Below are 57,671 nucleotides of genomic sequence, written 5' to 3' on the forward strand. Positions count from 1 at the left end.
CGCGAGCGCGTCGTTGTCGAGCACGTCGAAGAACGACTTGAACAGTCCGCTGTAGGACGCGGAGAAGACGGGCGTGACGGCGATCAGCCCGTCCGCCTCCGTCACCCGCTCGCTCGCCTCGCGCAGCGCTGCGCCGGCGAAGCCGGTGGTGAAGCTGTGGGCGATCTCGGTGGCCACGTCCCGCAGTTCGACCGTCGAGATCTCCACCTCCCGCTCCTGGTCCTCCAGGGCGACGCGGGTCGCCTCGGCCAGCCGGTCGGCCAGCAGCCGGGTGGAGGACGGTTCGCTCAGCCCGGCCGAGACGACGGCCAGTTTCACGGGCCTCATACGGCGGCTCCCTCCTGCTCGGCGTCGCGCGCGGCCACGCGGGCCGCGTGCGTGGGGGCGTCCGCCGTGCCCGCGGGGCGCCCGGCGGCCATCTCCCTGCGCAGCACCGGCACGACCTCCTCGCCCAGCATGTCCAACTGCTCCAGTACGGTCTTCAGCGGCAGCCCCGCGTGGTCCATCAGGAACAGCTGCCGCTGGTAGTCGCCGAAGGACTCGCGGAAGGTCAGCGTCTTGTCGATGACCTCCTGCGGGCTGCCGACGGTCAGCGGCGTCTGGTCGGTGAACTCCTCCAGGCTGGGGCCGTGCCCGTAGACGGGTGCGTTGTCGAAGTAGGGCCGGAACTCCCGCACCGCGTCCTGCGAGTTCTTCCGCATGAAGACCTGCCCGCCGAGGCCGACGTACGCCTGCTCGCGCGTGCCGTGCCCGTAGTGCTCGAAGCGGTCTCGGTAGAGGGTGATCAGACGCTTGAAGTGGTCCTTGGGCCAGAAGATGTTGTTGGCGAAGAAGCCGTCACCGTAGTAGGCGGCCTGCTCGGCGATCTCCGGGCTGCGGATGGAGCCGTGCCACACGAACGGCGGGACACCGTCCAGCGGGCGCGGGGTGGAGGTGAAGCCCTGGAGGGGCGTACGGAAGCGGCCCTGCCAGTCGACGACGTCCTCCGTCCACAGGCGGCGCAGCAGCGCGTAGTTCTCGATGGCCAGCGGGATGCCCTGGCGGATGTCCTGGCCGAACCAGGGGTAGACGGGCCCGGTGTTGCCGCGGCCCATCATCACGTCGACCCGGCCCTCGGCGACGTGCTGGAGCATCGCGAAGTCCTCCGCGATCTTCACCGGGTCGTTGGTGGTGATCAGCGTCGTGGAGGTGGACAGGATCAGCCGCTCGGTGCGGGCGGCGATCCAGCCGAGCATCGTCGTCGGGGAGGACGGGACGAACGGCGGGTTGTGGTGCTCGCCGGTGGCGAAGACGTCGAGCCCGACCTCCTCCGCCTTCTGCGCGAGGGTGAGCATCGCCGTGATCCGCTCGTGCTCGGTCGGCGTCCTCCCGGTCGTCGGGTCGGGGGTCACGTCGCCGACGGTGAAGATCCCGAACTGGATGGGGGTGGTGGCCGTCATGGTGCTCGCCGTCCTCGTGCGCTCGTCGATGAAGTAGTTGACCGTTGAACTACATCCTCGTCAATGCTCTCGGACCAGTGTGCATTCCCCGTGCCGGAGGGGCCTCGCTGACCAGTGACAATGCACTGGCCGGCGGGCGTCGTGCGGTCAGCCGGCCGCCCCCGGGGCCAGCATGCGGGCCGGATTGTCGTGGGTCAGGCGGGCGATCGACGCGCGATCCAGCCCCCGGTCGGCCAGCATCTCGCCGAACACGGTGGGCACGAAGGTGAACCCGTTGCCACCGTGCTGGGTCCACATCTGCTTCAGAAACAGATCGTGGCTGAGCAGGAGCTGCCCCGCGTGCCCGCGCCGGGCGAGCCGCGCGACCGCCTCGGCCGTGTGCGGAGCCGACGGGGCGGCCCCCTCCCCGGGGAAGGCGACCTCCATGCCGATCATGTCGAACTCCAGCCACACCCCGCGTGCCGCCACCGAATCCTGGTAGGCGGCGTCGTGCCCGGAGGGATCCATATGAGCCAGCACGACCCGGTCGGGCGCCACCCCGGCCTCGTCCAGCACCAGGTCGAGCACCTCGTGCGCCCGGCGCTGCCAGCCCGGCAGGTGCAGCATCAGCGGGATGTGCGGCCGGTCCAGCTGAGCCAGCGCGGCCGCCCGCACCGAGGCGCGCTCCGCCTCGGTGAACGCGGGAGAGACCCCGATCTCCCCGATGATGCCGGGCCGTACCGCGTGCGGGCCGATGCCCTCGTCCAGCTCCGCGACGATCCGCGCCGCCTGCTCCTCGACCGCGGCGGCGATCCGCTCGCCCTCGAACCGCTCCAGATAGGCGCCGCACCCCATCACGACATGGACGCCACTGCGCTCGGACGCCTGCCGCAACAGCTCCGGACTCCGTCCGATCGCCGCACTGGAGGTGACATCGACCAGGGTTCCGCCGCCGCAGTCACGGAAGGTGTCGATCTCCCGCACCACGTCGGCCAGCGGCTTGGCGGCGACGTTGTCGCGGTTGCAGTACGGGTCGTGCCGCAGCGCCCAGGCCACCGAGGCGCTCACCGGCCGCTCGGGCAGTTCCTCGGTGAAGCCGTAGGAGGGCGGATTCCGCACCCCGGACAGGTCGTTGAACAGGTGCTCGTGCGGCAGGACGAGCCCGAGCCGGTCGGCGGGGACCGGCCCCAGGACCGTCTGGACGGCCGGCCCGTACGGGGTCTGCGAGGCTGCGCCCGCGGAAGTGGTCATGACTGCTCCGCACCGTTCGTGTCGCGCGGGCCACGGGAGGGGATCATCGCGATCCCCGCGGCGACGAGCGCCAGCACCGTACCGCCGATGGTCACCAGGTGGATCCCTTCCCCCAGGGACGGGCTGATGGCACCGAGGATCAGGGAGCCCAGGAGCTGGCCCGCCACCGAGGAGAGCCCGAGGAGGAGCAGCCCGAGGCCGCGCACGAGCAGCGCCATGAAGGCGATCGACAGCAGCCCGAGGGCGCCGCCGGTGTACATCCACCAGGTGTCCGGCAGCGCGAAGTGGCCGGATCCTGTCCCCAGCCGGATCAGGTAGCCGATCAGCAGCACCGTGAAGCCGACGAGGAAGTTGAAGCCGATCGAGACCAGCACGGAGCCGCTGGAGCGGGCGACGGCCGCGTTGCCCGCGGGCTGCCAGCCGGCCAGCAGCCCGGCGGCGAACGGCAGCACGGCCATGACGACCGCGCCGGGCACGTGCAGGGCGGGGGAGATGGCCAGGGTGGTGGCGCCGACGGCGAGCACGGCGCCCAGCAGCCGGGGCGCCGAGACGGGCTGCTTGACCTCGGAGGTGACGCCGAAACGGTCGCAGATCACGCCGGAGATGACCATGCCGCAGATCAGGGAGATCTGGAAGACGGCCACCCCGAGGGCGCCGACGGCGATCCCCTCGGACAGCACCACGGCGCCGCCGCACAGGCCCGCCAGGTAGTTCCACCAGCCGATCTGACCGCTGCGGATCAGCCGGGGCAGGGCCAGGGCCTGGCGGCGGGTGGTGGGCCGGGCGAAGACGAGGACGGCCATCAGGATCAGACCGCTGCCGAAGGAGATGACGGCGGCGCCGTTGCCGTCGTCGATCTCCTTGCCGAGGGCGCCGTTGACGGTGGATTGGAGGGGGCTGAGGGTGCCCGCCAGCACGGTCGCGACCACGAGGAGCGCGGTGGTCGCGCCGCGGGGCGTGCGCTGCCGGGGTTCGGGGGCCACGGCGGGGGCCGGGGCCGGGGGAGTCAGGTGGGTCATCGTGTCGCCGCCCTTTCGCGCTGCGTTCTGGAAGGGGACCCGGGGATGTCGGACCGGACCGGCGGGGAGCTGGGGGCGACCCGCCGGATGGTGGTGACGGCGCTCGCTCAGGGGGCCGCGCCGGGCAGGGCGGCGCTGCCGGGCGGCGCGTCCGCCGATGCGGTGCGGAAGCTCTCCCCGGCCGCGGTGGTGGCCCCGGCCGGGCCGGTGCGGGCTGCGAGGCGGACGGCCCGCCGGGCGCCGCGGGGCGGGACCGCGCTGCCGTCGGCCTCCAAGGCGACGAGGTCCCCTTCCGGGACCAGCGTACGGCTCCGCCGGGCGGTGACCGCCGACGCCGCGACCGCCTCTCCGCCGCGGGGTGCGCTCGCCTCTCCGTCACGGAGTGTGCTCGTCGCTGCGTTACGGGGCGGCCGTGCGGTGCTCAGCCGCGCCCTCCTGAGGCTGCCCATCACCGCGCCCCCTGGGGGTGCCACGGGGGGTCACTCCTCGCTTCCCGCGAGCCAGCTGACGGCCTGGTGGAACAGCCGCCGGTAGCCCGCCCACTCGACGAACTCGGTGGGGGCCCAGTGCGGGGAGATGTCGGAGGCGAAGGCGAGCGTGCGCCCCGCGCCCTCGTCCCGTACGGCCAGCAGCGGGCGGGACTCGACGGTGGCCAGCACCTGCGCGTCCGGCTTGGCGGTCAGCTTCTGGTAGCCGAGCAGGAGGGGCCAGGTGGCGTCGAGCCCGGCGGTGACGGGGTGGCCCTCACCGGACAGCTCGCCGGTGACCCCTTCAGGGCACTCCACGCGGTCGTCGTAGGGGAGGATCGAGACGGGCAGCACCGCCTCGACGGGGGTGTCGTGGTAGTTGGCCTTGGCCTGGAAGCCCTGGAAGCTCAGGTAGCCCCCGGCCATCGCCAGTCCGCCGCCCCGGCCCACCCACTCGGCGAGCAGCTTGAGGCGGTTGGGGAAGGGGCGCCCCTGCGCGAACACCTGCGGAGGCAGCAGCAGGGAGTTGGCGCCGATGTCGGAGAGGATCACGACGTCGTAGGCGGCGAGCTTCTCCAGCGTCTCGGGGAAGTCGGTCGCCACCGCGTGCGAGGGCAGGTGCGTGACCTGGTGCCCCCCGGCCTCCAGGGCCTCGATGAGCGGGGTGGCGCCGATTTCGAGCTGGGCGTGGGGAAAGGCGTCGTAGCCCTTGAAGTCGGTCGAGGCATTGATCCAGGACTCGCCTGCGAGGAGGACGCGGGCCATGCTTGTCTCCTAGGTGTTGCGCAAAATTTGTGCGTATTGCTTGTTGTTGCGCAACGTTAAGACTGCCGTTGTGCACAGTCAATGGGTGTAAGAAGAAAGACACTCGGTACACTCTGGAGTCACATGCGCACACCGGCGAAGAGGAGGAGAGCGTGACCCTGGCCCGTGTTGCGCAACACGCGCACGTCTCGGCGTCCACGGTGTCCCGGTATCTGCGCGGGCAACTGAAGGTGAACCCCGAGACCGCCGGACGCATCGACGCCGCGGTCCGCGACCTGGGATACGAGGCGCCGCCCGCCGCGGCCCCGGCGCCCGCACAGGCCACCGCCCCCGCCGAGAGCCCCGTCATCGCGCTGATCGTGCCCGACCTCGTCAATCCGTTCTTCGCCGAGCTGGCCGAGGAGATCGCCGCCACGGCCGCCGCCGGCGGGATCTCGCTCGTCGTCGGGGTCACCGGCCGGCAGTCCCGCCGCGAGGCCGGACTGAGCGAACTCGTCGCACGCACCGACGCGGTGGACGGCATGATCTACGTCGGCATCCACCGCCGGAACCCCCGGCTCGTCAAGGCCATCAGCGGCGGGCTGCCCGTCGTCGTCCTGGACGAGGAGATCGCCGACACCTCGCATGCCGACGCCATCTCCGTGGACAACTACGGCGGCGCCTACCAGGCCACCGCCTACCTCGCCCAGCTCGGACACCGCCGCATCGCGCACGTCGCGGGCCCGCCGGAGCTGTCCACCAGCCGTGACCGGCTGCGCGGCTTCCGCGACGCGATGGCCCACGCGGACCTGCCCGTGGACGAGGCCCTCGTCCTGCACGGCCCCTACACCGAGCAGTTCGGCGCCAGCACCTTCCCGTACCTGACCGGAGCCGCGGAACCGCCCACCGCCGTCTTCGCGGGCAGCGACATCGTCGCCGTCGGCATGCTCTCGGCCGCCGAACTGCACGGGCTGCGCATCCCCGAGGACCTGTCCGTCGTCGGCTGCGACGGAATCCGCGTCGGCGAGTGGCTGCGGCCCAAGCTCACCACCCTCCAGCAGCCTGTCGCCGACCTCGCCCGCTCCGCGCTCGACCTCGTCCAGGCCAGGGTCGAGAACCGGGCCGGGGAGCGCGTCACCCGCGTCTTCCCGCTGCACCTGGTCATCCGCGGCTCGGCCACGGCGCCCGGCGCCTGACGGCCGCCCCGGCGCGGCACCCGCCCCCGTACCGACAAGGGAGCCCCGTATGACCGACACCCGGCCGCCCCGCCCGTCCCCTCCCGTGGCCGCACCCCCCGCCGCCCCGCCCCGTGACCCGCTCGCGCTCGCCCGGCGCCTGATCACCCTGGACACCCGGGGCGGCAACGAGAAGCCCGCCGCGACCCTGCTCGCCACACTGCTGGACGACGCGGGCTTCGCCGTGCGCCTCGACGAACCGGAGCCGCGCCGGGCCAACCTCGTCGCCCGGTACGGAGCGGGCACCCCGCTCACCCTGACCGGGCACCTGGACACGGTGCCCGCCGACCCCGCCGGCTGGTCCTTCGACCCGCTCAGCGGCCAGGTGCACGGCGACCGGCTGCGGGGCCGGGGCAGCAGCGACATGAAGGCCGGGGTCGCCGCCCTCGTCTGCGCCGCCCTCGACCACGTGGCCGCGTCCGGAACAGCGCAGGGAGCCGGGAGCGCCGGGGTGCGGGGCGCCGCGCTCCAGCTCGTGTTCACCTTCGGTGAGGAGACCGGCTGCGAGGGGGCACGGCACCTGACGGACCTGGCGCCCAGCCCCGCGTTGCTGGTGGCCGAACCCACCGGAAACCGGCTCGTCCTCGGGCACAAGGGCGCCTTGTGGCTGCGGCTCACCGCGCAGGGGCGCAGCGCCCACGGCTCCCGGCCGGAACTCGGCGAGAACGCGCTGGTGGCGCTCGCCGCCACCGCGACCCGTCTGCACACGTACGACGCCTGGCCCGTCAGCCCCACGCACGGCCCGGTCACCGTCAACCCCGGCGCCTTCCGTGCCGGAGTGCAGCCCAACCTCGTGCCCGACCACGCGGAACTCGACCTCGACATCCGCACCGTCCCCGGCTTCGGCACCGAGGACGCGCTCGCGAAGGTCGGCGCGCTCGCCGCGCCCGGCACCCGCATCGAACGTCTCCTCGACCTGCCCAGCATCGCCACCGACCCGGCCGGCCCGCTCGTCGGACGGCTCGCCGCCGCGCTGCACGGCACGGCAGCAGAGGCGTCCGGCGCCGACGGTCAGGACCCGCGGGTACCGGCGGCGGACTACGCCACCTACTTCACCGACGCGTCCGTGCTCGCCGGAAAGCTCGGCTCACCGGCGGTACTCCTGCACGGTCCTGGCGACCCCGAACAGGCACACACCACCGACGAGACCTGCTCGGTGGACAAGCTCCACGCGGCGACCGACGCCTACCGCCGGCTGCTCGCCGCGTGGCGCGAGGAGCCCGCCGCCTGATCGTCCCCGGCGCGAGGAGAGCCCGGGACGCGACGCGGCGGCGGCCCGGGGGGCCGGTGTCTGGTGCAATGGGCGTGGGGCACCGTCAACACGTGCGCAACCTGCCAGAAACTGTGCGGCGGGACGCTAGGAGGTGTCACCGACGCAACCTCGGCCATACGGACCGGGGAGGCTGACCGGACCAGCGAGGATGGGTGATTGCCGATGGACAAGCAGCAGGAGTTCGTGCTCCGCACGCTGGAGGAGCGGGACATCCGGTTCGTCCGGCTCTGGTTCACCGACGTCCTGGGCTTCCTGAAGTCGGTCGCGGTCGCGCCCGCCGAGCTGGAGCAGGCGTTCGACGAGGGGATGGGCTTCGACGGCTCCGCCATCGAGGGCTTCGCACGCGTCTACGAATCCGACATGATCGCCAAGCCCGACCCCGGCACCTTCCAGATACTGCCGTGGCGCGCCGAGGCCCCCGGCACCGCCCGCATGTTCTGCGACATCCTCATGCCGGACGGCTCCCCCTCCTACGCCGACCCGCGCTACGTCCTCAAGCGGGCCCTCGCCAAGGCCTCCGACCTCGGCTTCACCTTCTACACCCACCCCGAGATCGAGTTCTACCTGCTCAAGGAGAAGCCCGTCGACGGCACCCGGCCCGTCCCCGCCGACTCCTCGGGCTACTTCGACCACACCCCGCAAAACGTCGGCATGGACTTCCGCCGCCAGGCCATCACCATGCTGGAGTCCATGGGCATCTCCGTCGAGTTCTCCCACCACGAGGGCGCCCCGGGGCAGCAGGAGATCGACCTGCGCTACGCCGACGCGCTCTCCACCGCCGACAACATCATGACCTTCCGCCTCGTCATGAAGCAGGTCGCGCTGGAACAGGGCGTCCAGGCCACCTTCATGCCCAAGCCGTTCTCCGAATACCCCGGCTCCGGCATGCACACCCACCTCTCCCTCTTCGAGGGCGACCGCAACGCCTTCTACGAGTCCGGCGCCGAATACCAGCTCTCCAAGGTCGGCCGCTCCTTCATCGCCGGCCTCCTCAAGCACGCCGGCGAGATCTCCGCGGTCACCAACCAGTGGGTCAACTCCTACAAGCGCATCTGGGGCGGGGCGAACCGCACCGCGGGTGAGGGCGGGGAATCCCCCTCCTACATCTGCTGGGGCCACAACAACCGCTCCGCGCTGGTGCGCGTGCCCATGTACAAGCCCGGCAAGACGGGGTCGACCCGCGTGGAGATGCGGTCGCTGGACTCCGGAGCCAACCCCTACCTCGCCTACGCGGTGCTGCTCGCCGCCGGGCTCAAGGGCATCGAGGAGGACTACGAGCTGCCCGCTGGGGCCGACGACGACGTGTGGGCGCTCTCCGACGCGGAGCGGCGCGCCATGGGGATCGAGCCGCTGCCGCAGAACCTTGGCGAGGCCATCAGTGCCATGGAGCGGAGTGAGCTGGTCGCTCAGACGCTGGGGGAGCACGTGTTTGATTTCTTTTTGCGGAACAAGAAGCAGGAGTGGGAGGAGTACCGCTCCGAGGTGACGGCGTTCGAGTTGCGCAAGTCGCTTCCCGTGCTGTGAGCCCCCTTCGGTTGGGGCTTCAGCCCCTGTGACCCCTTCTTCGGGGTGCCCCCATGGTCTTCCCCTTCTTCGTGAGGGGGCTCTCGGCGGCCGTGGTGGGGGCTCCGCCCCCAGACCCCCTTTGCCTCGCCGGCCGGGCATTGGGGCGGCTCCTCCCCCAGACTCCGTCCGGGGGGACCCCCACCCCAACTGCCCCCCGCTAGGGGGGCTCCGCCCCCCCTAGGAGCCCTCTGGGGGAGAGCCGGCTCCCTCTGACGAGAGGTGGGTCGGTGGTTGCGGGCGGGTGGTGGGCTCTAGGGGAGGGGGAAACAATAGGTCACCCAGGGTGAGAGGTGTCGAGGAGTGAGCGTGGCACAAGGTGGGCGGCGGCCCACGACGTATGGGCGTCTGCTGCGGCACGGGTTCACGGACCCCGCCGCGGCCACAAGGCTGTTGGACAGTCCGCCGCTGGCATCCGTGCGGGACGACGCTCTCTTTCTGAACGCTCTGGGGGCCACGGCTGATCCGGATCTGGCGCTGCTGGGGCTGCTCCGGCTCGTCGAGGCGCTGGAGGCGGAGGCGGAGGCGGCGGAGGACCCGCAGGTTCTCCTCGGCACGCTGCTGACCGCGAAACCGCTGCGCGACCGGCTCCTCGGGGTGCTCGGGGCCTCGGACGCGCTGGCCGACCACCTGGCCCGCCATCCGCACGACTGGCGGGCGCTGGCGACGTACGAGTCGGCCGACCTGCATCCGGGCATCGAGGAGTTCGAGGCGGCCCTGCGTCAGGCCGATGACCGTGACACGCTCCGCGTCGCGTACCGCAGGGCGCTGCTGGGCATCGCGGCCCGTGACGTGTGCGGCACCAACGACCTGGCGCACACGGCAGCGCAACTCGCCGACCTGGCCACCGCCACGTTGCGCAGGGCGCTGGCGCAGGCCCGGCAGGCGGCTCCCGAGGACGCGGCGGCCTGCCGGCTGGCCGTCGTCGGCATGGGCAAGGCGGGCGGCAACGAGCTCAACTACGTCTCGGACGTGGACGTCATCTTCGTCGCGGAGCCGTCCGGCACGGGGGGCCCGCAGGACGAGGCGGAGGCACTCAGGGCGGCTACGCGGGTCGCGGCGCACATGATGCGCATCTGTTCGGACACGACCGGCGAGGGCACGATCTGGCCGGTGGACGCGAATCTGCGCCCCGAGGGCCGTAACGGGCCCCTCGTGCGGACCCTCAGCAGCCACCTGGCCTACTACCAGCGCTGGGCGAAGACGTGGGAGTTCCAGGCGCTGCTCAAGGCCCGGCCGATGGCGGGCGACGCGGAGCTGGGCTACGCGTACGTGGACGCGGTGACGCCGCTGGTGTGGCAGGCGGCCGAGCGGGAGAACTTCGTCACCGACGTGCAGCAGATGCGGCGCCGTGTCGTCGCCAGCATCCCCGCCGCGCAGGTGGAGCGCGAGCTGAAGCTGGGGCCCGGCGGGCTGCGGGACGTGGAGTTCGCCGTACAGCTTCTGCAACTGGTGCACGGCCGCAGCGACACGACGCTGCGCAGCCCCACCACGCTCGACGCCCTCGACGCGCTGGCCGCCGGGGGCTACGTGGGGCGGCAGGACGCGGCGGCGCTCGACGCCGCCTACCGCTTCCTGCGCACCATGGAGCACCGCATCCAGCTCTACCAGCTGCGCCGTACCCACCTGATGCCCGACTCCGAGGCGGACCAGCGCCGTCTGGGGCGTTCCCTCGGCTACCGCAGCGAGCCCGTCACCGAGCTGCACAAGGCGTGGCGGCGGCACGCCTCAGCGGTGCGGCGGCTGCACGAGAAGCTGTTCTACCGGCCGCTGCTGGACGCGGTCGCCCAGCTGGAGCCCGGCGAGGAGCGTCTGTCGGCACGGGCTGCCCGCCAGCGTCTGGAGGCCCTCGGGTACGCGGACCCGGCCTCGGCGCTGCGCCACCTGGAGGCGCTGGCCTCGGGCGTCAGCCGCAAGGCCGCCATCCAGCGCACCCTGCTGCCGGTGCTGCTGGGCTGGTTCGCCGACTCCGCCGACCCGGACGCGGGCCTGCTCGGCTTCCGCAAGGTCTCCGACGCGCTGGGCAAGTCGCCGTGGTACCTGCGGCTGCTGCGCGACGAGGGCGCCGCCGCCGAGAACCTGGCGCGCGTGCTGTCCGCCGGGCGTTTCGCCCCCGACCTGCTGCTGCGCGCCCCCGAGGCCGTCGCTCTGCTGGGCGACGAGAACGGGCTGCGGCCCCGCTCCCGGGACGCGCTCTTCCAGGAGACCCTGTCCGCGGTGGGCCGTGCGGAAGGGGCCGAGGCGGCCGTCGCCGCGGCGCGCGGTGTCCGCCGCAGGGAGCTGTTCCGTACGGCCGCGGGCGACCTGATCGGTGCCTACGGCACCGAGGGAGTGGCCCAGCAGGAGCCCGGAGCGGCCTTGGACCGGGTCGGGAACGCGCTCACCGACCTCAACTCGGCCACGCTCGCCGGCGCCCTGCGCGCCGCCGTACGCGCGCAGTGGGGCGACGAGCTGCCCGCCCGCTTCGCCGTCATCGGCGTCGGCCGCTTCGGCGGCCACGAGATGGGCTACGGCTCCGACGCCGACGTCCTGTTCGTGCACGAGCCGCGCGAGGGGGTGAGCGAGCACGAGGCCGGCAAGGCGGCCTTCGCGGTCGCCACCGAGATGCGGCGGCTCCTCCAGCTGCCCACCACCGATCCGCCGCTGGTGATGGACGCCGACCTGCGGCCCGAGGGCAAGTCCGGCGCCCTGGCCAGGTCGCTGAGTTCGTACGCGGCCTACTACGGCCGCTGGTCGGTGGTGTGGGAGAGCCAGGCGCTGCTGCGGGCCGAGTTCGTCGCCGGCGACGCCGGGCTCGGGGAGCGGTTCATGGAGCTGATCGACCCGCTCCGCTATCCCGCGGGCGGGCTCGGCGACGACTCCGTACGGGAGATCCGCCGCCTGAAGGCCCGTATGGAGAGCGAACGGCTGCCGCGCGGCGCGGACCCGACGACCCACGCCAAGCTGGGCCGCGGCGGGCTCACCGACGTCGAGTGGACGGTGCAGCTGACGCAGCTGCGGCACGGTCACGAGCTGCCGCGGCTGCGGACCACCAGGACGCGGGAGGCGCTGGCGGCCGCCCGGGAGGCCGAGCTGATCGGGGGCGACGACGCCGACGTGCTCGACGAGGCGTGGGTGCTGGCCTCGCGGGTGCGCAACGCGGTGATGCTCGTGCGCGGACGGCCGGGCGACACCTTCCCCTCCGAGTCGCGTGAGCTCGCCGCCGTCGGCCGCTACCTGGGCTACGACCCCGGACACGTCGGAGAGATGCTCGACGACTACCGCAGGGTCACGCGCCGGGCCCGCGCGGTCGTCGACCGCCTCTTCTACGACACGGAGTGACGCCACCCCGGCCCGCCCTTTCACCCATTTCTGGAGGCTCCGCCCCCAGACCCCGGTCCTCAAGCTCCCCCAGACTTCGTCCGGGAGGTGCCCCCAGGCGCTTGAGGACGAGCGAAGCGTCACCGCGGATGTGGGGCACACCCCGCGGAAACGGTGAAAGGGCGGGGCCGGGGCGAGCTCAGGCAGGGGCGGCGGCCAACCTCGGCAGCCGGTAGGAGACGCGGCCGTACCACGCGTAGGAGAGGGCGAAGCCGAGGGCGAGGCAGCAGAGACCGCCGACGGCGTCGAGCCAGAAGTGGTTGGCGGTGCTCACGATGACCAGCAGGGTCGTCGCCGGATACAGCGCCCCCAGCACCTTGACCCACACGGGCCGCGCCAGCATGGCGATCGTGATGCCGCACCAGACGGACCACCCTATGTGCATGGAGGGCATGGCGGCGTACTGGTTCGACATCTGCGCCAGGTTCCCCGAGGCCATGGAGCCCCACGTCTCGTGGACGTTCACCGTGTCGATGAAGTGCCCGCCGCCCATCAGCCGGGGCGGGGCCAGCGGGAAGAGGTAGTAGCCCAGCAGCGCCGACCCCGTCGTGGCGAAGAGGACCAGCCGTGTCGCGGCGTACCGCCCGGGGTGGGCGCGGTAGAGCCACACCAGCACGCCGATGGTCACGACGAAGTGCAACGTGGCGTAGTAGTAGTTCATCGTGACGATCAGCCACGTCACCCCGCCTATGGCGTGGTTGACGGAGGCTTCGACGGCGATCCCGAGGGTGTGCTCGGTGCGCCAGATCCAGTCCGCGTTCCGCAGCGCTTCGGCGCGCTGCTCAGGGACGGCGTTGCGGATCAGGGAGTACGTCCAGTAGCTGATCGCGATGAGGGCGATCTCGAACCACAGGCGGGGGTGCCTGGGAGAGCGCCACCTGGCCAGGGCGCTTCTGCGGGGGCGTGCGTCCTCGCCCGTCCCCGGGCGCGCAGGGGTCTGCTGCGCCGCGGCTTCGTCCGTCTCGTGCCGGGTGTCTTCTTCGGTCCTCGTGGTCGGTACCCCCATAGGGCGACAGTCTGCCAGACGGGGTGAACCGGCCGATCATCCTGCGGTCGGGTCTTGGCCCGCTCGCCTCCACCCCGCGGTGGAGGCGAGCGGGCGAGAGGTGTCAGGGATGCCTGCGGGACGCGGTGGATCCGCGTACCACCAGCTCAGGCAGGAAGACGAACTCGGTGTGCGGCGCGGGGGTGCCGTCGATCTCCTCCAGCAGGGTGCGGACGGCGGCCTGGCCCATCGCGGTCACCGGCTGCCGGATCGTCGTCAGGGGCGGGTCGGTGAAGGCGATGAGGGGAGAGTCGTCGAACCCGATGACGGAGACGTCGTCGGGAACGGCGAGCCCCCGCTGCCGGGCGGCGCGGATCGCGCCGAGCGCCATCATGTCGCTGGCACACACGACGGCGGTGCACCCGCGCGCCAGCAGCTCGCCCGTCGCGGCCTGGCCGCCCTCGAGTGTGTAGAGGGAGTGCTGGATCAGCGGCGCGCAGTCCGTCGCGAAGTGCTCGCGCATCGTCCGGGTGAAGCCCTCGATCTTCCGCTGGACGGGGACGAAGCGCTCGGGGCCGAGCGCGAGGCCGATGCGCTCGTGGCCGAGGGAGGCCAGATGGGTGACGGCCAGCCGCATGGCGGCCCGGTCGTCGGGGGAGACGAAGGGGGCGCGCACGCCCGCGGAGTAGCCGTTGACCAGGACGAAGGGGACGCCCTGGCCGTGCAGCCGTTCGTACCGCCCGGTGTCGGCGGTGGTGTCGGCGTGCAGCCCGGAGACGAAGATGATCCCGGCCACGCCCCGGTCGACCAGCATCTCCGTCAACTCGTCCTCGGTGGAGCCGCCGGGCGTCTGGGTGGCGAGCACGGGCGTGTAGCCCTGCCTGGTGAGGCCCTGCGCGATCACCTGTGCGAAGGCCGGGAAAATCGGATTCTCCAACTCGGGCGTGATCAGCCCCACCAGGCCCTCGCTGCGGCGGCGCAGCTTGACGGGGCGCTCGTAGCCCAGGACGTCGAGCGCGGCCAGGACGGATTCGCGGGTGGCCGCGGCGACGCCGGGCTTGCCGTTGAGGACCCGGCTGACCGTGGCTTCGCTGACCCCCGCCTGCGCTGCGATGTCAGCTAGCCGTGCGGTCACAGGACCGGACCTTACCGGCAGTGCCTCACGCTGCCCACCAGGTGTAGGAATGAGCCGGGATCCGCAGCCGTCCGGCACCCGCCCCGGCCTCCGTGGAGTCCCGCGACTCCCAGCCAGAACCGCGGCACGGAGTCGAACCTTCTCTCCACACCGAGTCCGGCCAGGTACGGCAGGCGCCCCCGGTACGCCCGGCAGGTCCCCGGTCCCGTCGCCGTCGGCGAACGAGCGGGCGTAGACCTGGTGGCTGACGGCGTCGCGCCACCAGCCACGGGGGCGGGGGCGAAGTGGGGCAAGCCGGTGTTCAACGGCCACATCGCGGGCTGATGCCCAAAGTCACGTGGCCCGCGGGTGCGCGCGACAGGCCGACAGGGGCCCTTGCAGAAATTTACCGCAAGCTCTTTCAATCGTGTGGCGCCGCTGTTACGTTCCTCCGCAGCCGAGCGCCGCTCACGGCGCGCGCTCTCACCTTGCGGAGGGATCGGACATGCGGCGTGGCATAGGCGCCACCGCGCTGATAGCGGGACTGGCTCTTGCGGCAACGGCTTGCGGCGGCGACGCGGACGGCGGCAACGCCTCCAGCGGCGCGATCGAAGGGACCGTCACCTTCTGGGACACCTCGAACGAGGGCGAGAAGGACACCTACAAGAAGATCGCCGAGGACTTCGAGAAGAAACACGCGAAGGTGGACGTCAAGTACGTGCACGTCAACTTCGGTGACGCCAACCAGAAGTTCAAGAACGCCGCAGGCGGCAACTCCGGTGCCCCCGACGTGATGCGCACGGAGGTCGCCTGGGTCGCCGACTTCGCCAACCTCGGTTATCTCGCCCCCCTCGACGGCACTCCGGCCCTGCACGACGAGGACGACTACCTGAAGACCGCGGCGGGCTCCACGAGGTTCGAGGGCAAGACGTACGCGGTCCCGCAGGTCACCGACACCCTCGGGCTCTTCTACAACAAGCGGCTGCTGAAGGAAGCGGGCGTGAAGGTGCCCACCTCCTTCGCACAGCTGAAGAAGAACGCCGGGAAGATCAAGGACGAGACCGGCGCCACCGCGCTCTACCTGCGCGGCGACGACCCCTACTGGTTCCTGCCCTACCTCTACGGCGAGGGCGGCGACCTCATCGACCCCGGGCACAAGAAGGTCACCGTCGACGACGAACCCGGTGTGCGCGCCCTCGCCACCATGAAGGACCTCGTCGACTCCGGCGCCGCGGTCACCGACAGCAGCGACGGCCAGGAGAACGGCATGAGGGCCTTCCAGGACGGCAAGGTCGCCATGATCGTCGACGGCCCCTGGGACCTCGCCCTCGCCCGTCAGGGCAAGGAGTTCAAGGGCGCGAAGAAGGACAACCTCGGGGTGGCGGCCGTCCCGGCAGGCAGCAGGGCCCAGGGCTCGCCGCAGGGCGGCTGGAACCTTTCCGTCTACGCCGGCACCGAGAACATGCGGGCCTCGCAGGAATTCGTCAAGTACATGAGCAGCGCCGAGGTGCAGACCCGCACCACGAAGGAGCTGTCCCTCCTGCCCACGCGCACGTCCGTGTACGAGAAGTCCGCGGTGCGGAGCAACGAGATGGTCGAGTTCTTCCGGCCCGCGGTCGACAAGGCGGTACAGCGGCCGTGGATCGCCGAGGGCAACTCGCTGTTCGAGCCCGTCAGGGTCGGCGTCGACGGGGTCCTCGCCCAGGGCAGGTCACCCGAGAAGGCAGCGCGGGACGTCGGGGAGGAGTTCCGCAAGCTCCTGAAGGACTACAAGTAAGGGGCCACTCCCCGGGGGGCCGGAAACGGCCGCCCCGCGGAGAAGGGAAGCGCAACAGACATGAAGCGGATCATCGCCCTGTCGGCGAGACACTGGTACGCGTGGGCCATGGTGGCCCCGGTGATCCTGGTCATCGGGCTGATCATCGGCTACCCCCTCACCCGCGGTGTCTACCTCTCCCTCACCGACGCCGACGAGGCCAACGTCGAGCGCCACATCGGCGTGAACGACATCCCGGCCACCTACGACTTCATCGGCCTGGACAACTACCGCCGGATCCTGTCCGACAGCGTCTTCTGGGACCGGCTCGGCTGGACGGCGGTGTGGACGGCGGGGTGTGTCGGCGTCACCTTCGTGCTGGGGCTGACGCTCGCGAACATGCTGAACCGGCGCGTGAAGGGCCGCACCTTCTACCGGGTGGCGATGATCGTGCCGTGGGGGATCCCCGCGTTCGTCTCCGTCTTCGCCTGGAAGATGCTGTTCAACGAGAAGAACGGGCTGCTGAACAAGGTGCTCGAGGGTGGCGGGATCGACGCGGTCCCGTGGCTCGGGGACCCGACGTGGGCGAAGCTGTCGGTGGTCGCCGTCAACGTGTGGCTGGGCGTGCCGTTCATGATCGTGGCGATGCTGGGGGCGCTCCAGGCGATACCCGGCGAGCTGTACGAGGCGGCCGAGATGGACGGCGCCGGGCCCTGGCAGCGGTTCCGCAACATCACGCTGCCGGGGGTGCGCGCGGTCAGCAGCACGGTGGTCCTGCTGAGCACCATCTGGACGTTCAACATGTTCCCGGTGATCTACCTGCTCACCAAGGGCGGCCCCGGGGACTCGACGGAGATCCTGGTGACGTACGCCTTCCGGCTGTCCTTCGTCAACAGCCCCCGCGACTTCGCCACCTCGGCCGCCTGGGGTGTCCTCATCCTGCTGCTGCTCTCGCTGTTCACGGTCGTCTATCGGCGCGCGCTGCGCCGCCAAGGGGAGGCGTGGTGACGACGACTCCGTCGCGAACCGCCGGAACACGCACCGAAGAGCCGGAGAGCGCCGGCCCGCGCGACGCGAGCCGGCGCGTGGCGGGCGAGCGCGGTGGCGGGCCACGACGCCGGAGGAGAACACCGGCGGCCTCCGCAGGGCTGCATGCCGGGCTGCTGACCGGCACGGTCTGCGCGCTGTTTCCCCCGCTGTGGCTGCTGGTCACCTCGTTCAAGCCGAAGAGCGAGTCGTTCACGACCGCGCTGGTCAAGGACTTCACCTTCGGCAACTACCGCCACGTCGTCGCCGACACCCACTTCCTGTCGTGGTTCGGGAACTCTTTGACCGTGGTCGTCGGTACCACCGTCATCGGGGTGTTCATCGCGGCGACCACCGGCTACGCCCTCAGCCGCTTCCGCTTCCCCGGCATGCGCCCGCTGATGTGGATTCTGCTCATCACGCAGATGTTCCCGATGGCGGTCCTCATCGTGCCGCTGTACAACACCATGGCGAACCTGGGCCTGCTCAACCAGCCCGCCGGCCTGATCGTCACGTATCTGACGGTGGCCGTGCCGTTCTGCGCGTGGATGATGAAGGGGTTCTTCGACACGATTCCCGTCGACATCGACGAGTCGGGGCGGGTGGACGGGCTCAACCCGTTCGGCACCTTCTGGCGGCTGATCCTGCCGCTGGCGAAGCCGGGCATCGCCGTCACCGGGTTCTACTCCTTCGTCACGGCCTGGGCCGAGGTCGCCTACGCGACGGCGTTCATGACGGGCGAGGAGAACCAGACGCTGGCGGGCGGCCTACAGAACTTCGTCAACCGCTACGGCACCGACTGGGGTTCGATGACGGCGGCAGCCGTGATCGTCGCCGTCCCGGCCGGCCTCGTGTTCGGCTTCGCGCAGCGCCACCTGGTCTCCGGGCTGACCGCCGGAGCGACGAAAGCCTAGCCCCGCCGACCCTGCTCCCGGACCCGGCCGGGCCGCCGGTGCCCTCCCGGCACCCGCCCGCCCGGTCTCCTCCTTCTCCCCGCGGTGGCGGGGCAACGATTGGGACGTGATGGACCAGCACAACAACGCCCCCGCGCTCGAGACGGCAGCACGGGCCGAAAGGGCGCCCGCCGCCTCCCGGTGGTGGCGGGACGCGGTGATCTACCAGATCTACCCGCGCTCCTTCGCCGACGGCGACGGCGACGGCATGGGCGACCTGGTGGGCGCCCGCCGGCGCCTGCCCCACCTGGCGAGGCTGGGCGTCGACGCCGTGTGGCTGAGTCCCTTCTACGCGTCCCCGCAGGCCGACGCGGGCTACGACGTGGCCGACTACCGCTCCATCGACCCGATGTTCGGCACGCTGCGCGACGCCGAGGCCCTCATCGAGGAGGCCCACGCACTCGGGCTGCGCGTCATCATCGACGTCGTCCCCAACCACTCCTCCGACCGGCACGAGTGGTTCAGGCGGGCCCTCGCCGGAGACCCGGCGGCCCGCCGCCGCTACCACTTCGCCTCCGGCAAGGGGCCAGGAGGCCACGAGCCGCCCAACGACTGGGAGTCGGTCTTCGGCGGACCCGCCTGGAGCCCGGTACCGGGCGATCCTGGCGAGTGGTACCTGCACCTGTTCGCACCCGAACAGCCCGACTTCAACTGGGAGAACCCGGCCGTCCGCGACGAGTTCCGCTCCGTGCTGCGCTTCTGGCTGGACAAGGGCGTCGACGGATTCCGCATCGACGTGGCGCACGGACTCGTCAAGGCCGCCGGACTGCCCGACATGGGCAGCAGCGGACAACTGCGGCTCCTGGGCACCGCCGAACTGCCGTTCTTCGACCAGGACGGGGTCCACGAGATCTACCGCTCCTGGCGGGCCGTACTCGACGAGTACCCCGGAGAGCGCGTCGGAGTGGCCGAGGCGTGGACGCCCACCGCCGAGCGCACCGCGCTGTACGTACGCGAGGACGAACTCCACCAGGCGTTCAACTTCCACTACCTGAGCACGGGGTGGGACGCCGAGGCGCTGCGCACCGTCATCGACGCCTCCCTCACCTCGCTCGGAGCGGTCGGCGCGCCCGCGACCTGGGTCCTGTCCAACCACGACGTCGTACGCCACCGCACCCGGCTGGGCGGCGGCCACGCGCGCGCCCGTGCCGCCTCGCTGCTGATGCTCGCGCTGCCCGGCTCCGCCTACGTCTACCAGGGCGAGGAACTCGGACTCCCCGAGGTGACCGAACTGCCCGACGGCGCACGCCAGGACCCCTCGTTCTTCCGCGCCAACGGACAGGACGGGCTGCGCGACGGGTGCCGCGTGCCGCTGCCCTGGAACGAGGAGAAGGACGCGGCGGCGGGCAGCTCCTACGGGTTCGGCAGCGGCGGAAGCTGGCTGCCCCAGCCACCGGGATGGGGCGCGCTGTCGGTCGCCGCACAGACCGGCGACCCCGGCTCCACCCTGGAGCTCTACCGCACCGCGCTGCGGCTGCGCCGCGAGCGGCCCGAACTGGGGGACGGCGACCCGCTGGAGTGGCTGCCCGCACCGCGGGGGGTGCTGGCGTTCCGGCGCGGCGCGTTCGTGTGCGCGGCCAACACCCGCACGAAACCCGTGCGGCTCGACCTGGCGACCGGAGAACTGCTGCTGGCCAGCGGCAGCCTGGACACCGGCGCGGCACCGGGCGAGACCGTACTGCCGGGGGACACCACCGCCTGGTGGGTCCGCGGATGAGCACGGCCCTGACCGCACGCCTCGCCGACATCGCAGCCCAGGCCGAGGTCAGCGAGGCGACGGCCAGCCGCGTGCTCAACGGCAGACCGGGCGTGGCCGCCGCCACCCGGCAGCGGGTGCTGGCCGCGGTCGACGTCCTCGGCTACGAGCGCCCCGCCCGGGTCCGGCAGCGCAGCGCGGGCCTGGTCGGGCTGGTCATCCCCGAGCTGACCAACCCGATCTTCCCCGCGTTCGCCCAGGTCATCGAGCAGTGCCTGTCGGGCTACGGGTACACGCCCGTGCTGGGCACCCGGATGCTGGGCGGCGCGACCGAGGACGAACTGGTCGGCCAACTCGTCGAACGCGACGTGTCCGGCATCATCTTCCTCTCAGGACTGCACGCCGACCTGACCGCGGACCCCGCACGCTACGCGCGACTGGCCGCACGGGGCGTGCCGTTCGTCCTCGTCAACGGCTACAACGAGCACATCAGCGCGCCCTTCGTCTCCCCCGACGACCGCGCGGCCGCCGCCCTGGCCGTCAGCCACCTGCGCCAGTTGGGGCACCGGCGCATCGGGCTCGCCGTCGGCCCCGACAGGTTCGTGCCCACCCGCCGCAAGGTGGCCGGGTTCCGGCAGGCGGTCGCCGGCGACCCCGCGGGGAAGGAGCCGCACATCCAGCACACCCTCTTCACCGTCGAGGGCGGGCACGCCGCCGCCGGCGCGCTGCTCGACGCGGGCTGCACCGGGCTGGTGTGCGGCAGCGACCTGATGGCGCTCGGCGCCGTACGCGCCGCGCGGCAGCGGGGGCTGACCGTGCCGGGACAGGTCTCGGTGGTCGGCTACGACGACTCCGAACTCAACGCGTTCACCGACCCGCCGCTGACCACCGTCCGCCAGCCGGTCCGCGCGATGGCCAACGCCGCTGTGGGCGCCCTGCTGGAGCCGATGGGCGGAAGCCCGATGGCCGACACGGAGTTCGTCTTCCAGCCGGAACTCGTCGTCCGCGGCTCCACCGCACAGGCGCCGCCACCCTGACAGGCCGCTCTCAGGCCCGGTCCCCGGCGTCCCCCGTCACGCGGGCGTCCCCGGCCGCGGGGACCAGGCCCGCCTCGTGCGCGAGGATCGCCGCCTGCACCCGGTTGCGCATGTCCAGCCGGGCGAGGACCTGGCTCACATAGGTCTTCACCGTGCCCTCCACGACGTGCAGCCGCGCGGCGATGTCGGCGTTCGACAGGCCCGCGCCGACCAGGCCCAGCACCTCGCGCTCCCGCGGCGTCAGCACCGCCGTGCGCGCCCGCGCGTCCGTGCGGCGGCTCAGCGCGCCGGTGTCCAGGTGGGCGATGACACGCTGGGCGACCGTGGGGGAGAGGTAGGCACCACCTCCGTGTACGGCGCGCACACCGGCCAGCAACTCCTGTGGGTCACCGGACTTGAGAACGAAACCGGCGACGCCGGAACCGAGCGCCGCGGCGATGTACTCGTCCTCGCTGAACGTGGTCAGCATCATCAGGGCGCTTTGCGGGCACGTGCGGCGCAGCTCGGCGGCGGCACGCAGCCCGTCGAGCCGCGGCATCCGGATGTCGAGCAGACACACGTCAGGGCGGTGCCGTTGCGCCAGGTCGACGGCCTCGTGGCCGTCGCCCGCCTCGGCGACCACCTCCAGATCCCCGGCCGAGGCGAGGATCGCCCGCACCCCGGCCCTGATCATGACCTCGTCATCCGCCAGCAGTACCCGGATCATCGTCCTCGTCTCCCCGCTCCCGCCCCGTGCGCGAGGCCGTCTCCCCGGTCACGCTAACCCAGCCGAGTCCTGGCGTGCTCCGTGGAGCCGTCCGCGCGCTCACCGGCCAGCCGGACCGAGGCGTCCCGGCCCCCGACGCGGGCCGCCAGCGTGTGCCCCACCGCCGCGACAGGCCCCTCCGCCAGCCCGCGGCCGCGGGCCCGCAGACGCGTCACGCCCGCGTCGGCCGCGGCCAGCACGTACCAGTCGCCCCTCTCCGACCTCCACAGCGCACCGGCGAGCACCTCGTGGGAGCGCGGGCCGCACGCGCGGGTGTCCCGCGCCCGCCACGTGACGGCTCCGCGGTGTCCCGGAGCCGCCGCGGGCGGCTGGAACCCGGTCAGCACCCGCGCGCCCGTGCCCCGCCACGTCTCCGCCCTCGTGCACACCCACGCCGCCTCACCCGCACCGTCCGGCAGCCGCTGCCGGGCGAACTCCCAGGTGTTGACGGTCTCCACGCCCCTGTCGAGCACCGCGGGCAGCCGGCAGACCGTGTGCGCCAGCCGACGCCGGGCCGCCGCACCGGTCGCCGGGTCCCGGCGCTTCCCGTCCGTGAGCCGCGCCGGCAGCGGCTCCCCCAGGTCCGTGTAGAGCTGGACGTCCTCCGCGACGCCGCGGCTGCCGGCCAGCGCCAGCCCCGGCCAGCTCTCGCAGTGCCCCGGCTGGGTCACGGGCAGCGGCACGCGTGCGGTGACCCCCGCCTCGTCCCTGGACAGCACACGGCCCTCCCGGTCGCCCGGGTCGAGGAGATCCACCCGGGCGACACCGGCCACCCACGGCGCCGTCAGATAGCGGACCTCGCCCTCGGTACGGGAGACGGCCAGCGCCCCGGACGCCGCCGCCCCCGCCCCCGCGCCCGCCGTCCGCGCCAACTCCACAGAGACCCCGTCGCGCGCCGCCCGCGAGCCGTCCCGGGCGTCCCACGGCTCGGTATAGCGCGCCACCCGCAGCCCGTCGTACAGCACCACCACCGCCGTACCGTCCAGCCGGCCCGCGTACAACAGGTGGGGCGGCCCAGGAGGCGGGCCCGTCGCGGTGCCGGGCGTGGCGCTGACCCGCACGTCCGTGCGCGGCCTCGCCCAGGCGACCAGGGCACGGCGCAGCAACGACGCGTCGCCCGTCAGGGCGCCACGCGCGGGCCACGTGCCCAGATCCACGCGGGAGGCCAGCCGCCAGGTGTCGGCCCCCACGCGGACCAACGCACCCGGATCGAGCGCCCGCTGTGCGTCCGTGCCCCGCACGAGGGGAGCCCGCGTCGCCGCGTCGGGCCCCCAGGTGTCTCCCGGCACCCCCAGCAGACCACAACAGGCCAACGCCGCACCCACCGCGGCCGCCACCACCCGAGCCCGCCGCCGCCGCCGAACGACGACGAGGGGATCGGCCCCACCGACAGCGCACAGAGCACACGCGGCACCGGGCCCGGGCACCTGTCCGCTCCCGGGCGCGTGCCCGGCCCCGGCTGCCGGCCCGGGCCCGGCTGCCGGACCGGTTCCAACCGTCTGCCCGGCCCCGGACGCCGGACCGGGCCCGGCTGCCGGACCGGCCTCGGGCGCGTGCTCGGCCCCGGACGTCCGTCCGGCCGCAGGTGCCGGTCCTTCCTCGGGCGCCGGGCCAGGCGCCGGTACGAACCGGGCCTCGGCCGCGGCGCGGTCGCCCACGGCGTCCGTGCCGGCCTCGGCCGCCGCGTCGGTCCCGGCGTCCGCGCCGGCCTCTGCCGCCGCTCCGGTGCGGGCCACCGATCCGGCGCGAGCTTCGGCTTCGGTGCGGGTCACCTGTTCACCGTCGTCTCCCGTCCCGGCGCGAGCCACCGATGCGGCGCACGCCGGGGCCTCGGCGTGCGCCACCGTCTCGGCGTGGGCCAGTGCCGCGTCCGGGTCGCGTACGTGGGCGGCGCCCAGGAGTTGGCGGATGGCGGGGTCGGTCAGGCCCTCCAGGTGGCGTAGCGCGTGCGCGGCGCGGGCCGGGGCCTCGGTGGGCGGAGGGCGGCGCGGCCACCACGGCCGCTCCAGCGCCGCACGCACCACGCGCAACCTCAGCCACACGTACACCGGGTCCTCGCCCCGCGCCCCGGTCAGCGGGAGCCTCGCGGTGGACGTGCACCGGCGCGGCAGCGCGCTCCGCGCCACCTCGTGTGCCGTCACCGCTCGCCGCGGCGCCCCGTCCAGCATCCCGTAGGCGAGCCGGACCAGCCGAGGGTAGTGCCGCACGAGGGCCGCCTCGGCCTGCTCGACATCCAGCGTCGCGGGCCGCTCACTCACACTCCCTGAAACGAGGCACGTGCGAGGGGAGTCACCCCTGTCCACCGCGCGGGTGGCGGTCCATCCGTCAGTGCTACCGGGGGCCCTCAGGTCGGCTGCGCGGGGACTTCCAGTGTCACCATCGTCGGCCCGTCGGCCGGGCTGTCGAGGGCCAGGACGCCGTCGAACTGGGCCAGCCGCCGCTGTACGCCCCGCAGTCCGGAGCCGGCGTCGAGGGAGGCGCCGCCCTTGCCGTCGTCGGTGACGGTGACGCGGACGGCGCCCGCGTCGGGGGTGTCCTCGGCGTACAGCACGTCGAGCCACACCCGGGAGGGCTCGGCGTGCTTGGCGGCGTTGGTCAGCACCTCGCTCACCGCGAAGTAGACGGCCGTCTCGACGGGCTCGTCGAAGCGTCCCGGCAGGTCGATGTCGGCCTCCACCGGGATCTGCATGCGCAGGGCCAGCGCGCGGAGCGCGTCGGGGAGGCCGCGTTCGGCGAGTACGGGCGGGTGGATGCCGCGTACCAGGTCGCGCAGTTCCGTCAGCGCCTCGGCGCTGTTCTCCCGCGCCTGGGCGATCAGCGCCTTGGCCTTGGCGGGGTCCCGCTCGACGAGGGCTTCGATGGTGCCCAGGCTCATGCCCATGGCGACCAGCCGGGCCTGTGCACCGTCGTGCAGGTCGCGTTCGATGCGGCGCAGCTCGGCCGCGGAGGAGTCCACCGCGTCGTGCCGGGTCTCGTACAGCTCCGCGACCCGGCGGGAGAGCAGCATCTCGCGGGTGGGCTCCAGCATCCGCGCGGTCAGCTGGTGGTTGAGCGGCAGCATCGGCGGCAGCAGCGCCGTGGTGAAGCCGGCCGTCATGTCGGCGGGCAGCCAGGAGATGTCGCGCCAGGTCGCGGGGTCCTTGAGCAGCCACACGCACTGCTCCACCCAGCCGACGACGCCGCCGCCGCGTTCACGCGGCCAGGGCCGGTACGGTTCGGGCACCTCGATGCCGCCCCACCGGTGGACGAGCCTCCGCCGCTGGTTGGCGTAGCGGCGGAGGGCGCGCTGGACGGGTGGGAAGGTGACGACGCCCACCCCGATGGGCAGCAGCGCGAGCGAGACGACGGAGAGCACGAACAGCAGGATGGAGAGCGGGAGCGTGACGACGGCGAGCGCGGGCCCCCTCACGAGCGCCAGCATCAGCTCGTGCGTCTGTACCGCGGCCCGCGGTCGCTCGTCCGTCACGTCCCGTTCCCTCCCCGTACCGCCCCTCGCCCGCGCCGCGGGCGCACCGCCCGCGGCGCGGGCCGCGCGGCTAGCGCTTGCCCGTCTTCCAGCCGGCGAACTCGGCGAGTCCGCGGGCCGTGCCGCCGCCGTTGGTCGCCGTCATGAACGCGCCGGCGTCCTGACTGCCTGACGCACCGGGCACCTCGACGGTTGAGACGGTACGCCAGTTCTTTCCGTCGTCGGTCGACAGCTCCCCGGTGAAGGAGCGTCCCGAGCGGGAGAGCCGCAGGGTGACGGGGGCCGTGACGCCGGTGATCTGCCGGTAGGTGTCGAGGGTGCCGTCGCCGTCGCTGTCCCAGGAGAGTACGACGCCGCTCGCGGGGGTGGCCGCCAGGTTCACAAAGCCGCCGGAGGCCGCGTCGGCCAGCCGGTTGCGTACGACGATGCCCGCGCGTGCCCACGGGCCGCTGTTCTCCTGGGAGACGACCTTCAACGTCACCGTGGCGCCGTCCGCCAGCGCCCCGGGCCGGTAGAGGGCGCCGAACTCGGCGGTCGCCTTCCACAGGTCGGCTCCCGCGCCGTCGATCGCCCACCGGCCGTCGAGGTGCCCGAAGACGGCGTCGTTCGTCGTCACCGTCCGTACGCCGTCGGGCAGTGGCCCCGCCCGGTAGAGGCGGTCGGACCTGCTGGTGGCCACCCGGTCCTGGCCCGAGGGGCCGGAGAGGACCTCCACCGTGTACTCCAGCGCGTCGAGGGGGTCGCGCAGCGCCCGCTTCGCCCCCGTGGGGACCCGCCAGCGGACGGTGGCGCTGCCGCCGGGCTCGATGGCGCGGTGCGAGGTCGGGTCCTGCGCCTCGGCGCCGTCGAGGCCGCGCAGCGTCACATCGACGTTCCCGGTGGCGCTGAGCCCGTTCTCGTTGCGGTACTCGGCCCGTACGGTGCACGGCTCGCCCGGCGGGACGGCGCGGGGCTCGGCGATGACCTTCAGCGACGCCTGGTACGGGGCCTTGGCCAGCACGTCACGCACGCGGGTCGCGGTGGCGTACGGGTCACTCGCCGCCCGCGTCGGATAGTCGTTCGTCTTCCGCGTCCAGGGCTCCTCCTGCGCGTACCAGTCGAACTTCTTCGGCGCGCGGTTTTGTTCGAGGGCGTCCGTGAGGTCGTCGAGGAACGCCTTCCACTGCGGGAGGTGGAAGTCGCGGATGAGGCCGTGCCAGTCGCGGTTGGCGTAGTTGGCCAGGTGGCCGCCGTCGGCCGTGGGGCGGTCGGCCCAGGTGGTGACGAGGGCGCGGGCGGTGCGCTCCAGCTGTGCGTCCTCCGTCGTCGAGCTCCCCGCAGCGCGTGCGGCCTGGAGCCACGGGCCCAGCAGGAAGGCACGGTGACCGCCCGACATGTCGTCGGACAGCTCCAGCAGCTTCAGCCACAGCGCGGCCAGCTTCTTGAAGGTGGCCGCGTCCTTGTTGTTGTAGGCGTCCTCCAGCTGCGGGATCAGCGTCCAGGAGCGGTTGGCGAGGACCTGACGGCCGATGTCGGTCAGGTCGTACCGGTAGGCGTCGCTGGAGCGCAGCCCCTCGCCGACACCCAGCAGTGCCGAGAAGGCGCCGTCGAAGGCGGGCAGGTCGAACGCGGGCGTGTGGGTGGCGTAGTAGGCGCCGGAGCGGGCCGAGAGGCTGGGCCGGGCGGCGAAGACGCTGTCGTGCGGGCGCCCGTCCTTGCTGCTGATCCGGTACGCGGTCTCCCGCAGCGCCGTCATCGCCTTGTCCGCCTGGGCGTCCTGGCCGCCGTAGCGCAGCTTCGCGTACCCGGTGAACCAGCTGCCCCGGTCCACTGCCTTCTCGCGCCACGCCAGCTCGCTGAACAGCTCCAGCGCCGCCGCGTCGCGGTGCGTGGCCTCCGGCATGTAGCAGGTGCCCACCAGCTTGCTGCCCGACTTGTCCCGCCAGGCGGTGAAGCGCTCGGTCCACATGTGGGTCTTGGCGCCGATGGTGGTGCGGCCGCCGAAGTTGGGGATGCAGCCGAACGCGTAGGGCACCCCGCCCCAGTCCTTCTCCCGGTCGGTGACCTTGTCCAGGTCGGAGAGGCCGTCGACGATGAGCATCCTGTCCTTGGCGGTGAGCCCGTCCAGCAGGTCCTTGCGCGGGTTCTCCTGCCAGCCGAGAATCACCCAGGTGGCGCCGGGCCGCGCGGTGTGCAGGGCCTTCTCCACCGCCCGCGCCGCCTCGGGCACCGGCACGTCGCCCGGGTCGCCGCCCTCGTGCAGCAGGTCCATCTTGAAGTGGTCGACGTCGCCGAAGAGTTTCCGCTGGTGCTGGTAGAAGGAGGCGGCCACCTTGCGGAAGGCGTCCGTGCGCGGGTCGAGCCACGGCGGCCGGTCCAGCCCGCTCCACTTGCCCTGCGGCACGGTGCGGGCGCCCTTGTTGCGCTTGGCGAAGTCGGCCGGGACGGTGCCGAAGTATCCGGGCAGCACCGGCTTCATGCCCAGCTCGCGCATCCGGCCGACGATGCGCTTGCCCAGGTCGGTGCGTTTCTTCAGCAGCGCGGTGCTGATCGGGCCGCCGTACTCGGCCATGTTCTGCAACAGCCACCACGGCTGGTGCGTGGGCGCCGGGATCCAGGCGCGGGCCTGGGCCTCGCTGTACCCGAAGTCCTGGAGCACCTGGTGGTAGACGGCCTCCTGGCCCGCGGTGACCAGCACCTCGTTGAAGCCGTGCAGGGCCAGCACGTCGAGGAAGCGCTCCCAGTGTTCCCAGTCGGCGTAGGGGGCCGTGTAGCCGTCGTGGGTGTCGTTGAGGGCGAACCTGTTGGCGACGGTGGCCTTCTGCGCGTGCTGCGCCCGGGGCGCGGGCAGCGTCGCCGGGAGGTCGAGCCGGCTGCCCGACCAGGAGACGTGGGCGTCGCAGCTGTACTTGAGGTACCAGTGCAGGCCCATGAGCATGGCCACGGGCCCCGTGCCCGCCACCCGCACGCCGCCCGCCTTGCCGGTGACCTCGAACCGCTCGGGTCCGCCGATCTGCTGGAAGGTGACCTGCCCGGCGTGCTGGGGCAGCAGCCGCTGGAGCGCCTGCTGCGCCGCGTCGACGCCCGGCGCCTTCGCCCGCCGTGAGCCTGTGCCGGTGCGCTGCCCGTCCGTCCGCTGAGCCGCCATGGCGGGGGCGTACCCACTGCAGAGCGCGAGACCCGCGCCGAGCGCGCCCGTCGTGCCCAGCACGGCCCGCCTGTCGAGGGGGGCGCGGGCCCGCGGCACCGCGGAGTGATCGGACTGCTCGTATTCGTCGTATCTTCTGCGCTCGTCGATCGGCTCGTGCATGGGGGCGCCTCCACCTGAGGGGTGTTCTGCCGTATGTGACCAAAGACACGTACGGTGAGGCACGGTAACGAAGCGGTCAGCCTCGGTCGAGGTAGGCGAGCACGGCGAGTACGCGCCGGTTGTCGTCGTCGGAGGGCGGCAGGCCCAGCTTTCCGAAGATGTTCGAGGTGTGTTTGGCGACGGCCCGCTCGGTGACGACCAGCTGTGCCGCGATGGCCGCGTTCGATCTGCCCTGCGCCATCAGCTCCATCACCTCCTTCTCGCGCGCCGTCAGGTTCCCCATCGGCGCGTCCTGCGAGCGCCGCGTCAGCAGCTGCTGGATCACCTGCGGGTCCATCGCCGTACCGCCCGCGGAGACCCGCCGTACGGCGTCCACGAACTGGTCGGCGTCGAACACCCGGTCCTTGAGCAGGTAGCCCACGCCGCCGTTCCCGTCCGCCAGCAGCTCGCGCGCGTACAGCTGCTCGACGTGCTGGGAGAGGACCAGCACCGGCAGCCCCGGACGCTTGCGGCGCGCCTCCAGCGCGCACTGGAGCCCCTCGTCCGTGAACGACGGCGGCAGCCGTACGTCCACCACGGCCACGTCGGGCTCCAGCTGGGCGAGCGCCCGGCTCAGTTCGGGGCCGTTGTCGACCGCCGCCGCGATCTCGAAGTCGAACGCCTCCAGCATGCGGACGAGCCCGTCCCTGAGCAGGAAGAGGTCCTCAGCGATCACGACACGCACGGAAAACTCCAAACACGGTGGCCGGCTGGGCCGTATGGCGGTGGAGCCACGAATCTACCCGTACGGGCCCGTCGGGGCCCCCGGGTCCGGTCGGAGCGGGGGCCCCTTGTGCGGTGCGCTGTGGCGCGGTGCGGTGCGGCGCACCGGCTGCCGAGCCGGGGCTCAGCGGCCCAGCCGCCCAGCGGCCCGCCGGCTCAGCAGCCGGGGCAGCGGCCCAGCGGCCGGGGCAGTGGGCTCGGCAGTGGGCTCAGCCGATGACGTCGCGTATCCAGTCGCTGTGCTCGGCGACGCTCGGGTAGATGTCGGGCGTCGAGGCGCAGTCACCGACCGACCGGCTCGTCACACCGGCCAGCTGCCAGCGGCCCGCCACCTCGGTGAGCGCGGGCGCGCCGGAGTCGCCTCCGCACGTTCCGGCCTCGCCGCCCGGATTGTCGGTGCAAAAGTCGCCCTCGCGGATGCCCCAGGCGTCCCCGTCCGTCTCGTTGGAGGCGCACTTGGGCGTGTCGGGGGAGAGCACCGGCAGGTCGATCTCGCGGTGCTTGACGGGCAGCTGCGAGGGGTCGTTCCCCGTCGCCTTGGTGTAGCCCCATCCGGTGGCCTTGACGGTGTCGCCGGCCGCCGGGGTCCGGGAAGCCAGCGGAGCGGGCTCCTTGGAGACCTCGGTGGAGAGCTGGACCAGCGCGAGGTCGTGCGCGCTGCCCTCCTCGTCCGCGTGCCGGTAGTCCGGGTGCACCACGAACTTCTCCACCTGGGCGACCTCGCCGCCCTCGGTGCGGTCCAGGGAGCCGATCCGCACGTGGTAGGCGCTCGGGTCCTCAGGCGTGTCGGCGGTGACGCAGTGCGCGGCCGTCAGCACCCAGTCGGCGGCGATCAGGGTGCCGCCGCAGTAGTGGCCGTCCGGATCGTCGCCGCGCTGCTTTTGGAGGGAGGCGATGAACGAGTAGTCCTCGGCCGACTCGTGGCCACCGATGATCTTCGTCTGGTTTCCGGGGTCTTTGCCCGCGTCCGCCGGCTGGGCCGCGTAGGCGGTCGTGCCCGCCGCGGCGAGCCCCAGGGAGAGAGCAGGCGTGAGCACCGTGCGTGCGAGGCGCCGTGTGAAGGCGTGCTGGTGGTACCTGATGAGCTTGTCCCTTCTGCTTCCTCTTCGGCCCGCCGCCGTCCGCGGGCAGCCGCCGCTGCTCCGGCGCCGGGGGCTGGGGGATGGGCGCGGGGCCGCCCGGGGACGACGAGGCGCGGCGCCCGGTCTCCCCTGGGCACCGTCGGTGCCGTTCGCCTCACCAGATGACACAAGCATCTCCCCGTCAGATGTGGCACTCCCATCTCATCGCGCTCAACTCTTGTGTGTCCACAGCTTTTTGACCGCCGACGGCGCACCGGGGGCGCCTCGCCGCGGCGGACAGGGCGGCGGTGCCGCCCTGTCCCTGCCTCCGCGCTCCGCGACCGGCCCGGAAGCCCGGATCCACGCCGTGCGCGGGGCTGCCGTCGGGTAGGCTTGCCGACCGGTACCGCACGTCCGAGCGACGCGGAGAGAGGGAGGTGAGAAGCATTTCCGCTGTGACAGGCACCGTGCTCTCGCCCCGCACCGGGCGGCCCGCGACGCGCTGAGCGGACGCCGGGGACAGCGGGAGCGCTGAGATCCGGAAAGGCTCCCATGCACGCTCGATCCGACGACTTCCCCCTGGCCGAGACCGACCTGGTCCTACGGCTCCGCACCGCGGGCTGCGTCTTCGCCGAGGACGAGGCCCGCCTGCTGCGGCAGACCGCACGCGACACGGCCGAACTCGATGCCATGGCCGCCCGGCGCATCGCCGGGCACCCCCTCGAACACGTACTGGGCTGGGCGTGGTTCGCCGGCCTGCGCGTCGCCGTCGAACCGGGCGTCTTCGTGCCCCGGCGCCGTACGGAATTCCTCGTACGGTGCGCGGCCGACGCCGCCCCCACCGCGACGCCGCCCCTCGTCGTGGACCTGTGCTGCGGCACGGGCGCCGTGGGCGCCGCGGTCCTCGCGGCGCTGTCGGACCGCGGAGAACTGCACGCCGCCGACATCGACCCGGCCGCCGTGCGCTGCGCCCGCCGGAACCTGGCCCGCGCGGGCGGACACGTCCACCAGGGCGACCTGTTCGCCGCGCTGCCACCCGCGCTGCGCGGACGGGTGCACGTGCTGACGGCGAACGTCCCCTACGTGCCGACCGGGGAGATACCGCTCCTCCCGCCCGAGGCCCGCGACCACGAGCCCCGCCCCGCCCTCGACGGCGGACCCGACGGGCTCGCCCTGCTGCGCCGCGTCGCCGCCGACGCCGCCGCGTGGCTCGCCCCCGGCGGAGCGCTGCTGACCGAGACCGGCACCCGGCAGGCCGAGCCGGCCGCCCGGCTGCTGGCGGCGGCCGGTCTGACGCCGACCGTCGCGGAGGACCCCGACCTGCACGCGACGGTCCTCACGGCCCGGCGCCCATGATCCCCGTCACTCCAGGGGCGGCAGTTGCTCCTGGGCGCGGTGCAGGACCGAGGTGACGGCCTCCGCGAAGCGGGCCCCGCACGGGTGGTCACGGTCGCCGCCCGTGCGGGCCGTCTCCAGCAGGGCGTCGAGGGCCCGGCCGAAGGAGACGGCGGGTTCCTCCTCGCGGAGCGGGAGTTCGGCGATCCCCGGTGCGCCCCGCACCTCAGCGGTGACCCCGGCGGCCGCCGGGGTCACCGAGTGGCTGAGCGTGCATGTGCTGGAGGCGCCGGAGGCGTGCCGCAGCACCAGGTGCACGGTGTCGCCCACCCCGCCGCGGGCGGCGGTCACGCTCTCGGCCTCGCCGAGCAGCGGCAGCAGTACGGACAGCGCGTGCGGGCCGACGTCCCACAGCGCGCCCTTCTCGCGCCGCCAGGGCGAGGCGGTGTAGGGGGAGTCGGCGCCGCCGAAGACAGGGGAGAGCCAGTCGGCCCGCCCCACCTGCCAGTCTCCCGCGGACCGCGCGCGGAAGGTCTCTCCCCGGCGGGCCGTCTCGCGGAGCCAGTCGCCGGTCGTGTCGGAGAAGTGCAGGGTGAAGAAGACGACGCAGCCGACGCCGCCTCGCTCGACCGCCTCGGTCACCGCGCGCGCCGCCTCGGGTGTCGTGGCGACGGGTTTGTCGAGCAGCAGGTGGCAGCCGGAGTCGGCGGCGCGCACGGCGAGTGGGGCCTGCACGTCGGGCGGCAGGGCGATGGCCACCGCGTCGCAGTCCGCGAACAGCGCGTCGATGTCGGCGTAGGCCCGGGTGCCGAGCTGCTGGGCGAGGGCGCCGGTGGGCTCCGCGCGGCGCCCCCAGACGCCGACGAGGTCCACGTCCTGGTGAGCGGCGAGCGCGGGCCCGTGGGTGCGCTGTGCCCATGGCCCGGTGCCGAGGAGTCCGCATTTCATGTCCGCAGCGTAGGAGAGGCCCGCCCCGCGGGGGAGAGGGTGTCGGCGGCGGCCCCGGCACGCCGCGGGGTGCGCGTCCGTACGGGGGAGCGCCGCGTTGCCCCATCAGTGCCGACTATCGCCCCTCACGTGTGCACGCCCGGTGCGTCCCGTGGCCGTCGCCGCCGCCCCGCGCCATCGTGACGCCGGGCCGGGACCGGTCCGGTCCCCGGTCGGGAACGAAAGCCGGGTCCGACGCCCGGTCGGAGCGGCCGGGGCCGAGTGAGGGAGACGGACGTCATGGCGGAGCTGTTCATCGACGGGGAGTGGCGGCAGGCCGCGGCGGGCGGGCGGCGGGAGGTGGTCAACCCGTTCGACGCCTCCGTGATCACGACGGTCGACGAGGCGGACGAGACCGATGTCGACATGGCGGTACGGGCCGCCAAGCGGGCCTTCGAGCGGGAGGAGTGGGCCGGTGCCCCCACCCGGCGCCGCGCTGACGTGCTCCACCGCGTCCACGATCTCCTCCTGCGCGACCAGGAGGAGATCGCCCGCACCGAGACCCTCGACACGGGCAAGACGCTGGCCGAGGCCCGTATCGACATCGAGGACGTGGCCAACGCCTTCCGCTACTTCGCGGAGCTCGCGGGCAAGGACGGCGGACGGGTGGTGGACGTCGGCCCCGATGTGCTCAGCCGCGTCGTGTACCACCCGGTCGGAGTGTGCGCGCTGATCGCACCGTGGAACTATCCGCTGCTCCAGGCGTCCTGGAAGGTCGCCCCCGCGCTGGCCGCGGGCAACACCTTCGTCCTCAAGCCGAGCGAGACGACGCCGCTGTCCACGCTCGCCATGGTCCGCCTCATCGCGGAGGCGGGCGCACCGCCCGGGGTCGCCAACCTGGTGCTCGGCTCCGGCGCGAGCGTGGGCGCCGCGATGACCGCGCACCCCGAGGTGGACCTGGTCTCCTTCACCGGCGGGCTGTCCACCGGGCGGCGGATCATGGAGAGCGTGGCGCCCGGGGTGAAGAACCTGGCGCTGGAGCTGGGCGGCAAGAACCCGAACGTGGTCTTCGAGGACGCCGACTTCGACGCGGCGCTCGACTACGCGCTGGACGCCGCGTTCCTGCACTCGGGCCAGGTCTGCTCGGCCGGCTCCCGGCTGATCGTCCAGGAGGGCCTGCACGACAGGTTCGTGGAGGAGCTGGGCGCCAGGGCCGCCGCCATCCGGCTGGGCAACGGCCTCGAGCCGATGACCGAGTCGGGGCCGCTGTCCTCGGCAGAGCACCGGGCCAAGGTGGAAGGCTATCTGGAGATCGCCCGCGAGGAGGGGGCCCGGCTGGTTACGGGGGGCCGCCGACCCGACGATCCCGAACTCGCCGACGGCTTCTTCCTGCTGCCGACCGTCTTCGCCGACTGCGACCGCTCGATGCGCATCGTCCAGGAGGAGGTGTTCGGGCCCGTCGTCACCGTCGAGCGGTTCCGCACCGAGGACGAGGCCGTCGAGCTGGCCAACGACACCCGCTACGGCCTGGCGGGCGGGGTGTGGACCAGCGACGCGAGCCGCGCCCAGCGGGTCGCGAACCGGCTGCGGCACGGCACGGTCTGGATCAACGACTTCCACCCGTACGTGCCGCAGGCCGAATGGGGCGGCTTCGGTCGCTCCGGCATCGGCCGAGAGCTGGGCCCGACCGGTCTGCGCGAGTACCAGGAGGCCAAGCACATCTACCAGAACCTCAGGCCGGGCCCCTCCGGCTGGTTCAAGGGCTGAGGGGCGCCGGGTGGACGAGGAGCACCTCATGAGCGAGAGCGCGTACGACTACGTCATCGTCGGCGGCGGCACCGCGGGCTGCGTGCTGGCGGCGCGGCTGACCGAGGACCCCGACTGCCGGGTCTGCGTCATCGAGGGCGGGCCCAGCGACGTCGGCGACGAGAACGTGCTGCGGCTGCGCAACTGGATCAACCTGCTGGAGACCGAGTACGACTACGGCTACACCACCACAGAGCAGCCGCGCGGCAACTCGCACATCGTCCACTCGCGCGCCCGGGTGCTGGGCGGCTGCTCCTCGCACAACACCCTCATCAGCTTCCTGCCCTTCCCTGAGGATCTGGACGAGTGGGTGGCCAAGGGGTGCGCGGGCTGGGACCCGGTCACGATCCTGCCCTACAGGCACCGGCTGAAGAACCACATCGTGCCCGTCGGCGAGGAGGACCAAAACCCGATCGCCCGGGACTTCGTGACCGCCGCCGCCGAGGCGCTCGGCGTGCCCGTCATCGAGGACTTCAACCGCGCCCCCTTCCCCGAGGGCGCCGGGTTCTTCTCCCTCGCCTACGACCCGGCGACGAACAAGCGTTCCTCGGCCTCGGTCGCCTACCTGCACCCCGTCATGGACCGGCCCAACCTGACGCTGAAGCTCCTCACGTGGGCGTACAGGCTGGAGCCCGACCCGGCAGGACGGCTCACCCGCGTCGCCGTCCGGTACGAGGACGGCTCCACCGGCACCGTGCACGCCGAGCGCGAACTGCTGCTGTGCGCGGGCGCGGTGGACACGCCCAGGCTGCTGCTCCACTCCGGCGTCGGACCCGCCGACGAGCTGCGCGCGCTCGGCATCGACGTCCGGGCCGACCTGCCGGGGGTGGGGGAGAACCTGCTCGACCACCCCGAGTCGGTGATCGTCTGGGAGACCAGGGAGCCGCTGCCGCCCAACTCGGCCATGGACTCCGATGCCGGGCTCTTCGTCCGCCGCGACCCCGGCCGGCCCAGACCCGACCTGATGTTCCACTTCTACCAGGTGCCTTTCACCGTCAACACCGAACGCCTCGGCTACCCCGCCGTCCCGCACGGCGTGTGCATGACGCCGAACGTGCCGCGCGCCCGCTCCACCGGACGGATGTGGCTGCGCAGCGCCGACCCGGCCGTGCACCCGGCCCTGGACTTCCGCTACTTCACCGACCCTGAGGGCCACGACGAGCGCACCCTCGTCGACGGGCTGCGCATGGCCCGCGAGGTGGCGGCCACCGCACCGCTGCGCGACTGGCTGTTCCGTGAGGTCGCCCCCGGCCTGAACCTGGTCACCGATCAGGAGCTGTCCGACTACGGGCGGCGCGCCGCGCACACCGTCTACCACCCGGCGGGCACCTGCCGGATGGGCGCCGCCGACGACCCCTGGGCCGTCGTCGACCCCGAACTGCGGCTGCGCGGCCTGGAAGGCGTCCGCGTCGTCGACGCCTCCGTCTTCCCGACCCTGCCCTCCGTCAACCCGATGGTGACCGTGCTGCTCGCCGCCGAGCGCGCCGCCGACCTGCTCACCGGGCGCCCGGGCCCCGAACCGGACGGGAGCGAACGGTGATGGCCGGCGCGGCCGCCGCACCCGCCTCCGGCGGCGACGCGGGAAGCGGGGGCGGCGGCGAGCACGGCACGGAGTTCCGCAAGGAGATGGGTCCTTGGGCCAACTTCGCCCTCGGCTTCACCTACCTCTCGCCCGTCGTGAGCACCTACACCCTCTTCGGCTCGGCGCTGGCCGAGGGCGGGCCGCCGATGATCTGGGCGTTCCTGCTGGCGGGCTGCGGGCAGTTCCTGGTCTCCCTCGTGTTCGGGGAGATCGTGGCCCAGTACCCCATCGCGGGCGGCGTCTACCCGTGGGCGCGGCGGCTGTGGGGCATGCGGTACGCGTGGATGACGGGCTGGGTCTACATGTGGGCGCTGCTGGTGACGATCACCAGCGTGGCGTACGGCGCGGGCCCCTACGTCGCCATCCTGTTCGGGTTCGACGCCAGCGTGCACACCACGGTGATCTGCACCGTCATCCTCATCGTCGTCGCCGCGCTCATCAACTACGCCGGGACCAGGGCGCTGTCCCTGGCCGCCGTCATCGGCTTCGGCGCCGAGCTGATCGGCGCCCTCATCGTCGGCGTCTACCTGCTGTCCACGCACCGCATGCACGGGCTCGGCGTCCTCTTCGACACCTACGGAACGCAGGGCAGCGGCTCCTACGCGCCGGTGTTCCTGGCCGCGGCCATCATCGGCTTCTACCAGTACTACGGCTTCGAGGCGTGCGGCGACACCGCCGAGGAGGTCGCCCACCCCGGCAAGGTCATCCCCAAGGCGATGCGCCGCACGATCTACGTGGGCGGCGCCGCGGCCACCTTCACCTGCGGTTCGCTGCTGCTGTCGGTCACCGACTACGGCGCGGTGATCTCCGGTGAGAACTCCGACCCCGTGGTCAACCTCCTCTTCGACGCGCTCGGCACCGTGGGCGCGCGCCTGGTGATGGCCGTCGTCCTCATCTCCTTCCTCTCCTGCACCGTCAGCCTCCAGGCCGCCGCCGGGCGCCTCATCTACTCCTACGCCCGCGACCGCATGGTCGTCGGACACCGGCTGCTGCGCCACTTCTCCCCCAAGCGGGCCGTGCCCGAGGTGGCGCTCCTGGTGGCCGCCGTCATCCCCGGACTCATCGCCTTCGGCTCGCTGATCTCCGCCGACGCCCTCACCAAGATCGTGTCCTTCGCGATCCTGGGCATCTACGGCGCCTTCCAGATGGTCGTCCTCGCCGCGCTGCGGGCCCGGATCAAGGGCTGGCGCGCGACCGGGGAGTTCACCCTCGGCCGCTGGGGCCTGCTGGTCAACGGCGCGGCGCTGGCCTACGGCATCTTCGCCATCGTCAACATCTGCTGGGCCCGCACGCCCGAGGAGCCCTGGTACTCCAACTACATCGTGCTGCTGTGCGGCGGCATCGTGCTGGGCACGGGACTGCTGTACATGTTCACCACCCACCACTACGGGCGCGGCGACGCCCCCTCCGGCGACGCGATCCCGCAGGCGCACGGCGCCCGCTGACCCCACGAGGGTGGTGCCCGCCGGGTGCGGCGGGCACCACCCTCGCGTCTCACCCCACGTGCTGCCGGTCGCGGGCGCCGCCGGGCGCCTCGGGGACGGCGGCCGACGCCGAGACCGCGTGCCCCTCCGCCCGATCCGCCCGCTCCCGCTCCTCGGACCCCGCCTCCCCGTGCTCCACCCGGGGCAGCCACCGCAGCCACGAGGGCAGGTACCAGTTGCGCTCGCCCAGCAGCATCATCACCGCGGGCAGCAGCACCATGCGCACCAGCGTGGCGTCCAGCAGGACGGCGACGGCCAGACCCACACCCATCTGCTTCATATCCTGCATCGACAGCGTCGCGAACACCGCGAAGACGGCGATCATGATGACGGCCGCCCCCGTCACCGCGGGGGCCGTGGCCCGCACACCCTCACGGATGGCCTCCCGCGTGGCCGCTCCCCGGTCCTTGGCCTCGCGGATCCGGGAGACCACGAAGACGTGGTAGTCCATCGACAGACCGAACAGCACCACCAGCACGAACAGCGGCATCCACGACTCGATGGCACCCACCGCCTGTGTGCCGAAGAGCTCGTCACCCCACCCGTGCTGGAAGACCGCCGTCATCACCCCGTACGCGGCGCCGACCGACAGCAGGTTCAGCACGATCGAGGCGAGCGCGATGGGCAGCGAGCGGAAGCACACGAGCATCAGCAAGAAGGTGACGGCCGTGATGAACGCGAACACTGGCACGATGCCGTCCCGCAACTGGTCGTTGAAGTCCGTCGAGCCGGCCAGCTCACCGGTGACGTAGGCCTGGCCACCGGCGGCCGCCGGTTCCAGGACGTCGGGGACGAGGCGGTCGCGCAGGGTGTCGAGCGCGGCGAGCGAGGCCGCGTCGGTCCCGTTCCCCGCCAGCGGTACGTCGATCACGGCGACGTCGGAGTCGGCGTACACCCGCGTCTCGACGCCTCTGCCGAACCGCGCGCCCTCCTCGCGCAGGGCACCGCGGAAGTCCGCCAGCGCCGTGCGGGTCTTCGCGGAGCGCACGTCGTCGGCCTTGAGGACGACACGCGCCGGGGAAGGACCACCGGGGAAGGTCTCGCTGATCTTCTCGGCGCTGACCCGCAGCTCGGCGTCCTGTGACATCTGCTGCTCCAGCGAGAGCTGTTCGGTCTTCATGCCCAGCGCGGGCGCGGCCAGCGCGAGCATCGCCACGGCGGCGGCGACGGCGAACAGCCCCGGCGCCGCCAGCACGGGCCGCAGCAGCGCGCCGGAGATCCGGCCACCGGGCGCGCGCCGCCCAGCGGGACCGCCCTGTCCCGCGGACCTGTCCTGTCCGGCGGCCCCGGGCTGCCCCGCCGCCCGCCCCCGCTTCCGCCCGCGTCCGCCGCCGCGCCTGCCGAACAGGCGTGGCCTGCCCTTCTCCACCCGGTCGCCCAGCCAGGACAGCGCGGCGGGCAGGATCGTCACCGAGCCGACCATCGCGATGAAGACGACCAGGATCGTGGCCACCGCGAACCCCTGGAACAGCAACAGCCCCGACAGGAACATGCCCGCCATCGCCACCATCACCGTCAGGCCCGAGACCAGGACGGCCCGCCCACTGGTCGCGGCCGCGATCCGCAACGCCGTCTGGGCGTCCCGGCCCGCTGCCCGCTCGTCGCGCTCCCTGCGCAGATAGAACAGGCAGTAGTCGACCCCGACCGCGAGCCCCATCAGGAGCATCACCGAGTTGGTCTGCTCGTCGATGTGCAGCCGGCTGGAGACCAGCGCGAGGATGCCGTTCGCGGCCAGGAACGCGGTGATCGCGAGCGCGACCGGCAGCAGCGCCGCCACCAGCGCCCCGAACGCCACCAGCAGGATGCCCAGAGCCAGCGGTACGGCCGTCCACTCGGCCTTGGCGAAGTCGTCACCGAGGATCTCGTTCAGCCACTTGCCCGCGCTGGCCTCGCCGTACTGGTGGATCTCGACGCCCTCGCCGCGGTGCCCCTCGCGCACCTCCTCGACCGCGTCCAGGACCTCGGTGACCGGCTTGTCGTCCGTCGAGTCCGCCGCGCCCCGCATCCGGAAGCCGATCAGCGCCGCCCTGCCGTCCTCGGACGGCAGCGGCTCGCGCACGTCCTTGACCCGGCCGGTGTCCTCGACGGCCCGTACGACGTCCGCCGCGGCCGCCCGCCAGCCGCCCTCGGCCCGGCTCGCCACCATCACCGACTCGGCGGGCGGCTCCTCGATACCGGCGTCCTGAAGGATCGCGGTCGCGCGGGCGGAGTCCCGCACCGACATCTCCGCCTCGGTCGGCTGCGTCAGCCCGGCCATCCCGCCGAGCGTCGCGGTCAGCACCACGAACAGCAGCCAGCCGAACACCGCCGTCTTCCGGTGCCGGGTGCTCCACCCGCCGAGCCGCGCGGCCGGCCCCGGGCGGGCCCCGCGCGCCGGGCGGGGAGTGGCGCCTGAGGCCGGTGGCCCGGCCGCCCCGCCGGCCCCGGGCGCTGACGGTGGTCTGGTCGGTGAGCCGGTCGATGGTCTGGTCACGGGATCCCCGCTCCTGGTCTTGGAGGTGTCGGACGGACGTACCTGGATCGAGCGGGAACGACGCTAGAAGCGCGGAACCACGCGCCCCAGCCGCCGAAACCCCCTGCCCGACGGGGCGAAAAGAGACTTCCGAGGTGGTGCTAGGTGCACCCCGCAGACGGGCGCGGAGACGAGTGTGCGGACGGGGCCGGCACGCGCAGACTGGTCACCGTGCCCGGAACAGGGGCATCCAGCACCGCCTGGACACGGGTCCTGGCGGGCGATGGCCGAGAAGAAGGGAACGGGCATGACACCGCAGGACGGCATGGAGCGGGCGGGGGCGCCGGGGCCCGCCCGAGCGCGGCGGGGCCGCGCGGCGAGCGCACTGCTCGCCGCCGCACGCGGCCTCCCGCTGATGGTGCTCTCCCTGGGCGTCTCCCTCGCCCTGTTCATCGTGACGGTGCTGTCGGCCGTCTTCCTGCTGCTGGGCCTCGGCTTCTTCACCACCCCGTGGGTCGTGCACGCCGTACGCGTCCACGCCAACCAGCGCCGCGCACTCGCCGGGCACTGGGCCGGCCTGCGCGTCCTGGACCCCTACAGGCCGCTGCCGCCCGGCCCTTCGGGGATCACCGGGCACGTCGAACGCACGGTGCTGCTCCTCAAGGACCCGGCCACCTGGCGCGACCTCGCCTGGCTGCTCTCCGACGCCGTGGCGGGCTTCCTCCTCGCCCTCCTGCCCGCCGCGCTGATCGCCTGGGGCCTGGAGGGCTGGGTACTGCTCGCGGGGCTGTGGCACGCGGTCGCCGGCGACTACTGGTACGGCTTCGTCCACATCGACACCTTCGGCGACGCGCTGGCCGCCGCCGCGCTCGGCACCTTCGCACTGCTGGTCGCCCGCTACGCCAACCCCTACCTGCTCGACGGCCACTTCCAGCTCGCCCGCGCCCTGCTCGCCCCCACCCGGGGCGCCCAGCTCACCCAGCGCGTCGAGCGGCTCTACGAGACCCGGCACGACGCCGTGGACACCTCGGCCGCTCAGCTGCGCCGCATCGAACGGGACCTGCACGACGGCGCACAGGCCAGGCTGGTCTCCATGGGCATGAGCCTCGGTGCCGTCGAAGCCCTCCTCGAACACGACCCCGCCCAGGCCAAGAAACTCCTCGCCCACGCCAGGGAGACCTCGGCCGAGGCCCTGACCGAACTGCGCGACCTGGTACGCGGCATCCACCCGCCGGTACTGGCCGAACGCGGCCTCGGGGACGCCGCCCAGGCCCTCGCCCTGCGGATGCGGATGCCCGTCGAGGTCGACGTCGAGCTGCCGGGACGCTTCCCCGAGCCGGTCGAGTCCGCGGCCTACTTCTCCCTCAGCGAGATCCTCACCAACGCCGTCAAGCACGCGGACGCCGACCACATCTGGGTCGACATCCACCACACCGACCTCGACGGCGGCATGCTGCGGATCGCCGTCACCGACGACGGGCAGGGCGGCGCAGACGTCTCCGGGGGCTCCGGCATCGCGGGAATCGAACGCCGCCTCGGCCAGTTCGACGGCGTCCTGGCCCTCACCAGCCCCCCTGGCGGGCCCACCATGGTCACCATGGAAATCCCCTGCCGGCCACTGACCCGCCGCCCGTGACACCAGCGCCGGGCGGAGGCCCCTCGCCGGGGCCGGGACGGCAGCCTTCGCCGGGCGCGGGCGGAAGCGGCCACCGGCCCGTCCCCGCACGGAAGCCGGCGCCGTCCCGCACCGGTGCCGGAGCGTTCGCCGGGTGCGGTGGGGGAGCGGCCGCGGGGCCGCTCCGGCGCGGAAGCCGGTGCCGACCCGCACCGGCGGAGCCTTTGCCGGATGGGGTGGGGGGCTCCGCCGGGACGGTGACCGCGGCGGTGCGGGCTCCGTTCCGTTGTGAGCGCGGTGCGTGTCGGGATCACACCAGGGCGGAGACCTTCTCCCGGTACTGCCGGACCGCCGCCGCGTCCCGGTACGGCTCCAGGCGCCGCTCGAAGTCCCGTACGTACTCGTGGGCCCGCACCGAGCGCATCTCCGCCGCCTGGTGGGCCGCCTCGGCCGCGAGCTGGCAGGCCTGCTCGATCTCGCCGAGCCCCAGCCGGGCCGTGGCCAGCACCACCCGGCAGAAGAGCCTGCTGCGCGCGAACCCGGCCCCGCGCAGCTGGAGGGAGCGCTCGGCGTGCTGGGCGGCTGCCCGGTACTGCTGGAGGTCCCGGTGGCAGTGGCCGAACTCGTCGGCGAGCTGCGCGTCGTCGAAGAAGCGCGCCCAGACGGGAACGTCCTCGTTGGGGCGCGCCGCCTCCAGGGCGCGCTCCGCGCGGGCCAGCGACGCCGCGCAGGCCCGCACCTCGCCCAGCACGCCGTGCCCCCGCGCCTCGGCCGCGTGCAGCAGCGCCTGCACGAGGGGCGGCACCGAGGTGCCCACCCCCTGCTGGGCGACCCGCGCGAGCTGCACCGCCTCCCTGCCGTGCCCCAGGTAGACGGCCTGCCTGCTCATCGTCACCAGCACGTAGGCGCCGAAGGCGCGGTCGCCCGCGGCCTGCGTCAGCCGCAGCGCCTGCACGAAGTAGCGCTGTGCCAGGCCGTGCGCGGCGATGTCGTAGGAGGTCCAGCCCGCCAGCCTGGTCAGGTCGGCGGCCGCGCCGAAGAGGCGTCTGCCGAGCTGCTCGCTGTAGACGCCGCGGAGCATCGGCTCGGCCTCGTGTTCCAGATACCGCACCAGGGCCTGCCGGGCGTGGCCGCCGCCGTAGGCGTGGTCGAGGGCGCGGAAGAGGTCGCACACCGAGCGCAACGCCGCCACGTCGCCGCCCGATACCCGCTGGCCCGGGCCCCGCTCGACCCGGTCGAGGCGCGCGGCGGCCAGTGACGGCGGCCTGGCGGCGACGCCGGTGCCGCCGCCGACCCGGGACTGGGCGGGGACCCGCAGTCCACCGCCCAGGGACGCCCCGCCCACGGCCCCGCTGACGGCTCCGCGTCCGGCGGCCGGTCCCGGAGGGGCCCCGCGCCCCGGTCCCGCGCCGGGACCGCGGGCCGGTCCTGTGCCGGCCGCGAGCCCCGCCGGGAGCGGTCCCGCGCCGGCGAGGGCGCCGGGGCCCGCGCCGCCGGGCGGATGGTTCAGCGGCCCCTCGGGCTCGGGGCCGCGCGCCACCCGCTCGTCGGCCCGGCCGATCAGCCAGTCCCGGCTCGGCACCACGAGCCCCGCCGGGGTGAAGGCGATCTTCCGCAGCTCGGCGTGGCTGCCCGAGTCCTTGCGCCACAGCCCGCTGACGATGTCGACCGCCTCGGCGGGCGTGGCCGCGAACTCCAGGCCCGCGTAGACCGGCGCGCACGCGTCCAGCCCCAGGTCCTGCGCCGTCAGCCGCCGCCCGAGGCGCCGGGTGAAGACCTCGGCGATCAGCGCGGGCGTGGTGCCCCGCGGCTGCTGACCGCGCAGCCAGCGCGTCACCGATGTCTTGTCGTAACGCAGGTCGAGACCGTGTTCGAGGCCCAGCTGGTCGACGCGCCTGGCCAGACCGGCGTTGGAGAAGCCCGCCTCGGCGATCAGCGCGGCGAGCTGACGGTTGGGGATGCGCTGCTGGGATGGCTGGGTCGTGTCGTTCACCGACTCCCCAGATCGTTCCATCGTCATCGGCTTAACGGTCTCCTGCCCTCACGGCTTGTGTCAGACGCCGGGGCGCCCTGCTGGAACGGCGCGAATGTAACGGTCCGCCGTACCTCGTTCGCCCCCTTCGTCGTGTATTCATCCGTACGTGTGAGTAGGTGACCACCTGCGACGACACTGCGTGACCGCCGTAGAGTGGCGGCGGGCGCGAGCGCGGAGCAGCCCGCCACCGCGGGCGTGACGAAGGAGACATGAGGCATGGGAGAACCCCGGCTGAACGGTCCGGTGGAGGGCGAGTTGCGCTTCGTCCACCTGGGCTTCGGCGACAACGCCGTCGACTACCTCGACGCCTGGCAGGAACAGAAGCGGGTGCACGCCGCGCGGTTCGCCGACGAGATCCCCGACACCTGCCTGATGCTGGAGCACCCCCCGGTCTACACCGCCGGGCGGCGCACCGAGGACAGCGAACGCCCGCTTGACGGCACCCCCGTCGTGGACGTCGACCGCGGCGGCAAGATCACCTGGCACGGCCCTGGCCAGCTCGTCGGCTACCCGATCCTGAAGCTGCCCCGCCCCGTGGACGTGGTCGCGCACGTGCGCCGCCTCGAGGAGGCCATGATCCGGGTGTGCACCGAGCTGGGCGTCGAGACCACCCGCGTCGAGGGCCGCAGCGGAGTGTGGGTGCTCGGCGACGACCTCGGCAGGGCGTCGGAGCGCCCCGCCACCGGCCTCGCGCTCGACTTCGACCCCCGGCTCGACCAGGAGGACTACGACCCGCGCCTGATGGGCCCCGAGTACGCCCCCTCCAACGCGGGCCAGCGCGGGGTGGACCGCAAGATGGCGCAGATCGGCATCCGGGTCGCCAAGGGCGTGACCATGCACGGCTTCTCGTTCAACTGCGACCCGGACACGACCGGTTTCGACCAGATCATCCCCTGCGGCATCCGGGACGCGGGCGTCACCTCGCTCTCGCAGGAGCTGGGCAGGAATGTTCCCGTCTTTGAGGTGCTTCCCCTGATGGAGAAGCACCTGCGCGAGGTCCTGGAGTCCTCGACGCCCCTGCCCCGCGCGGTCTGACCCCTTCCGCCACGGGCCGGAGCTCTTCGAGGTTCCGGCCGGTTCGGAAGCCCACAACCGCAGGCGTAGCCTGATACCCGCCGCTGAATCGAAAGTACGTAGGGAGCCGGACGTGTCCGCTGTCGCACCCGACGGTCGCAAGATGCTCCGCCTGGAGGTCCGCAACAGCCAGACCCCCATCGAGCGCAAGCCCGAATGGATCAAGACCCGGGCGAAAATGGGCCCCGAGTACAACGCCCTCCAGAACCTGGTCAAGAGCGAGGGCCTGCACACGGTCTGCCAGGAGGCGGGCTGCCCCAACATCTTCGAATGCTGGGAGGACCGCGAGGCGACCTTCCTCATCGGCGGCGAGCAGTGCACCCGTCGCTGCGACTTCTGCCAGATCGACACCGGCAAGCCCGCCGAGCTCGACCGCGACGAGCCCCGCCGCGTCGCCGAGTCCGTGCGCACGATGGAGCTGCGCTACGCGACGATCACCGGTGTCGCGCGCGACGACCTCGACGACGGCGGCGCCTGGCTCTACGCCGAGACGGTGCGCCAGATCCACGACCTGATGCCCGACACCGGCGTCGAACTGCTGATCCCCGACTTCAACGCCGAGCCCGACCAGCTCGCCGAGGTCTTCTCCTCCCGCCCCGAGGTGCTGGCCCACAACGTCGAGACGGTGCCCCGCATCTTCAAGCGCATCCGCCCCGGCTTCCGCTACGAGCGCTCGCTGGAGGTCCTCACCCGCGCCCGCGAGGACGGCCTCGTCGTCAAGTCCAACCTCATCCTCGGCCTCGGCGAGACCCGCGAGGAGATCAGCGAGGCGCTGCGCGACCTGCACGAGGCCGGCTGCGAGCTGATCACCATCACCCAGTACCTGCGGCCCACCCCCCGCCACCACCCCGTGGAGCGCTGGGTCAAGCCCCAGGAGTTCGTCGAGCTGAAGGACGAGGCCGACGAGATCGGCTACGCCGGCGTCATGTCCGGCCCGCTGGTGCGCTCCTCCTACCGCGCCGGACGCCTCTACAAGCAGGCGATCGAGGCCCGCAGGACGGGGAACACCTCTGCGGCCTAGCGGGCGTCCGCCCTCAAAGGTGGGGGGCGCCCTGTCGCCCTTGAGGCGTGAGAGGTCTGTGCGGCGAAGCGGTCAGTGAGCTTCGCCGCACATGCTTCTTCCGGCTTTGACCCGCCGGTCACCGCCTGGTAACACCGTTGCGTGACGCTGTAACCGCGCACCGCGCACGGTTCGAACGAGGCGAGGACTGACGGAGGGGCACAGTGCGGACCACCCTGTGGGCACTGGAAGGTCTTGAGCACATCCTGTTCGGCAGCGGCCGGCGGGTGGCTTGCCGCAACGCGTGGACGGCGGTCCTGGAGGACCGCCGCAGGGCGAGGTCCCGGCTGGAAGCGGAGACGGTGCTGAACGCGGCGGCCCGGAAAGCGGACACGGTGCTGAACGCGGCGGCCGACCGCCCAGCGCCCGCGACCTCCCGGGGCTGACCCCGCCACCGGCGCCCGTACCCGCGCGGAGGGCCCCGAGGACCCTGTACCCCCGGCCGCGCGGCGCAGCACCCGCGGCCCCACGTAAACTTCACCGCATGGCGAGGAAGGACAACACCGAGAACCCTGGGCGGCTCAAGCAGATCGCCCAGACGTACAAGATGACCCGGCGCGTGGACCGGAAGATCGGTTGGATCCTGGCCGGCGTGGGGCTTGTCACCTTCGGTGTACTCCTCGCGATCGGCTTCCTGATCGGTCACCCGGTCTACGTGGGCATCGTGGGCGTGCTCCTGGGCCTGCTGGCCTGCGCGATCGTCTTCGGGCGCCGCGCCGAGCGGGCCGCTTTCGGGCAGATGGAGGGCCAGCCGGGGGCCGCGGCCGCCGTGCTGGAGAACATCGGCAGGGGCTGGCAGGTCACCCCGGCCGTGGCGATGAACCGCAGCCAGGACATCGTCCACCGGGCCGTCGGCAAGGCCGGCATCGTCCTGGTCGGCGAGGGCAACCCGAACCGGCTGCGCGGCCTGCTGGCGTCCGAGAAGAAGAAGATGAACCGCGTGGTCGGCGACGTGCCGGTGCACACGATGGTCGTCGGCGACGGTGAGGACCAGGTCGAGCTCAAGAAGCTCCGGGTGAAGATGATGAAGCTGCCCCGCACGCTCCAGGGCCAGCAGGTCACCCAGATCAACGACCGGCTCCGCGCGCTCGGCGACCTCATGAGCAACATGCCCATCCCGAAGGGGCCGATGCCCAAGGGCATGAAGCTTCCGAAGGGCCCGCAGGGCCGCTGACGGGGCCCACCCGACGGCGGACTCTCCCACGACGAGTCCCCATGACGAGTCCCACGACGAGGGGGCGGGGACCGCGCACCTGCGCGGTCCCCGCCCCCTCGTGCTCGCTCGTCGCGTACTCGCGCTCGCTTGCCGTGTACTCGTGCCTACTCGTCGCCTACGAGTACACGGGTATGCCGGTCGGCCGGACCCGCGAGCGATTGCGGCCGCGCTGTCAGCCGCGTACCTGGACGGAGCCCGAGAGCCGGTCGTGGAGGCCCCGGTTGTCGCGGTCCCAGATGAGCGCGGGGACGGCGATGCCGAGCAGCACCGTCCGCACGACCGTGCGCCACACCGGCAGCTTGCCCAGCCCGTCGAGAGCCACGACGCGCAGCCCCAGCAGCCGCTTGCCCAGGGTGCTGCCGACCGTACCGACCATCAGCACGCTCATGACGACGAAGACGACCAGCGCCCAGTCGCTGGTGCCCTCCAGCTTCCGGCCGGCCAGCAGCGCGAACGCGGTGAGGGCGGAGAGCGCCCAGTCGATGAAGAGGGCACCGACCCGGCGGCCGACCGGCGCGAGGGAACCGGGCCCCTCCTCGGGCAGGCCGAGCCGCTTGCCGCGGTAGCCGAAGTCGGCTCCCATGTCCGCGGCCGCCGCGCGCGGTCCCGACAGCCACGACCCGATTGCTTCCCTGTTGTCCACCCGTCAACGGTATCGCGCCGATTTCCGGCCGCTGTCTCCGGTCGTCGCCGGGCTCGACGGGGCGGACCACGCTGCTGACCGTGAGCGCGGAACTCCGCATGGTGAGGGCCGGAGAGGTCTCCCGGCGATTAACATCGGCGAAACAAATGAGTCATGCTGGAGAAATGGCCCCTGCCTAGGGTCGGTCTCAGGCGAGCGGCCCCGTGCCGCAGCCGGAGCCGGAGCAAGCCCGTCCCGACGCGGCGGGACTAGGAGGATGGATGTTCCAGAACGCCGACGAGGCCAAGAAGTACATCGCGGACAACGACATCAAGTTCATCGATGTCCGGTTCTGCGACCTGCCCGGCGTCATGCAGCACTTCGCCGTGCCGGCGGAGACCTTCGACCCGACCGAGAGCCTGATGTTCGACGGCTCGTCGATCCGCGGCTTCCAGGCGATCCACGAGTCCGACATGGCCCTCGTCCCCGACCTGTCCACCGCGCGCCTGGACCCGTTCCGCTCCGAGAAGCACCTCAACATCAACTTCTTCATCCACGACCCGATCACCGGCGAGCAGTACAGCCGTGACCCGCGGAACGTGGCGAAGAAGGCCGAGGCATACCTGGCCTCCTCCGGCATCGCCGACACCGCGTTCTTCGGCCCGGAGGCCGAGTTCTACGTCTTCGACGACGTCCGCTTCGAGACGAAGGCGAACGCCGGCTACTACCACATCGACTCCGAGGCGGGCGCCTGGAACACCGGCGCCATCGAGACCGGCGGCAACCGCGGCTACAAGGTCCGCTACAAGGGCGGCTACTTCCCGGCCCCGCCCGTCGACCACTTCGCCGACCTGCGCGCCGAGATCTCCCTGGAGCTGACCAGGGCGGGGCTGGAGGTCGAGCGCCAGCACCACGAGGTCGGCACCGCGGGCCAGGCGGAGATCAACTACAAGTTCAACACGCTGCTGGCCGCCGCCGACGACCTGATGCTGTTCAAGTACATCGTCAAGAACACGGCCTGGCGCAACGGCAAGACCGCCACCTTCATGCCCAAGCCGATCTTCGGCGACAACGGCTCCGGCATGCACGTCCACCAGTCCCTGTGGACCGGCGGCGAGCCCCTCTTCCACGACGAGCAGGGCTACGCGGGCCTCTCCGACACCGCCCGCTACTACATCGGCGGCATTCTGCGCCACGCCCCCTCGCTGCTCGCCTTCACCAACCCGACGGTGAACTCCTACCACCGCCTGGTCCCCGGCTTCGAGGCCCCGGTCAACCTGGTCTACTCGCAGCGCAACCGCTCCGCCGCGATGCGGATCCCGATCACGGGCTCCAACCCGAAGGCCAAGCGCGTCGAGTTCCGCGCCCCCGACCCGTCCTCCAACCCCTACCTCGCCTTCTCGGCGCTGCTCCTCGCGGGCCTGGACGGCATCAAGAACAAGATCGAACCGGCCGAGCCCATCGACAAGGACCTCTACGAGCTCGCCCCCGAAGAGCACGCCGGCGTCCCCCAGGTCCCCACCTCCCTCCCGGCCGTCCTCGACGCCCTCGAGGCCGACAACGAGTACCTCCAGGCCGGCGGCGTCTTCACCTCCGACCTCATCGAGACCTGGATCGACTACAAGCGCACCAACGAGATCGCGCCCATGCAGCTGCGGCCCCACCCCCACGAGTTCGAGCTGTACTTCGACATCTAAAGGCCGGTGTCCGGTGACCTGGGGTGAGCCCTGGAGAGGGCTCATGACCTGCGGGGATGCTTCTCGGTGGTTCTCGTGGGTCGCCCTGGGTTTCCAGGTCCTTGTGCACCGGGTGTGCACCGGGGACCGAATGCGCTGACACTCCGTCAGAGGTAATGAGGGCGGCTGTCCCAGCAATGCGATGGGACAGCCGCCCTCATTACGTGCTTCTTGGTCTCCAAGTAGTGGGCCAGGCCGGTGTGCCGCGGCGATGTTTGCCGTGGTGCGCTGACCTGGCCTTTTCGATTGGGTGCGTTGGGGTGGGACGGAGTGAGCGGGGGTGCTGCGGACTGGGTGCGGACTGCCGTGCCGTCACGTCAATGGCACGGACAGTGGGGTGACGGGCAGGTGGAAGACCCAAAACGGCGGATTACAAGCCCAGGTCAGAGCCCGCCGAACGGCACTGAGTAGGTGTCTGCAAGGTTCATGTGCGCCAGGGCAGGGCGTTTCGGAAGGTGCTGCCGTGTCGTCCGGACAGTGGCGGCAGGTCCGCTCACGTAGACGGCAACAGTCCGAAGGATCTGGCAAGGCGGGCGGTCTGTACGCCGACGCGAGCGCGCCCCAAGCTTCCCCGTGAGCCCGCTTGCCCTCTTTTCTGCAGTGTCTGGTCGTAGCACCCTAATTGCGGCACATCTCCAAGAGAGGAGCACCACGGTGACTACGCCAGCAGAGTTCGCAGGCATGGCCGGTGCGGCCGTTGTCGGCTCGATGGGCACCGCGACGTGGGAGTACGCAAGAGATCGCGTGCTCGGTCTCTTCCGGCGCCATGCACCGGAAGAGACCGACACGGTGCTGGAGCGACTCGACGGCTACCAGCAAACCGTCGGAACTGCGCCAGAGCCCGTGCGATCGACTCTCAGCCAGGCTGCTGCCCAGGACGTGACCCAGCTTCTGACCGTCCTTGCAGGGCGGTCAGATGAAGCAGCCGAGGCCGTGCGTGGTCTCCCGGAGGAGCTACGCGACGTTCCCGCAGGTGGCATCGCTCAACACCGGACAACGTTCCGCAACATCAAGGCCAAAGGCGACGCCATCCTTGGCGGCCGTGACGTGAACATCAACAAGGGGGAGAAGTGACTGGGCACCACGACAGCGAGGATGACGACTACAGACTCAAGGCCGAAGGGGTCGACGCAGGCAGAGACGCATATCTCGTAGCGGGTGACTTCACGCAGTACACAGGGCTCCAGCAGTTGATTCCGCATGCCCTGGGGAGGTCCAGCATCTTACGTGCGGAGTATGTCTCGCCAGCGGTGCGTGCTGCCCGGCCGGAATTAGCCCCTCCGTCACAAGACTCTTCGCTTGGGCCCGGCGTGATGATCGTGGTGGGGGGGCCGCGCTCGGGTCGCCGCACAACAGCATTGCGGATCCTGGATTCCTGGCTCCCTTCTTTCGGGCCTGTATATGAGCTGTACCCGGATTGGGACGAGGAGGATACTTCACTCGTTCCTTGTAGGCCGGGCGTAGGATACCTGCTCAACTTGACGGGGAGTCAGTCACCGCTCAGCTCGAAATTCATCCAGCAGCTTCCCGGCTATGCGCAGCGTGCGAAGGAAATCAGCTCATGCCTGATGATCGTTGCCACCGAGTACGTTGCGGGTCCGCTCCTCACGCCAGGTCAGTCTGAGGCTGCCGTACCGACTATCAAAGTCGACCGTCCGCAGCCCGTCGATGTGGTGCGCCGCCGTATCGAGACTGCCCCCGATCCGGTCCAGCGCTCTCGGGTGGCTTGGCTGCAATCGGGGCAGAGCGACTTCGCGGAACTACTAAACGGTGATGAGTCGCCTGGCGAGGCGGTCCGGCTGGCCGAAATCATGCTGGCAGCTGATGGACCGAATGACAGGGAAGCTGTGGACCAGTACCGCGGCTGGAAACACAAGCTCACCGAGTGGTTCGGCGGTGACGATGAGTCCGCGCCGGCAGTCCGTGCGCGGCAGATCGCCGCAGCTTGCCTAGACGGTGCTGACGGGCGCATCGTTCTGGACGCGGCGGATCTCCTTTTGCCTTACGAGGAGTTCAACTGGCCTCGCAGCATAGGCGGCCCTCTAGCCGGAGCTGACGAAGCCCAGCGCTGTGAGGCTGCGGATCTGCACTTCGCAAACGGCAAGATCTCCATCAACCACAAGCGCCCCGGGGCGGGGCCGGCGCTGCTCAGGCATGTGTGGCGTACTCGCCCGCAGGTAGTTCCGCTCCTGCGACGCTGGCTCGGCGAGATCAGCGGACCGAAGGGGATTGCTGCCGGGTATCTCGACAAGATCGCCGAGGCGCTAGGAAGTGTAGCCGAGAGCGAGGGAGTCGGCGTCGTCCTCGAACTGATCGAACAGTGGCTGGAAGCCGACAGCGCTCAGCACACGAATCTCGCTTGCGACGTGCTTGCTCAGCTTAGCCTTGACCCGGCTAATGGAGCCCGTGTTCGGCAGGAGCTCGGAGGCTGGGCAAAGGCAATCACCAAGCCTGATCGTCAGCGTGCGGTCATCACGGTCTGTCGCGGAAAAATGGGGAAGGAGTACCCGTCAATCGCCCTAAAGCGCATGCAGTATGTGTTGGAGCGGGAGTCCGGGGAGTCCATACGCCAGGAGGCCGTCACCACCGTAGCCGTACTCCTCACCGACCCCGACCAAGGGGCACGAACGCTGAAGACCCTTTCCGACTGGGCAACAGGTGACGTACCGGACGGACGCCATCGCACACTCTTCCTCAACGCTTTCGACCAGTCAGGATCAGCACTCGAAGAACGAAATACCGACCCGGCACTCGGCTTGTTGGCAAGGGATGGTGAACTGGGCCAGGCCGTACAGAGTCTGCTGCAAAAGGGCTGGGGAGCTGTTTGGGCGAGTCCCGGCCTGCGCCCCAGAGCATCTCGGGTCCTCGCTCGTTGGGCGGCAGCGGCCGAGGCCGGGCTGCTTCCCGCTGATGCGGTGGAAGCTGTCATCAGCGCAATCTTCGCTGAGCAGGCAGATGCCCTTAGTGATGACCTTGATCGAGTCATCGGCGGTGAGGGGGCCTTCCGTCGACAGCTCCGAGGGGCATTTGTGCAGACCGTTCGCGATCGTGCCGATCGCGGTAGTCGCGACGAAGCGCGGCAGGTGGCGTGACGGTGGTGAGAATGCCCCGTCGACGAGACCGTGGCAGCAGCGGCACGCGTTTCATCACCCGTCTCGAAAGCGCTAACCATGGGCTGTATTTCGAGGCCAGGATCACCTACGGCTGGCAACGTGTGCCGGAGCAAGGGCCACTATTGTACGGCGATGAAGTGGCACGGTCACTCCTTCGTGACCTCGCTTCCCGTATTTGCGCCGATTATCCGGTGCTGTTGAACCGGGAAGCGCAGGACGCAGTGAATGCCGAGCTTGGCCAGCCAATCTGCGGAGACCCGCGTTTGGAGGTTACCGGACGTGTGCGTCTCTCTGTAGCGGATCACACCGTGGCCATCGCACGGCGCCGTGTAGAAGCTGCCGAACAGCAGCGGCTGGCGGAGGCCGCCGAAACCGCACGCCTGGAAATCCTCCGTGAGCGGCTGCTCGACCAGCACCTCGGACCAGTCTGGTGGGTCGATCGTTACGCGGACCTGCAGTTCGCCACAGGGGACCCCAAGCAGAAGACGAAGTCGGTACTGGATGCATATGAGTTGATCGCCGACCTGCTACGCAGAACCGACCCCGAGCGCAGGGCGGACGACGAGATGGCCGCATTACGCGCACGAGCAAGCGAACTGCTTGCCACTCTGGAGGACCCAGCCACGCGTAAACGGGCCGGAAATTTGCTAGAGGCCATGGTCGCTACCTTTACATCGCCCGTTGAAGGGACGAGTGATGGCAACGACGAGTTATGACACCCGCCAATGAGCCTCCTGAGCAGCAACGGTCGGCTCGCCGCCTGATAGCAGGTCGGGCGAGTCGCATCGTGAACCTAGAATGAGCTCCTGGGACGGCGTCAGCGCCAGCCGTCGAGGGAGACCTGGGGTCCGTCGGTGAGATAGCGGTGCAGGGCGCTGGCGGTGGTGTCCACGAACTCTTCGGGGATGGCCTTGACGTCGACCCAGCGGACTTGGGCGTGCTTGCCGGGCTCGCGGTTTTCGGGCTCGCCGGTCCAGTCGTGGGTGGTGAAGACGACGGTGAAGAAGCCGTTGGGGGCTTCGACGCCGCGGGCGCCGTGGATGAGGTGAGCGACGCGGAGGGATTCGGGCTTCACCGTCAGGCCGGTCTCTTCGTACAGCTCGCGTACGGCGGTGTCGGTGATGGGCTCACCGGGGTCGTTCTTGCCGACCGGCAGGTCCCATTTCCCTTGCGCGAACTTGGCGTTGGGGCCGCGCTGGAGGAGCAGGACGCGGTCGTTGGCGGTGTCGTGGACGATGACCGCGGCGACCAGCAGGGTCATCGATTCCAGGGCGGGCGGCAGGGTGCTGGGCGGGTTGTCGGTGTGCGGCTGGGCCACGGTGTTCCCTTCGTTCGCCGGGGTGGTGGGGATGCTAGACGAGCGCTTCGCGGACGCGGCGGTGGAGCTGGGCGGCGCCGGGGACTTTGCGCCGCTGGTAGGTGGCGAGAGCGGGGCGGATGGACGCGATGGCCTTGCGAGTGCGGTCGGAGGTCATACCGTCCATCAGATCCAGGGCGGTAGTCCAGGCGGCGATGGCTTCGTCGGCGCGGGCCTGGGCGGCGAGGCTGTCGCCGAGGTCGGCGTGGGTGAGGGCGTGCACGCGCTTGTACTTGTGCGAGTCCCAGCGGGTGAGGGCGGCACGGTGTTGGAGCTCGGTGCCGGGGTGGTCGGCAAGATCGGTGAGGGTGCGGGCGGTGTGGCTGGCGACGGTGCCGGCCGCCGGGCCGGAGACCAGGGAGTAGCTGGGCTGGGGCCCGTCGTCGCGCAGGAGCGCGTCTTCGGCGGACAGTAAGGCGCGGGCGGCAAGGGGTTTCTCGCCGACGGCGGCGTAGGCGCGGGCGTGGGTGATGTGGAGCAGGGCCTCGGTCTGGCCGTCGACGTGGCCGAGCCCGCGGGTCAGGGCGCCTTCGACGAGGTCGACGCAGTGGTGGGGCTGTTTGAGGCTGAGGGCCTGGTGGGCGAGGGCGCGCATCATCCAGGCGGCGTGGGCGTGTGGGTCGGCCTCGCAGGCGAGTTGGTAGCCGACTTGGTAGTAGCGCTGGGCGGCGCCTTCCTGGCCGAGGTCGTGGTGTTTCCAACCGGCGAGGTAGGCGAGTTCGGCCACTGCCCCGAATGCCTGGCGGCGTACATGCTCGCCGGGAAAACGACCGCGTAGCAACGGGGCTGCGGTGTCGGCCAGGTAGGCGGTGACGGTGGTCAGGCCGTGGCCGCCGCCCAGGCGTTCGTCGGCGGCCATGAAGGCGGTGGTGATGTGCCGTACGACGGCCACGTCCTCCTCGCCGATGGTCATCTGGCCGGTGCGGGCGCGCAGGAGCCGGGAGGTGGCCTCGTGGTCGTAGCCGAGGGGCATGGTCACCCCGACGGTGGTGAAGGCGGCGATGGCGAGGAAGCGGCTGCGTTCGACGTCCGCGCGGCCCAGGTCGGCGGCTGTCGCGACCGGGTCCTCAGCGGAAGCGAGCGGAGCGTCGTCGCCGCGCAGACCGATCTCGCGGGTGGTGACGCTGCGGCCGGTCCGTCGGGAGAGAGCCTCGGCGAGGTACTGCGGAATGCGGCCGGTGGGGCGGCGCACGCCGTTGATCCAGTGGGAGATGTTGGCCTTGCCGGTCTGCAGCACTTCGCCGTTCTCCGCTGCCACTTGGCGCACGGCACGGGCCAGCGCCTCGTAGGTGTAGCCGGATGCGGCCACCGCGTCCCGGAGTCGGGTGTTGGGTTCGTGCCGCGTTGTCACAGCCCCTCCCCGGACAGTGCTGTAAACCGCGTATACCACCTTGCGTGCTCTCCACCGTACCGACTGTGAGTGTTGCTCGGTTCACTGTTTGCAGGCCGCCCGGAGCACACGGGCACATCCCATCCAGGCTCCCCACCCCTGGTCCGGGCGGCCTCCCATCCGTACGAGCAACGGAGGCACAGGCATGACCACTCTCGCCGACACGACGATCACGGTCGAGCTGCCGGAGGCGTTCGACCCGCGCTGGAGCCGCCTGCCGGGCATCACCGTGGACGGGCACCGTCTCACCCTCGACCCGGACGCGTACTTCTTCCGCTTCGAGGCGCACAGTTGGCTGCTGGCCGACTGGAACCTGGTCAAGACCGAACTGCTGCCCGCCCAGGAGACCGCGGAGAGCGCGGTCGAGCAGTTCGCGCTGGAGTTCATCAAGGCGCACGCCGCCTCCACCACCGACGCCGCCCAGGTACTGGCCACGGCCTGGCAGGTGTACGCCTACCTCTTCCGCGACGAGCACCTGGACGGCCTCGGCCTGCCGCAGATCACCGCTGATCATCTGCGGATGCTGCGGCAGGCGGCCACGCTGATGGCCCTGAACAAGGTCGAGTCGGACGGCCACATCTCCAACATCGGCCCGTGCTGGTTCTTCCCCGCCGCCACCTCCGTCGTCTTCGATCTGGACGAGGAGATGGGCGGAATGCTGGACGAGGTCTACCACGGCGGCTGGTTCAACGAGCACCGCCGGATCGAGTCCATCAAGGCGCACGCCGCTCTCGGTGGTCGGCTGGTGCACGGCTGCCAGTCCGTACCGGAGCAATCGGGCGGAGTGGTGGCTCCCTACGGCACCGCGATGCCCGCCTTCCGCGACGAACTGGCCGCGCTCAAGGGTGACCTGATCGACCGGGTCTACGCCCACCGCCCCATCCAGAACTGACCGCAACGGACGTCCCTTGTACGGCCGCTGGGCGGGCGAGGCCCCGACCGCCCGCCCAGCGGCACCACCCACGCTGGAGCCTCGTGATGGACCAGAAGAACGCCGCTGCCGAACTCCTCACCGACTTGTCCACCCTCACCAGCCGCTCGGCACCCGCTCGTGCCCCGGTGCGCGTGTGGTCCATGTCCGGCGTCGAGCGCGTCACCTTCCCCGACAGCTCGACGGCTGTTTTCAAGTACGCCCGCGCCCCCTTCGACAACGAGGACCAGGCTCTGCGCATGGCGCGCACTCGTGGTGTGCCCGTACCCCGGGTGCACGCCTCCGCGCACCGGGAGGGCTGGCTCGGGATGCTGATGGACGACCTTGGGGAGCCGGCTCGCGAAGGTGATGACCTCGATGGCGCCGCAGCGGCTGTCGTGCTGCATGCCGCCGGCCCCACCACCGTCCTCCCTCTGCTGGACGAGGCTCGCCTTGGCGCCCTCCCGAGGAGGGCTCTCGACCACCTCGACCAGCTGCGCAAGACTGAGCGCTGGACGGACGCCGGGGACGTCGAGGGCGCCCTCGACTGCCTCGCCCAAGCCGCTGCCACGCGGGCCCGTGGCACCACCGTGGCCCCCTTCGGCTGGGTGCACTCCGAGTTCCACCCCACCAGCCTGCACATCACCCACAACGGATGGCGCCTGCTGGACCTCGCCCGTGCCTTCACCGGCCCCGGACTGCTCGATCTCGCCAGTTGGCACGGCACTCTCGACGAGCCCGACCCCGCGCGGTTGCGCGGGCTGCTGGAGTCCTACGTCGCGGCAGGCGGCACCCCAGATGCCCTCACCGAGCGCGGCGGCCTGACTGCTGAGGCATGGGCGCTGGGCTGGCACCGCGTCTGGGCGGTGGAGTGGTTCATGGAACTGGCCGTGCGCTGGATCAACGACCCGGCCACCGATCCCGCCTACCTCAAGGTCGTACGCCGCCACCTCGCGGAGGCGGTACGGCTGTTGGAGGCGTAGATGTTCGCTGCACACCCCTCGCCCTGGCACTCGCACGCGCTGCAACGTCTGGCCGACGGACCGGCCGAACCGCTCGTGCCACCGTCACGCATGGAGTGGACACCGCATCGCGGGCACGGCCCCGGTGCCGAGCTCCTCGGCACGCGTCTGCACGGCAAGCGGGCCCTTGAACTCGGCTGCGGCCCCGGTCACAACGCCGCCCACCTCTCCCACCACCACGGCGTCCAGGCGACCGCCATCGACCTCGTCGGTCTCCAGATACGACGTGCCCGCAGCCATTACGGCCACATCCCCCATCTCACCTTCTCCGCCGGGCACGCGCTGCACTACCTCCACGCAGCCCAAGAGCCCTTCGACGCCATCTACTCCGTCTTCGGCGCCATCGGACTGGTGGCTCCCGAGCTGTTGCTACCGGCCGCTGCGGATTGCCTGACCGATCGCGGGCTGCTCGCCTTCGCCGCGCCCCACCCACGACGACGCGGAGGTACGCCGGAGCCCGGAGTTTCCCCCAGCCGGGACCTGCTCACCCTTCCCGACCGCAGCCGACTCCCCATCGTCCGCTGGGACCTGGAAGCGACCGCCTGGAGCCATCACCTCCACCGCGCCGGACTCCGACAGATCACCAGCCAGACCGTCAGCCACCCCGGTGGGAGTCGTCGCCCCACCACGCTTCTGATCACCGCACGCAAAACCTGACCCGAACCGGCCTCACCCCCACCTCACCCGAGGAGGCACCGATGCGTCAGCTCCACCT

46 protein-coding genes (2 of these 46 cut by a window edge) are annotated in these 57,671 nt (G+C 71.8%); 26 read left to right on the forward strand and 20 right to left on the reverse strand.

Going from position 1 to position 57,671, the window contains the following annotated elements; translation table 11 throughout:
- From DQ392_RS28780 to DQ392_RS28805, 6 genes are all read right to left on the reverse strand, one after another.
- Positions 1-327 carry the 5' portion of an FMN reductase gene (locus tag DQ392_RS28780; protein ID WP_114018571.1) on the reverse strand. It extends 309 nt beyond the left edge of the window, so the window shows 327 of its 636 coding nt (coding positions 1-327); its start codon is at positions 325-327; its stop codon lies off the left edge, out of view.
- Positions 324-1,421: an LLM class flavin-dependent oxidoreductase gene (locus tag DQ392_RS28785; protein WP_114018690.1), complete on the reverse strand. Its 1,098-nt coding sequence runs from the start codon at positions 1,419-1,421 to the stop codon at positions 324-326. The genes DQ392_RS28780 and DQ392_RS28785 overlap by 4 nt, the downstream gene beginning before the upstream one ends.
- Before the next feature lie 165 nt (positions 1,422-1,586).
- Entirely contained in the window at positions 1,587-2,669 is a 1,083-nt protein-coding gene (locus DQ392_RS28790; RefSeq protein ID WP_114018572.1) for a phosphotriesterase family protein, read from the reverse strand.
- Positions 2,666-3,688: a DMT family transporter gene (locus tag DQ392_RS28795; protein ID WP_114018573.1), complete on the reverse strand. Its 1,023-nt coding sequence runs from the start codon at positions 3,686-3,688 to the stop codon at positions 2,666-2,668. Before DQ392_RS28795 ends, DQ392_RS28790 begins: the two co-directional genes overlap by 4 nt.
- 107 nt (positions 3,689-3,795) lie before the next feature.
- Positions 3,796-4,161 (reverse strand): hypothetical protein, encoded by a 366-nt coding sequence (locus tag DQ392_RS28800; RefSeq protein WP_147266590.1) that lies wholly within the window; start codon positions 4,159-4,161, stop codon positions 3,796-3,798.
- Between the two features lie 6 nt (positions 4,162-4,167).
- The gene (locus DQ392_RS28805; protein ID WP_114018575.1) at positions 4,168-4,920 is read right to left on the reverse strand and encodes a glutamine amidotransferase; all 753 of its coding nucleotides are present in this window, start codon (positions 4,918-4,920) and stop codon (positions 4,168-4,170) included.
- A gap of 152 nt (positions 4,921-5,072) precedes the next feature.
- Between DQ392_RS28805 and DQ392_RS28810 the strand changes: the two genes are divergently transcribed.
- The 4 genes from DQ392_RS28810 to DQ392_RS28825 all read left to right on the forward strand — a co-directional run bounded on the left by DQ392_RS28810 (position 5,073) and on the right by DQ392_RS28825 (position 12,291).
- Entirely contained in the window at positions 5,073-6,095 is a 1,023-nt protein-coding gene (locus DQ392_RS28810) for a LacI family DNA-binding transcriptional regulator (protein ID WP_114018576.1), read from the forward strand.
- Positions 6,096-6,144: 49 nt separating this feature from the next.
- Positions 6,145-7,365: a M20 family metallopeptidase gene (locus DQ392_RS28815; protein ID WP_114018577.1), complete on the forward strand. Its 1,221-nt coding sequence runs from the start codon at positions 6,145-6,147 to the stop codon at positions 7,363-7,365.
- A gap of 204 nt (positions 7,366-7,569) precedes the next feature.
- Positions 7,570-8,931 (forward strand): type I glutamate--ammonia ligase, encoded by a 1,362-nt coding sequence (gene glnA / locus DQ392_RS28820; protein ID WP_114018578.1) that lies wholly within the window; start codon positions 7,570-7,572, stop codon positions 8,929-8,931.
- Between the two features lie 348 nt (positions 8,932-9,279).
- Positions 9,280-12,291, forward strand: coding sequence for a bifunctional [glutamine synthetase] adenylyltransferase/[glutamine synthetase]-adenylyl-L-tyrosine phosphorylase (locus tag DQ392_RS28825; protein ID WP_114018579.1), 3,012 nt, complete (start codon positions 9,280-9,282; stop codon positions 12,289-12,291).
- A 178-nt stretch (positions 12,292-12,469) separates the two neighbouring features.
- On the opposite strand, the gene DQ392_RS28830 is transcribed toward DQ392_RS28825, so the two are convergent.
- On the reverse strand, positions 12,470-13,336 hold the full coding sequence (locus DQ392_RS28830) for a phosphatase PAP2 family protein (RefSeq protein WP_114018580.1): 867 nt from the start codon (positions 13,334-13,336) through the stop codon (positions 12,470-12,472).
- 103 nt (positions 13,337-13,439) lie between these two features.
- The gene (locus DQ392_RS28835) at positions 13,440-14,450 is read right to left on the reverse strand and encodes a LacI family DNA-binding transcriptional regulator (protein WP_114018581.1); all 1,011 of its coding nucleotides are present in this window, start codon (positions 14,448-14,450) and stop codon (positions 13,440-13,442) included.
- Positions 14,451-14,934: 484 nt separating this feature from the next.
- On the opposite strand from DQ392_RS28835, the gene DQ392_RS28840 reads away from it, so the two are divergent.
- From DQ392_RS28840 to DQ392_RS28860, 5 genes are all read left to right on the forward strand, one after another.
- On the forward strand, positions 14,935-16,206 hold the full coding sequence (locus DQ392_RS28840) for an extracellular solute-binding protein (protein ID WP_114018582.1): 1,272 nt from the start codon (positions 14,935-14,937) through the stop codon (positions 16,204-16,206).
- Positions 16,207-16,266: 60 nt separating this feature from the next.
- On the forward strand, positions 16,267-17,193 hold the full coding sequence (locus tag DQ392_RS28845) for a carbohydrate ABC transporter permease (protein ID WP_114018583.1): 927 nt from the start codon (positions 16,267-16,269) through the stop codon (positions 17,191-17,193).
- Positions 17,190-18,125, forward strand: coding sequence for a sugar ABC transporter permease (locus DQ392_RS28850; protein WP_425470623.1), 936 nt, complete (start codon positions 17,190-17,192; stop codon positions 18,123-18,125). The genes DQ392_RS28845 and DQ392_RS28850 overlap by 4 nt, the downstream gene beginning before the upstream one ends.
- A 109-nt stretch (positions 18,126-18,234) precedes the next feature.
- Positions 18,235-19,881 (forward strand): glycoside hydrolase family 13 protein, encoded by a 1,647-nt coding sequence (locus tag DQ392_RS28855; RefSeq protein ID WP_114018584.1) that lies wholly within the window; start codon positions 18,235-18,237, stop codon positions 19,879-19,881.
- Positions 19,878-20,897 (forward strand): LacI family DNA-binding transcriptional regulator, encoded by a 1,020-nt coding sequence (locus tag DQ392_RS28860; protein WP_114018585.1) that lies wholly within the window; start codon positions 19,878-19,880, stop codon positions 20,895-20,897. The genes DQ392_RS28855 and DQ392_RS28860 overlap by 4 nt, the downstream gene beginning before the upstream one ends.
- 10 nt (positions 20,898-20,907) lie before the next feature.
- On the opposite strand, the gene DQ392_RS28865 is transcribed toward DQ392_RS28860, so the two are convergent.
- The 6 genes from DQ392_RS28865 to DQ392_RS28890 all read right to left on the reverse strand — a co-directional run bounded on the left by DQ392_RS28865 (position 20,908) and on the right by DQ392_RS28890 (position 30,196).
- Positions 20,908-21,603, reverse strand: a complete 696-nt coding sequence (locus DQ392_RS28865; RefSeq protein ID WP_114018586.1) for a response regulator — start codon at positions 21,601-21,603, stop codon at positions 20,908-20,910.
- Between the two features lie 53 nt (positions 21,604-21,656).
- Complete coding sequence (locus tag DQ392_RS35545) at positions 21,657-23,900, reverse strand: hypothetical protein (RefSeq protein WP_245982068.1); 2,244 nt, start codon at positions 23,898-23,900, stop codon at positions 21,657-21,659.
- 86 nt (positions 23,901-23,986) lie between these two features.
- Entirely contained in the window at positions 23,987-25,108 is a 1,122-nt protein-coding gene (locus DQ392_RS28875) for a sensor histidine kinase (RefSeq protein WP_114018587.1), read from the reverse strand.
- A gap of 70 nt (positions 25,109-25,178) precedes the next feature.
- A complete protein-coding gene (locus DQ392_RS28880) occupies positions 25,179-28,397 on the reverse strand; it encodes an alpha-N-acetylglucosaminidase (protein WP_114018588.1) in 3,219 nt (1,072 codons plus the stop codon).
- Positions 28,398-28,473: 76 nt separating this feature from the next.
- Positions 28,474-29,121: a LuxR C-terminal-related transcriptional regulator gene (locus DQ392_RS28885; RefSeq protein ID WP_114018589.1), complete on the reverse strand. Its 648-nt coding sequence runs from the start codon at positions 29,119-29,121 to the stop codon at positions 28,474-28,476.
- A gap of 247 nt (positions 29,122-29,368) precedes the next feature.
- Complete coding sequence (locus tag DQ392_RS28890) at positions 29,369-30,196, reverse strand: S1 family peptidase (RefSeq protein WP_245982070.1); 828 nt, start codon at positions 30,194-30,196, stop codon at positions 29,369-29,371.
- Between the two features lie 576 nt (positions 30,197-30,772).
- Here DQ392_RS28890 and DQ392_RS28895 point away from each other — a divergent pair.
- Positions 30,773-31,576: a putative protein N(5)-glutamine methyltransferase gene (locus DQ392_RS28895; protein WP_114018591.1), complete on the forward strand. Its 804-nt coding sequence runs from the start codon at positions 30,773-30,775 to the stop codon at positions 31,574-31,576.
- A 6-nt stretch (positions 31,577-31,582) separates the two neighbouring features.
- Here the strand turns inward: DQ392_RS28895 and DQ392_RS28900 are convergent, their stop codons facing one another.
- Positions 31,583-32,503: a Gfo/Idh/MocA family protein gene (locus tag DQ392_RS28900; protein WP_114018592.1), complete on the reverse strand. Its 921-nt coding sequence runs from the start codon at positions 32,501-32,503 to the stop codon at positions 31,583-31,585.
- 279 nt (positions 32,504-32,782) lie between these two features.
- Here DQ392_RS28900 and DQ392_RS28905 point away from each other — a divergent pair, with 279 nt between their 5' ends.
- The 3 genes from DQ392_RS28905 to DQ392_RS28915 are packed head-to-tail and all read left to right on the forward strand — an operon-like array spanning position 32,783 to position 37,315.
- Positions 32,783-34,249 carry an aldehyde dehydrogenase family protein gene (locus tag DQ392_RS28905; RefSeq protein ID WP_114018593.1) on the forward strand — a complete coding sequence of 489 codons (1,467 nt, stop codon included), beginning with the start codon at positions 32,783-32,785 and terminating at the stop codon, positions 34,247-34,249.
- Between the two features lie 28 nt (positions 34,250-34,277).
- Entirely contained in the window at positions 34,278-35,828 is a 1,551-nt protein-coding gene (locus tag DQ392_RS28910) for a GMC family oxidoreductase (RefSeq protein ID WP_114018692.1), read from the forward strand.
- Positions 35,828-37,315 carry an APC family permease gene (locus DQ392_RS28915; protein WP_114018594.1) on the forward strand — a complete coding sequence of 496 codons (1,488 nt, stop codon included), beginning with the start codon at positions 35,828-35,830 and terminating at the stop codon, positions 37,313-37,315. Before DQ392_RS28910 ends, DQ392_RS28915 begins: the two co-directional genes overlap by 1 nt.
- A gap of 49 nt (positions 37,316-37,364) precedes the next feature.
- On the opposite strand, the gene DQ392_RS28920 is transcribed toward DQ392_RS28915, so the two are convergent.
- A complete protein-coding gene (locus tag DQ392_RS28920) occupies positions 37,365-39,611 on the reverse strand; it encodes an MMPL family transporter (protein ID WP_245982109.1) in 2,247 nt (748 codons plus the stop codon).
- 502 nt (positions 39,612-40,113) lie between these two features.
- Here DQ392_RS28920 and DQ392_RS28925 point away from each other — a divergent pair.
- Positions 40,114-41,442 carry a sensor histidine kinase gene (locus tag DQ392_RS28925; RefSeq protein ID WP_425470624.1) on the forward strand — a complete coding sequence of 443 codons (1,329 nt, stop codon included), beginning with the start codon at positions 40,114-40,116 and terminating at the stop codon, positions 41,440-41,442.
- A gap of 289 nt (positions 41,443-41,731) precedes the next feature.
- Here DQ392_RS28925 and DQ392_RS28930 read toward each other — a convergent pair whose 3' ends face one another.
- Positions 41,732-43,441 carry an NsdA family TPR-like regulatory protein gene (locus DQ392_RS28930; protein ID WP_181856611.1) on the reverse strand — a complete coding sequence of 570 codons (1,710 nt, stop codon included), beginning with the start codon at positions 43,439-43,441 and terminating at the stop codon, positions 41,732-41,734.
- Between the two features lie 231 nt (positions 43,442-43,672).
- Between DQ392_RS28930 and lipB the strand changes: the two genes are divergently transcribed.
- From lipB to DQ392_RS28950, 4 genes are all read left to right on the forward strand, one after another.
- Positions 43,673-44,491, forward strand: a complete 819-nt coding sequence (lipB, locus tag DQ392_RS28935) for a lipoyl(octanoyl) transferase LipB (protein ID WP_114018595.1) — start codon at positions 43,673-43,675, stop codon at positions 44,489-44,491.
- A 112-nt stretch (positions 44,492-44,603) separates the two neighbouring features.
- The gene (gene lipA, locus DQ392_RS28940; RefSeq protein ID WP_114018596.1) at positions 44,604-45,551 is read left to right on the forward strand and encodes a lipoyl synthase; all 948 of its coding nucleotides are present in this window, start codon (positions 44,604-44,606) and stop codon (positions 45,549-45,551) included.
- Between the two features lie 203 nt (positions 45,552-45,754).
- Entirely contained in the window at positions 45,755-45,976 is a 222-nt protein-coding gene (locus DQ392_RS28945) for a hypothetical protein (RefSeq protein ID WP_114018597.1), read from the forward strand.
- Positions 45,977-46,074: 98 nt separating this feature from the next.
- Complete coding sequence (locus DQ392_RS28950) at positions 46,075-46,764, forward strand: DUF4191 domain-containing protein (protein WP_114018598.1); 690 nt, start codon at positions 46,075-46,077, stop codon at positions 46,762-46,764.
- Between the two features lie 214 nt (positions 46,765-46,978).
- Here DQ392_RS28950 and DQ392_RS28955 read toward each other — a convergent pair whose 3' ends face one another.
- Positions 46,979-47,449: an RDD family protein gene (locus DQ392_RS28955; protein ID WP_114018599.1), complete on the reverse strand. Its 471-nt coding sequence runs from the start codon at positions 47,447-47,449 to the stop codon at positions 46,979-46,981.
- 260 nt (positions 47,450-47,709) lie between these two features.
- Here DQ392_RS28955 and glnA (DQ392_RS28960) point away from each other — a divergent pair, with 260 nt between their 5' ends.
- The 4 genes from glnA (DQ392_RS28960) (at position 47,710) to DQ392_RS34170 (ending at position 52,993) form a co-directional block, all read left to right on the forward strand.
- Complete coding sequence (glnA, locus tag DQ392_RS28960) at positions 47,710-49,125, forward strand: type I glutamate--ammonia ligase (RefSeq protein ID WP_114018600.1); 1,416 nt, start codon at positions 47,710-47,712, stop codon at positions 49,123-49,125.
- A 693-nt stretch (positions 49,126-49,818) separates the two neighbouring features.
- A complete protein-coding gene (locus DQ392_RS28965; RefSeq protein ID WP_147266591.1) occupies positions 49,819-50,238 on the forward strand; it encodes a hypothetical protein in 420 nt (139 codons plus the stop codon).
- A 404-nt stretch (positions 50,239-50,642) separates the two neighbouring features.
- Positions 50,643-52,256 (forward strand): hypothetical protein, encoded by a 1,614-nt coding sequence (locus DQ392_RS34165; protein ID WP_147266592.1) that lies wholly within the window; start codon positions 50,643-50,645, stop codon positions 52,254-52,256.
- The gene (locus DQ392_RS34170) at positions 52,253-52,993 is read left to right on the forward strand and encodes a hypothetical protein (protein WP_181856612.1); all 741 of its coding nucleotides are present in this window, start codon (positions 52,253-52,255) and stop codon (positions 52,991-52,993) included. The genes DQ392_RS34165 and DQ392_RS34170 overlap by 4 nt, the downstream gene beginning before the upstream one ends.
- A gap of 101 nt (positions 52,994-53,094) precedes the next feature.
- Here the strand turns inward: DQ392_RS34170 and DQ392_RS28975 are convergent, their stop codons facing one another.
- Both DQ392_RS28975 and DQ392_RS28980 read right to left on the reverse strand, forming a co-directional pair.
- Positions 53,095-53,595 carry an NUDIX domain-containing protein gene (locus DQ392_RS28975; protein WP_181856613.1) on the reverse strand — a complete coding sequence of 167 codons (501 nt, stop codon included), beginning with the start codon at positions 53,593-53,595 and terminating at the stop codon, positions 53,095-53,097.
- A 34-nt stretch (positions 53,596-53,629) separates the two neighbouring features.
- Positions 53,630-54,985: an NsdA family TPR-like regulatory protein gene (locus DQ392_RS28980; RefSeq protein ID WP_114018604.1), complete on the reverse strand. Its 1,356-nt coding sequence runs from the start codon at positions 54,983-54,985 to the stop codon at positions 53,630-53,632.
- Between the two features lie 184 nt (positions 54,986-55,169).
- Between DQ392_RS28980 and DQ392_RS28985 the strand changes: the two genes are divergently transcribed.
- The 4 genes from DQ392_RS28985 to DQ392_RS29000 all read left to right on the forward strand — a co-directional run.
- Positions 55,170-55,916, forward strand: coding sequence for a hypothetical protein (locus tag DQ392_RS28985; RefSeq protein ID WP_114018605.1), 747 nt, complete (start codon positions 55,170-55,172; stop codon positions 55,914-55,916).
- A gap of 86 nt (positions 55,917-56,002) precedes the next feature.
- Complete coding sequence (locus DQ392_RS28990; protein WP_114018606.1) at positions 56,003-56,917, forward strand: phosphotransferase family protein; 915 nt, start codon at positions 56,003-56,005, stop codon at positions 56,915-56,917.
- On the forward strand, positions 56,918-57,613 hold the full coding sequence (locus DQ392_RS28995; RefSeq protein ID WP_114018607.1) for a class I SAM-dependent methyltransferase: 696 nt from the start codon (positions 56,918-56,920) through the stop codon (positions 57,611-57,613).
- Between the two features lie 41 nt (positions 57,614-57,654).
- Positions 57,655-57,671 carry the start of an HAD domain-containing protein gene (locus DQ392_RS29000; RefSeq protein ID WP_114018608.1) on the forward strand. It continues 553 nt past the right edge of the window, so only the first 17 of its 570 coding nucleotides appear in the window; its start codon is at positions 57,655-57,657; its stop codon lies beyond the right edge, outside the window.

Origin of the sequence: Streptomyces reniochalinae, from assembly GCF_003323735.1 — a bacterium.
GTDB classification, from domain to species: domain Bacteria; phylum Actinomycetota; class Actinomycetes; order Streptomycetales; family Streptomycetaceae; genus Streptomyces; species Streptomyces reniochalinae.

Coding starts and splice junctions, on each gene's coding strand:
- DQ392_RS28815 (WP_114018577.1), top strand. CDS start 6,145: ATGACCGACACCCGGCCGCCCCGCCCGTCCCCTCCCGTGGCCGCACCC.
- DQ392_RS28795 (WP_114018573.1), bottom strand. CDS start 3,688: ATGACCCACCTGACTCCCCCGGCCCCGGCCCCCGCCGTGGCCCCCGAA.
- DQ392_RS28990 (WP_114018606.1), top strand. CDS start 56,003: ATGGACCAGAAGAACGCCGCTGCCGAACTCCTCACCGACTTGTCCACC.
- DQ392_RS28880 (WP_114018588.1), bottom strand. CDS start 28,397: ATGCACGAGCCGATCGACGAGCGCAGAAGATACGACGAATACGAGCAG.
- DQ392_RS28865 (WP_114018586.1), bottom strand. CDS start 21,603: ATGATCCGGGTACTGCTGGCGGATGACGAGGTCATGATCAGGGCCGGG.
- DQ392_RS28925 (WP_425470624.1), top strand. CDS start 40,114: ATGACACCGCAGGACGGCATGGAGCGGGCGGGGGCGCCGGGGCCCGCC.
- glnA (WP_114018600.1), top strand. CDS start 47,710: ATGTTCCAGAACGCCGACGAGGCCAAGAAGTACATCGCGGACAACGAC.
- DQ392_RS28845 (WP_114018583.1), top strand. CDS start 16,267: ATGAAGCGGATCATCGCCCTGTCGGCGAGACACTGGTACGCGTGGGCC.
- DQ392_RS28995 (WP_114018607.1), top strand. CDS start 56,918: ATGTTCGCTGCACACCCCTCGCCCTGGCACTCGCACGCGCTGCAACGT.
- DQ392_RS28900 (WP_114018592.1), bottom strand. CDS start 32,503: ATGAAATGCGGACTCCTCGGCACCGGGCCATGGGCACAGCGCACCCAC.
- DQ392_RS28910 (WP_114018692.1), top strand. CDS start 34,278: ATGAGCGAGAGCGCGTACGACTACGTCATCGTCGGCGGCGGCACCGCG.
- DQ392_RS28915 (WP_114018594.1), top strand. CDS start 35,828: ATGGCCGGCGCGGCCGCCGCACCCGCCTCCGGCGGCGACGCGGGAAGC.
- DQ392_RS28855 (WP_114018584.1), top strand. CDS start 18,235: ATGGACCAGCACAACAACGCCCCCGCGCTCGAGACGGCAGCACGGGCC.
- DQ392_RS28860 (WP_114018585.1), top strand. CDS start 19,878: ATGAGCACGGCCCTGACCGCACGCCTCGCCGACATCGCAGCCCAGGCC.
- DQ392_RS28830 (WP_114018580.1), bottom strand. CDS start 13,336: ATGGGGGTACCGACCACGAGGACCGAAGAAGACACCCGGCACGAGACG.
- glnA (WP_114018578.1), top strand. CDS start 7,570: ATGGACAAGCAGCAGGAGTTCGTGCTCCGCACGCTGGAGGAGCGGGAC.
- DQ392_RS28920 (WP_245982109.1), bottom strand. CDS start 39,611: ATGGCCGGGCTGACGCAGCCGACCGAGGCGGAGATGTCGGTGCGGGAC.
- DQ392_RS28985 (WP_114018605.1), top strand. CDS start 55,170: ATGACCACTCTCGCCGACACGACGATCACGGTCGAGCTGCCGGAGGCG.
- DQ392_RS28895 (WP_114018591.1), top strand. CDS start 30,773: ATGCACGCTCGATCCGACGACTTCCCCCTGGCCGAGACCGACCTGGTC.
- DQ392_RS28950 (WP_114018598.1), top strand. CDS start 46,075: ATGGCGAGGAAGGACAACACCGAGAACCCTGGGCGGCTCAAGCAGATC.
- DQ392_RS28930 (WP_181856611.1), bottom strand. CDS start 43,441: ATGACGATGGAACGATCTGGGGAGTCGGTGAACGACACGACCCAGCCA.
- DQ392_RS28805 (WP_114018575.1), bottom strand. CDS start 4,920: ATGGCCCGCGTCCTCCTCGCAGGCGAGTCCTGGATCAATGCCTCGACC.
- lipB (WP_114018595.1), top strand. CDS start 43,673: ATGGGAGAACCCCGGCTGAACGGTCCGGTGGAGGGCGAGTTGCGCTTC.
- DQ392_RS28905 (WP_114018593.1), top strand. CDS start 32,783: ATGGCGGAGCTGTTCATCGACGGGGAGTGGCGGCAGGCCGCGGCGGGC.
- DQ392_RS28840 (WP_114018582.1), top strand. CDS start 14,935: ATGCGGCGTGGCATAGGCGCCACCGCGCTGATAGCGGGACTGGCTCTT.
- DQ392_RS28790 (WP_114018572.1), bottom strand. CDS start 2,669: ATGACCACTTCCGCGGGCGCAGCCTCGCAGACCCCGTACGGGCCGGCC.